The organism is Pseudoalteromonas sp. OOF1S-7, assembly GCF_022347765.1.
Taxonomy (GTDB): Bacteria; Pseudomonadota; Gammaproteobacteria; order Enterobacterales; family Alteromonadaceae; genus Pseudoalteromonas.
On sequence record NZ_JAKRFZ010000012.1, the window covers coordinates 57,672 to 115,342 of the forward strand.

General features: G+C 49.3%; 43 protein-coding genes, 2 CRISPR repeat arrays and 1 riboswitch (2 of these 46 cut by a window edge). Of the genes, 29 read left to right on the plus strand and 14 right to left on the minus strand.

Annotated features, from left to right (window positions below):
- The 3 genes in view from MHN33_RS16645 to MHN33_RS16655 are tightly spaced (at most 30 nt apart) and all read right to left on the minus strand, a layout consistent with a single transcriptional unit that may run on beyond the window.
- Positions 1-605, minus strand: the beginning of a protein-coding gene (locus tag MHN33_RS16645; RefSeq protein WP_239399494.1) for a DUF1552 domain-containing protein. The gene continues 622 nt to the left of window position 1, outside the view; only the first 605 of its 1,227 coding nucleotides appear in the window; it begins with the start codon at positions 603-605; its stop codon lies beyond the left edge, outside the window.
- Between the two features lie 30 nt (positions 606-635).
- The gene (locus tag MHN33_RS16650; RefSeq protein ID WP_239399496.1) at positions 636-3,806 is read right to left on the minus strand and encodes a DUF1592 domain-containing protein; all 3,171 of its coding nucleotides are present in this window, start codon (positions 3,804-3,806) and stop codon (positions 636-638) included.
- Between the two features lie 12 nt (positions 3,807-3,818).
- The gene (locus tag MHN33_RS16655; RefSeq protein ID WP_239399498.1) at positions 3,819-5,561 is read right to left on the minus strand and encodes a cellulose binding domain-containing protein; all 1,743 of its coding nucleotides are present in this window, start codon (positions 5,559-5,561) and stop codon (positions 3,819-3,821) included.
- Between the two features lie 450 nt (positions 5,562-6,011).
- A riboswitch (cyclic di-GMP riboswitch) is annotated at positions 6,012-6,094 on the minus strand.
- A 355-nt stretch (positions 6,095-6,449) separates the two neighbouring features.
- Between MHN33_RS16655 and MHN33_RS16660 the strand changes: the two genes are divergently transcribed.
- Complete coding sequence (locus MHN33_RS16660; protein ID WP_239399500.1) at positions 6,450-7,166, plus strand: SIMPL domain-containing protein; 717 nt, start codon at positions 6,450-6,452, stop codon at positions 7,164-7,166.
- Positions 7,167-7,363: 197 nt separating this feature from the next.
- Positions 7,364-7,726, plus strand: coding sequence for a hypothetical protein (locus MHN33_RS16665; protein WP_239399502.1), 363 nt, complete (start codon positions 7,364-7,366; stop codon positions 7,724-7,726).
- A 143-nt stretch (positions 7,727-7,869) separates the two neighbouring features.
- On the opposite strand, the gene MHN33_RS16670 is transcribed toward MHN33_RS16665, so the two are convergent.
- Positions 7,870-9,447 carry a phage tail sheath C-terminal domain-containing protein gene (locus MHN33_RS16670; RefSeq protein ID WP_239399504.1) on the minus strand — a complete coding sequence of 526 codons (1,578 nt, stop codon included), beginning with the start codon at positions 9,445-9,447 and terminating at the stop codon, positions 7,870-7,872.
- A 386-nt stretch (positions 9,448-9,833) separates the two neighbouring features.
- Between MHN33_RS16670 and MHN33_RS16675 the strand changes: the two genes are divergently transcribed.
- Positions 9,834-10,619 (plus strand): class I SAM-dependent methyltransferase, encoded by a 786-nt coding sequence (locus MHN33_RS16675; protein WP_239399506.1) that lies wholly within the window; start codon positions 9,834-9,836, stop codon positions 10,617-10,619.
- Positions 10,620-10,625: 6 nt separating this feature from the next.
- On the opposite strand, the gene MHN33_RS16680 is transcribed toward MHN33_RS16675, so the two are convergent.
- From MHN33_RS16680 to MHN33_RS16690, 3 genes are all read right to left on the minus strand, one after another.
- Entirely contained in the window at positions 10,626-10,988 is a 363-nt protein-coding gene (locus tag MHN33_RS16680; protein WP_239399508.1) for a hypothetical protein, read from the minus strand.
- 276 nt (positions 10,989-11,264) lie between these two features.
- Positions 11,265-12,191: a hypothetical protein gene (locus MHN33_RS16685; protein ID WP_239399510.1), complete on the minus strand. Its 927-nt coding sequence runs from the start codon at positions 12,189-12,191 to the stop codon at positions 11,265-11,267.
- A 9-nt stretch (positions 12,192-12,200) separates the two neighbouring features.
- Entirely contained in the window at positions 12,201-13,562 is a 1,362-nt protein-coding gene (locus MHN33_RS16690) for a hypothetical protein (protein WP_239399512.1), read from the minus strand.
- A gap of 462 nt (positions 13,563-14,024) precedes the next feature.
- Between MHN33_RS16690 and MHN33_RS16695 the strand changes: the two genes are divergently transcribed.
- The 6 genes from MHN33_RS16695 to MHN33_RS16720 all read left to right on the plus strand — a co-directional run bounded on the left by MHN33_RS16695 (position 14,025) and on the right by MHN33_RS16720 (position 23,133).
- Positions 14,025-15,281, plus strand: coding sequence for an HlyD family efflux transporter periplasmic adaptor subunit (locus MHN33_RS16695; RefSeq protein WP_239399514.1), 1,257 nt, complete (start codon positions 14,025-14,027; stop codon positions 15,279-15,281).
- A 96-nt stretch (positions 15,282-15,377) separates the two neighbouring features.
- Positions 15,378-16,115, plus strand: a complete 738-nt coding sequence (locus MHN33_RS16700) for an ABC transporter ATP-binding protein (protein WP_239399516.1) — start codon at positions 15,378-15,380, stop codon at positions 16,113-16,115.
- Positions 16,112-18,538 carry an ABC transporter permease gene (locus tag MHN33_RS16705; RefSeq protein ID WP_239399518.1) on the plus strand — a complete coding sequence of 809 codons (2,427 nt, stop codon included), beginning with the start codon at positions 16,112-16,114 and terminating at the stop codon, positions 18,536-18,538. The genes MHN33_RS16700 and MHN33_RS16705 overlap by 4 nt, the downstream gene beginning before the upstream one ends.
- A gap of 33 nt (positions 18,539-18,571) precedes the next feature.
- Positions 18,572-19,954, plus strand: a complete 1,383-nt coding sequence (locus MHN33_RS16710) for a sigma-54 dependent transcriptional regulator (RefSeq protein ID WP_239399520.1) — start codon at positions 18,572-18,574, stop codon at positions 19,952-19,954.
- A 2-nt stretch (positions 19,955-19,956) separates the two neighbouring features.
- Positions 19,957-21,285 carry an ATP-binding protein gene (locus MHN33_RS16715; protein ID WP_239399522.1) on the plus strand — a complete coding sequence of 443 codons (1,329 nt, stop codon included), beginning with the start codon at positions 19,957-19,959 and terminating at the stop codon, positions 21,283-21,285.
- A 516-nt stretch (positions 21,286-21,801) separates the two neighbouring features.
- On the plus strand, positions 21,802-23,133 hold the full coding sequence (locus tag MHN33_RS16720; RefSeq protein ID WP_239399524.1) for a trypsin-like serine protease: 1,332 nt from the start codon (positions 21,802-21,804) through the stop codon (positions 23,131-23,133).
- A gap of 62 nt (positions 23,134-23,195) precedes the next feature.
- Here the strand turns inward: MHN33_RS16720 and MHN33_RS16725 are convergent, their stop codons facing one another.
- Positions 23,196-23,789, minus strand: a complete 594-nt coding sequence (locus MHN33_RS16725) for a cytochrome b (RefSeq protein WP_239399526.1) — start codon at positions 23,787-23,789, stop codon at positions 23,196-23,198.
- 239 nt (positions 23,790-24,028) lie between these two features.
- Here MHN33_RS16725 and MHN33_RS16730 point away from each other — a divergent pair, with 239 nt between their 5' ends.
- Both MHN33_RS16730 and MHN33_RS16735 read left to right on the plus strand, forming a co-directional pair.
- Complete coding sequence (locus tag MHN33_RS16730; RefSeq protein WP_239399528.1) at positions 24,029-25,111, plus strand: EAL domain-containing protein; 1,083 nt, start codon at positions 24,029-24,031, stop codon at positions 25,109-25,111.
- Positions 25,112-25,206: 95 nt separating this feature from the next.
- Positions 25,207-25,710, plus strand: a complete 504-nt coding sequence (locus tag MHN33_RS16735; RefSeq protein WP_239399530.1) for a zf-TFIIB domain-containing protein — start codon at positions 25,207-25,209, stop codon at positions 25,708-25,710.
- Positions 25,711-25,764: 54 nt separating this feature from the next.
- On the opposite strand, the gene MHN33_RS16740 is transcribed toward MHN33_RS16735, so the two are convergent.
- From MHN33_RS16740 to MHN33_RS16750, 3 genes are all read right to left on the minus strand, one after another.
- Complete coding sequence (locus MHN33_RS16740) at positions 25,765-25,941, minus strand: hypothetical protein (RefSeq protein WP_239399532.1); 177 nt, start codon at positions 25,939-25,941, stop codon at positions 25,765-25,767.
- Between the two features lie 176 nt (positions 25,942-26,117).
- A complete protein-coding gene (locus tag MHN33_RS16745) occupies positions 26,118-27,089 on the minus strand; it encodes a glutathione S-transferase family protein (protein WP_239399534.1) in 972 nt (323 codons plus the stop codon).
- Between the two features lie 44 nt (positions 27,090-27,133).
- Entirely contained in the window at positions 27,134-27,970 is an 837-nt protein-coding gene (locus MHN33_RS16750; protein ID WP_239399536.1) for a pirin family protein, read from the minus strand.
- 424 nt (positions 27,971-28,394) lie between these two features.
- Here MHN33_RS16750 and MHN33_RS16755 point away from each other — a divergent pair, with 424 nt between their 5' ends.
- The 3 genes from MHN33_RS16755 to MHN33_RS16765 all read left to right on the plus strand — a co-directional run bounded on the left by MHN33_RS16755 (position 28,395) and on the right by MHN33_RS16765 (position 31,840).
- Positions 28,395-29,456 (plus strand): hypothetical protein, encoded by a 1,062-nt coding sequence (locus MHN33_RS16755; protein ID WP_239399538.1) that lies wholly within the window; start codon positions 28,395-28,397, stop codon positions 29,454-29,456.
- 573 nt (positions 29,457-30,029) lie between these two features.
- Positions 30,030-30,227 (plus strand): hypothetical protein, encoded by a 198-nt coding sequence (locus MHN33_RS16760; protein ID WP_239399540.1) that lies wholly within the window; start codon positions 30,030-30,032, stop codon positions 30,225-30,227.
- A gap of 944 nt (positions 30,228-31,171) precedes the next feature.
- Entirely contained in the window at positions 31,172-31,840 is a 669-nt protein-coding gene (locus tag MHN33_RS16765) for a hypothetical protein (protein ID WP_239399542.1), read from the plus strand.
- Between the two features lie 61 nt (positions 31,841-31,901).
- Here the strand turns inward: MHN33_RS16765 and MHN33_RS16770 are convergent, their stop codons facing one another.
- The 3 genes from MHN33_RS16770 to MHN33_RS16780 form a co-directional block, all read right to left on the minus strand.
- The gene (locus tag MHN33_RS16770; RefSeq protein WP_239399544.1) at positions 31,902-32,348 is read right to left on the minus strand and encodes a DoxX family protein; all 447 of its coding nucleotides are present in this window, start codon (positions 32,346-32,348) and stop codon (positions 31,902-31,904) included.
- Positions 32,349-32,542: 194 nt separating this feature from the next.
- The gene (locus MHN33_RS16775) at positions 32,543-32,857 is read right to left on the minus strand and encodes a LysR family transcriptional regulator (RefSeq protein ID WP_239399546.1); all 315 of its coding nucleotides are present in this window, start codon (positions 32,855-32,857) and stop codon (positions 32,543-32,545) included.
- Positions 32,858-33,029: 172 nt separating this feature from the next.
- Positions 33,030-34,223: a GGDEF domain-containing protein gene (locus MHN33_RS16780; RefSeq protein ID WP_239399548.1), complete on the minus strand. Its 1,194-nt coding sequence runs from the start codon at positions 34,221-34,223 to the stop codon at positions 33,030-33,032.
- A 332-nt stretch (positions 34,224-34,555) separates the two neighbouring features.
- On the opposite strand from MHN33_RS16780, the gene MHN33_RS16785 reads away from it, so the two are divergent.
- The 15 genes from MHN33_RS16785 to cas2e all read left to right on the plus strand — a co-directional run bounded on the left by MHN33_RS16785 (position 34,556) and on the right by cas2e (position 53,417).
- Positions 34,556-35,272 carry a hypothetical protein gene (locus MHN33_RS16785; RefSeq protein WP_239399550.1) on the plus strand — a complete coding sequence of 239 codons (717 nt, stop codon included), beginning with the start codon at positions 34,556-34,558 and terminating at the stop codon, positions 35,270-35,272.
- Between the two features lie 109 nt (positions 35,273-35,381).
- On the plus strand, positions 35,382-36,374 hold the full coding sequence (locus MHN33_RS16790) for a phosphatidylinositol transfer protein (protein WP_239399552.1): 993 nt from the start codon (positions 35,382-35,384) through the stop codon (positions 36,372-36,374).
- Positions 36,375-36,571: 197 nt separating this feature from the next.
- Positions 36,572-36,826 carry a hypothetical protein gene (locus tag MHN33_RS16795; RefSeq protein WP_239399554.1) on the plus strand — a complete coding sequence of 85 codons (255 nt, stop codon included), beginning with the start codon at positions 36,572-36,574 and terminating at the stop codon, positions 36,824-36,826.
- A 9-nt stretch (positions 36,827-36,835) separates the two neighbouring features.
- Complete coding sequence (locus tag MHN33_RS16800; RefSeq protein WP_239399556.1) at positions 36,836-37,270, plus strand: hypothetical protein; 435 nt, start codon at positions 36,836-36,838, stop codon at positions 37,268-37,270.
- A gap of 5 nt (positions 37,271-37,275) precedes the next feature.
- On the plus strand, positions 37,276-37,563 hold the full coding sequence (locus tag MHN33_RS16805; protein WP_239399558.1) for a hypothetical protein: 288 nt from the start codon (positions 37,276-37,278) through the stop codon (positions 37,561-37,563).
- 103 nt (positions 37,564-37,666) lie between these two features.
- Positions 37,667-41,362: a CRISPR direct-repeat array (repeat unit 29 nt; unit sequence GTGTTCCCCGCAGGCGCGGGGCTAAACCG).
- Positions 41,363-41,569: 207 nt separating this feature from the next.
- Positions 41,570-41,863 (plus strand): hypothetical protein, encoded by a 294-nt coding sequence (locus MHN33_RS16810; RefSeq protein ID WP_239399560.1) that lies wholly within the window; start codon positions 41,570-41,572, stop codon positions 41,861-41,863.
- Between the two features lie 24 nt (positions 41,864-41,887).
- The gene (locus MHN33_RS16815) at positions 41,888-42,775 is read left to right on the plus strand and encodes a hypothetical protein (RefSeq protein ID WP_239399562.1); all 888 of its coding nucleotides are present in this window, start codon (positions 41,888-41,890) and stop codon (positions 42,773-42,775) included.
- A 68-nt stretch (positions 42,776-42,843) separates the two neighbouring features.
- Positions 42,844-43,677, plus strand: coding sequence for a WYL domain-containing protein (locus tag MHN33_RS16820; RefSeq protein WP_239399564.1), 834 nt, complete (start codon positions 42,844-42,846; stop codon positions 43,675-43,677).
- A gap of 487 nt (positions 43,678-44,164) precedes the next feature.
- Positions 44,165-47,050, plus strand: coding sequence for a CRISPR-associated helicase Cas3' (gene cas3, locus MHN33_RS16825; RefSeq protein WP_239399566.1), 2,886 nt, complete (start codon positions 44,165-44,167; stop codon positions 47,048-47,050).
- A gap of 478 nt (positions 47,051-47,528) precedes the next feature.
- The gene (casA, locus tag MHN33_RS16830; protein ID WP_239399568.1) at positions 47,529-49,613 is read left to right on the plus strand and encodes a type I-E CRISPR-associated protein Cse1/CasA; all 2,085 of its coding nucleotides are present in this window, start codon (positions 47,529-47,531) and stop codon (positions 49,611-49,613) included.
- Between the two features lie 14 nt (positions 49,614-49,627).
- On the plus strand, positions 49,628-50,773 hold the full coding sequence (cas7e, locus tag MHN33_RS16835; RefSeq protein WP_239399570.1) for a type I-E CRISPR-associated protein Cas7/Cse4/CasC: 1,146 nt from the start codon (positions 49,628-49,630) through the stop codon (positions 50,771-50,773).
- Positions 50,770-51,441: a type I-E CRISPR-associated protein Cas5/CasD gene (gene cas5e, locus MHN33_RS16840; RefSeq protein WP_095727291.1), complete on the plus strand. Its 672-nt coding sequence runs from the start codon at positions 50,770-50,772 to the stop codon at positions 51,439-51,441. The genes cas7e and cas5e overlap by 4 nt, the downstream gene beginning before the upstream one ends.
- Positions 51,434-52,111, plus strand: a complete 678-nt coding sequence (cas6e, locus tag MHN33_RS16845; protein WP_239399572.1) for a type I-E CRISPR-associated protein Cas6/Cse3/CasE — start codon at positions 51,434-51,436, stop codon at positions 52,109-52,111. Before cas5e ends, cas6e begins: the two co-directional genes overlap by 8 nt.
- Positions 52,112-52,182: 71 nt before the next feature.
- Positions 52,183-53,112 (plus strand): type I-E CRISPR-associated endonuclease Cas1e, encoded by a 930-nt coding sequence (gene cas1e, locus MHN33_RS16850; RefSeq protein ID WP_095727293.1) that lies wholly within the window; start codon positions 52,183-52,185, stop codon positions 53,110-53,112.
- Complete coding sequence (gene cas2e, locus MHN33_RS16855; protein WP_239399574.1) at positions 53,109-53,417, plus strand: type I-E CRISPR-associated endoribonuclease Cas2e; 309 nt, start codon at positions 53,109-53,111, stop codon at positions 53,415-53,417. The genes cas1e and cas2e overlap by 4 nt, the downstream gene beginning before the upstream one ends.
- A gap of 157 nt (positions 53,418-53,574) precedes the next feature.
- Positions 53,575-57,671: direct repeats of the CRISPR family, unit length 29 nt; unit sequence GTGTTCCCCGTATGCACGGGGCTAAACCG (it continues 581 nt past the right edge of the window).

Here is a 57,671-nt window from a genome sequence, read left to right on the forward strand (position 1 = left end):
AGTCTGTTTTTTATCGCGTTGGCTGCCGACATATGCGCATTCATGATAGGCGTTTTGCTGTTGCTGCCCTGGGCGCCGCCAAACACCATTTTATACACGGTGAAGGGGTTTTCCTGAAACGGCAAATGATTGCGGTTGTCTTTGGTTAAGTGGCCCTGACCATTACTGTGAACGCCTAAGTTCAGATAGCGAAATGGCAGGTTCGGGCCCAGTGCGTTACCCATAGTGACGTCGTAACTGTCACCGCCCCAGTTCTGGGCGAGCAGCACTGGCATTCGGCCATGACCTGCATTGGAGTGGGCCATATTGACCATAAAGTTACACTCGGTTTTAACCGGCTCATAGCCTGCCGACATCACGCCCAGCTGCATGGTTTCACCGCTGCCTGTGGGGTTCCAAAGCGACGCAATAGAGCCGCCCGGAATATAAATGGACACGGTTTTGTTGGGCAGTCCGGCGTCCATGGCATCGGCATGTCGTGCGTAAAGCAATCCTGATACCAGCGGCGATGTGCGGATCAGGGCGGTCGAAATACCCGACGCCATAAACATTTTTAATAAGCTGCGGCGCGATATCGCCATGTTATTTAAATGCTCTTTTTTCATGTTACTAACCTCTTAATGTTGTGACCCGCATTACTCGCTTCTGGACCAGGCTTTGCGATAACGCACCGACTTGAGCGAACCAAATTTCTCCAGCATGGCTCTCGGGCTTTCCTGCATCATGGTGTTGGTCAGTGTGTCGATTTCACACATATAACCGACCTGCTCTGTCTGAGACAGACGCTTGTCTTCTTCACTCGTCGGGTCGATTGAGTCATGACCCACACCCATTACATAGCGGAACATTTGCTGTGGTAAGCAGCTTTGAGCTGAAGACAGGTCGGCTATCACCGCACCTAACTGTTTAGTGCCGTTGAATGGCACAAAGTCACTGACCTGAGCGTACTTCTCAGGGGCGTAGAGGGTGCCCGATGCATTGATCACATTACCGTTGTTGTCTTGATTGCGGATGTTGCCCACCGCATCAAAGTCCTCCATACCAAAGCCCATCGGGTTGATGTACTTTTCGTGGCAACTTGAACAGGGCTGGCCTTCGGTCAAGCTGTGGTACTTAAGTCGGTTAGTGGTCGTCGGGTCTTGCAACAAGTCAGACAGTTCGGCAAGCCTTTGCTCTCTGGCTTCAAAGGTACCGGCTGGCGGATCGGGCTGATCCTGGCACAGCATACGGCGGCGTACTCTGACCGAGCGTAAGATAGGATGCGACTCGTCGACTTCTGCCCAACGCGACATAAATGCGCCATTGGCTAAGATACCACCGCGTTGTGTGGTCTCTACCTTTTGCAGGTCATCGCCCGATACGCCGGGAATGTTGTAATGGTTGGCCAGCAACTGGTTGACGAACGTGAAGTTGGCGGTATACAGCGAGCCAAATTTTTCGTCCGGCTGAGTCATGATGTAAGAGAAGGTTTCGTTGATCTCCGCTTTCATGGCGGGTACCAGATTGGCAAAGCCCGGATAGTGGTCCTGATCTTTACTGGCGACCTCTAAACTGCCTGTGCCTAACCAGCTGCCCACAAAGTCACCCAATACCGGCTTGGCTTGCTCTGCCAGGCGGTTTGCATGGGCGATGATATGGGCTTCATCACGCAACTCATCTCGCTCAGCGGCTTGCCAAAGAAGCTGATCTGGCGTTGATCCGGTAAAGGTATAAGACAGGAAGGTGGCCATTTCCCACGAGGTCAGCTCAAAGGCGTCGTAATCCAGCTCTGAGTTATCCGGGTTCGCTTCGCCCAATTCATGGCGGTAGATAAACTGCGGCGAAGACAGCAAGCCTTCCAGCGCTAACTGCATGCCCGCTGCAACGTCGTTATTGTTGAAAAAGCCCGTTGCGATCAGTCGGTAACTGTCTGCCTCATCCTGCGTCAGCGGACGGCGGAATATCTGCGGCGCTAACTCATCAATCAAACGGTTGGCACAGTCTTCGTTAATGGCTGCACAACTTAAAGCAGGCGAATAGCCATTATCGGCCACCCATTGTGCGATTTCTTCGGCAACCAGCAGGTAGTTGCTGTAGTTAGAAGGCTGCACAGCGGCATGGGTATTATTGATGAAAAAGCCCACCTGAGAATCCGGCGACAGGCCGTCTGACACTTCAAAATCAACACCCAGTAAGTCTTCTACGGTGTTTTGATATTCGGTTTGGGTCAGTATTTTCAGCTGTCTTGCACCGTATGCCACAGGCGCGACACCCACATCGCAGGTTAATGGTGCAGGCCACAGAGTTTGCAGGTAATCCGCGATATCCGTGGCACATTGCTCATCACAGGCGCCCGGCGCGCCATAAGGCATAGTCGCGGTGATCACATCAATCATGGCCTGTACATCGCGTTCAGTATTGAGTGCAGGGAATGAACCCAGACCACCACCTTCCGAGCCGTGACACCCGGCACAGTTAGTTTTGTACAACTCCATGCCACGGGCAATGGGGTCGGTTTGCGTGACTGTGACACGGGCAATATTACTGGGCTGGGAGGGCACTGAGTTGTTCAGCGCAATCACCTTGTAATCAAACTCGCCTGACTCCGGCAAACCCGACTCATAGTAACTGCTGTTAGAGGCAAGCGTAGCGGCGGTGTGCCAGCGGCCATCAAGCGATTTTAAACGAACCAGGTAGTTGGTTTCGTTATTGCTGTTGTCGTACCAGCTTAATTGCGCCTGCGCTTCGGTAGAAAGCACACTGGCGCTGAGCTCAGAAGGCGCAGCGGGTTTAGCCGCCATATCCACCGGCTCAAAACCGTTTTGCTCGGCTGATAAAAAGGTCAGGTTAAAGTAAACCGGTACGGTCTCGCCAATGCCACTCAGGTTAGCAACTACTCGCAGTGCCTCAATACCATAGTCCATATCAAAGGTCTTACTGTCGATGATCATCGGCGTAAGCGTACTGACATTAACATGGCCCGTTGCCAGCTTCACTAACAACACATCCAGGCTGAGCTCATGATTAATGCCATGCAGGCTCATCTCGCCGGTAACGGTTTGAACCGTCGGATTACCCACTTCCAGCGTACTCAATAGTGCTGGGTCAATCTGAGTACTGAAGTATGCCGTTGGCAGTAGCTCAGTTTCAAACAGCAAATCCATAACCCGGCTGTTTCTGATATCTACACCGGTAGACACACTATTTAAATCAACTGCCAGGATTACGCGCCCGCCGGCATCAATACTGCCCGATAACGCAGGAGCAGCGTTATTCTGAGACGCAAACTGGTTCAGCTCTGCCACATGGTCTTTTTTGACCGACACATAGCTGAGCGAAGACTCCGCGCTGTCCAGCGCCCACAAGCCCGTTTCTGTGACCGTATCCGGGGGCGTAGTCGGGCCAGAGTTGCTACACACATCACCACTGAGAGTAATGATAACGTCTTCACTCAGGCCATTTTTATTGGCAACAAAGCCTAGGCCGTAAGATTGGTTTGCGTGTACGGTATTGCCTTGTGAGGTGATGGTACAGCCCGTATCGTTACAGTCGAAATTGCCGTTCCAGCTATTTTGCAGGGAGATGCCCGGGTTCCAGGTGAGTCCGAGCGACCAGTCGTTAATGCTCTGATCTGAGTCATTCTCTATGACTATCTCGGTTTTAAAACCGTTGTTCCAGTTATCCGGAATGGTAAATGAACACTGCGCTGCCTGAGCAAACGGCGCGCTTGCAATTAAACTGATGCAGGCGGCAAATTTTGCCATGGCAGGTGCCGCAGATTTGCTACGAGTCAAGGTAGAGAATCGTGGTAAATTATTGAATATCATTTTCTTTCCCTCCTATTGTTGAGCTTCAAAAACTAAGTTAAAGCTCACGGGAACCGCGTAACTGATCACAGATAAATTCGCCAATGTTCTCAGTGTTTCTATACCTGGCTCTAAACCAAAATCTGTCGCGTCCAGCACAACAGGGGCAAGGCTTTGCACCATCACATTAGTGTGCGTCAGGCGGCGAACTGCCACGTCTGCAGTCACTTCGGCTATCACGCCTTTGAGGTTGAGCGTGGCGGTCACTGTCTGCTTTTCAGTGCTGCCAATGGGTAAGGCTGTCAGAGCTGCATAATCAACAGCGAGCAGTACTTCGGCGTGGGGGAACAAGCTGGTATCAAACAGGTGCTCCTTCATTCTGCCATCCCGGGTGTCGTTACCTGTATTAACACTGGCCAGATCCAGAGTGAGCCTTGCCGCGCCTTGATCAGAAATACTACCGCTGAGGTTTTCGAAGGTGTGTGCTTCAACCACGTGCTGTTTTTTAGTTGAGACAAAATACAGGCTAGAGTTTTGTGGGTTTAACTCAAACGGCCCGGTGATGGGCGCTACATCCGGCTCTGTGACCTGAATGCTGATGGGCTGACTGACTGTGGTATTAACCCCGTCATTGACCGATAGTTTGACCGTAAATGTACCGGTTTGATCAAAAACATAAGCAGGGTTTGGCTCGCTGGATGTATTGCCATTGCCAAAATCCCAGCTGTAGGTCAGGGTATCGCCGTCTGGATCAGAAGAGTCACTGCCATCAAAGTTCACTGTTAGAGGGCGCTGGCCCGAGGTCACTGAGGCAGACGCAATGGCCGTTGGCGCACGATTAATATTGCCGTCTGTCGAGCATAAGCCGCCTAGCGAAGGCGTAGTAGGGGCATCGTTTTCCTGCGCCTTTTGGGCATTAAAGCCAAAGTTTAAGCTCTGGCCCGGATTAATGGTGCCGTTGTAGTTCTCGTTGACAATCTCATAGGGGTTATTGCCACTGTGATTGCCATGCCAGACGCCGGTCAGTTTAGTGTTATCAGCAAATTCCATCAGGACTTTCCAGCCTGAAATGGCAACGCTTTCGGTGTTGGTGATGGTGACCTTGCCGCGAAAGCCCGAGATCCATTCCTGTTCAACTTCAAACACACACTGCGCAGATCCTGGCTGTGCTTCTTCAACAGAGAGCGTGATCGGCGCTGCCTGATAGTCATTGGTGCCGTCGTTGATGGTTAATGACACCTGGTAATCACCCGGCTGCTCAAAGGTATGCTGTGGGTTCATTTCATCTGAGTTTTGGCCGTTACCAAAATCCCACAGGTAGCTCACAGTGTCTGAAGCCGAATTGGCAAGCTCGCTGCTGAACTGGATTGTTGCAGGTGCCGTGGCCTGGATGTCGGACGCGGTAATGGCAACACTGAACTCGTTGCTGTTGTCCTGTGCTGTGCTGTCACATATGCCAGAAAACTTGGGCGTAACGGCGGTTTGCCCGGCCGCTTTTTGCACGTTAAAACCAAAAGACGTTGACGAATTTGGGTTAATCTTTCGGTTCCAGCTGAGGTTTTCAAACTGATAGGGGTTGCTGCCGCCGAGTTGGGCGCGCCAGGCATTATTGATTGACTCACCCTGATTAAACTCAAGCCCGACCGTCCAGCCATCTAAGGCGACGTCGGAATCGTTATGTACTGTGACTTCTGCGGTATAACCGCTTTGCCACTCATTTTTTACCTTGAACTCGCACTGCGCTGCCAGGCCTGGCATAGCGTGTCCTAAAGCCATTAAACAGAGCCCGACTTTAAAAAGCCGGCGCTGCTTGTTGTATCTATGTTGTCTCATGAGTATTCCCCAGAGCATTGTCATCTGACATGTTGTTTCCCTGCTGTTCTTCGCTGAATAGGCGGTCGACCAGAATGAACAGGTTTAAATAGCAAGGGCAAGCTCTGGGGTGAAGGAAGACTGAAAGTAGACGGTATGACAACAGATGTCATAGGCGTGAATGCCAATATGCTACGCAATGCGCATACAAAACAACAGTATGCACACAGTACCAATTTCACTTAATACTTGTTCAATTTGAAGGTGTAAATATCACACCAACGGTGTTAAAAATTTTTCATTTAGCTTAGCTAAATATCAAAATTTCGCCGTGTTATTGATAGTATTTTGTCGCCTCAAAGCGAACATTTATTTAAACGAATTGGTTTTACGTTTCATTTATACTCTTTGGCATTCAGCAACCCCGCTATCTTAGCAATCACCTTAGACCGGAAGCTTTGCGTCCCTTTCTTTCAAAAGGTTTGCTATTTTAAGCCTGTCTGTGGAAGTTAGCTTAAAATTGCAATAATCACAAAGCCGCAACCCCAACTTTCACATTATTTGCACATTTCACCCGGCTACAGGCCGAACGGTTGTCTGATAATTGTTCGTTGTTATTATGAAGTCCTTTAAATTTAATGATTTATGCTCATTTTTAGAAATGTGCACAATGTGGCTAAATTGTGCAAAGGGGCAGAGGAATGTGTCCTAAATTTGGTCCGGTTATGGTATGTTTTCTGTTCGTGATTGGTGGACAATCTTTAAAAAGTCGAACGGCTTATTGTGTGTCAGTGTCGATTTGAAAATAACAAGTACACGGTTTTTGAAACATTAAATTTTAAGGAGATTAACGTGAGAGCTTTAATGCTAATTGGATACTTGCTGATGAGTTGGAATGCTATTTCTTCTCCCATTCCGGATTTTCCATTTGTAACTGTGACTGGAGACAGCTCCCGAAAAGTTACGCCGGACACCGCGGTAGTAGGTATAGAGGTTGTTACTTATTCAGAAAGCGCTGATACAGCTTTTGAAAAACTGAATAATACGGCTGCCACGCTTCTATCAATATTGGAAAAATATAAGGTGAGTACTGACAATATTACATCGCATCAGCTTGTAAAAGATACGAAGCGAGCCCGTGAAAATAATGGCTACAGCAAATTGGATATTTTGGGATACGAGTTTACTCAGGTTTTTGAGATCCGGTTAGATAAATTAGGACATTATTCAGAAATTGCTGATGAGATCAGCAAAATGGATAATGTAAGGGGTCTGAAAAGCGAATTTGATGTATCAAATCGAGAAGAGATTGAAATTGAGCTAATTGGCCTTGCTGGCAAAAACGCAAAATTGAAGGCAAAAAAAATGGCACTTGGCTTAGATGTTAAATTAGGCTCTGTTTTCGCCATTAATGACACCGGATCATACAAGTCATTTTTTGCGACCTTTGGTTTGGACAATGACAGAGCCATAGCGTTTGGTATGCCACCCATTGATAGCTCTTTTTTTGTGCCTAAACATATTGAAATATCAAAAACAATAAACGTTCTCTATAAGTTAACGCCATAAGGTCTGTTTTGATTTGTTTCTCAGATTTGAAATTAGGTTTTGAGTAGTAATACACAGCTAGCCATGTGAACCCTTTTTAGATTGCAACTGGCACTTAAACGCTTAGATGTCACATATAAACCCTAAATGTTTTATTTGGTTGGTGTGATATTTGCTCTGTTTTTCATAGGGTTTACTAATAGCAAGGAGCTGACGCTATGCAACTACCACGTAATGTGATGGATATTTATTTTGGTTACAACTTCCGGGTTGGTGATGTAAATGGGACCAAGGAGATTATTGTTGAGTTTGAGCAAATTGCCCAAAATGCCTCTTCTGCCGAGGAGAGAGAACGTTATGCGCAGGCGGCAAAAAAGCTAAAAACAGAAGTGTTGCCACAGATGCAAAAAGAGATGGAGCAGCTGAGCAAGCAGCTTGGGCTGAAAGGAGGCCAATTAGGTGAAGCCGTGGACCTAAATGGAGACTCGCTGCCATATCTGGCCGTTAAAAAGGATCAACAGAAGAGATTGTCTATGATAACACCCTATGAAACTGGCCGTTTCTATCACAATAAAGCCTAGAACATGGACTTTGTAAAGGGGGTTGCCAGTTGGCAGCCCCGCTGCAGAAGCGCACAGTCACTCTAATGCAAGCTAATCTGAGATTGGCTTGACTAACTTCCCTCAAACTTGGGTGTTTGGCTCAATATCCAAAGTAACGGTCATTAACCCGGTTTACCCATTTCCTGCTCAAACTCGATCACAATAAACTCTGCCGGGCGCAGAACGGCTAATTTAACCCTCACTCTTAAAATACCGTTGAGTATATGGTCGCTGGTCATGGTTGAGCCTAAACCACATTCGACCTGAAATGCGTCTGCTGGTTGTGAGCCTTGCAATCCCCCTTCTTTCCAGACGCCAGTCAGAAAGCTGCTGATTTCGCTTTTTATTGCAGCCCAGGTGTTAGAATCGTTTGGCTCAAATGCATAGGCACGAATAGCCTGATTGCAGGACTGTTCAATAAAGGTCACAGTACGGCGTACTGGAATATAGCGCCAGTCTTGTGAGTTGCCATCTAAGGTGCGCGCTCCCCAAACAAGAATGCCCTGGCCGTTGAAAAAGCGAATGGCATTAATAGATTTGCCCGTGAGGGCGTCAACGTTTAGATTCTCCTGCTGAGAATCTGTCAGCCTAATGGGTAAAGATACTGCACCCACAATAGACGTATTCGCCGGCGCATGCCAGACACCCATTTGGTTATCATTCACCGTATAAACACCGGCCATACCGCCACTGGGTGGCAGTACATTGGCGTCTTGCAGAACATGCGAGATAATTTGTGAATAGGTCTGAGAGGCACTTAGCAGCGCTGCATGGTACTGCGATGTGGTCATGGACCCATCATTTTGAATCACTTTGGCGATGATCTCTTCTGCCGCTGCGTTTGGTGCTGATGCCGGGCTGAGTAATGCCTGTAATTGTAAAAGGTCGCCACCACACAGGCTGGTATAGTTAATTTCATCAGTTTGCATCAGGGTGGTGCCAACAAAGGGGTAGTATGCCGCGCCGTAATTAAGGCCGTTTGGGCCCGTATTGTTTCTGAAGGTTTCGATATCTTGCGTATAGGTGATGGGGTCTGGTGCTTTGCCGCCTATAATGTCGAACAGACAGATGGCGGATTGCATTTCAGCCGCTAGCTGCAACATGCTTTGCATCAGCTGACCGTTTTCGGGCACGGACAGTAAGGTTGCCTCCGGGCAAATATATATGGTGGGTTCTTGTTCGTTCTCTAGTAGCGATAAACCAGCCTGCAAATCATCCAGTTTTACATTCGGATTAACTATCTGAGCGTCGATATCATCCGGCTTGCCTGCACTGTTACCATGGATGCCGACAGACACAATATAGGCGTCCCCACCGCCATTTTCGTAGAACCAGCGTACACTATTGTATAAATAATAAATGCTAGTGGGGTCCGGCACAACTGAGTAGTAGCGCCCTGCAATGGTCAGGTAATCGCTGGTGTCGGGCTTTTGCTCAGACTCTATCAAATAGTATTCAGGGTGATATTGCACGCTAGGAGCTGCTGGCGGCGGCGGGTTTTCCTTCATATAAATTGCCTGAAACTCAGCAAAAGACGTAATTTTTTGCGCCTTGTTTAAATACGACTTGCCTTCGTACTCGGCATCTGGTGTGTAACCAACAAATGCCGGCACTGCTGTTGCTACCGGAACAACAGAGTTAGGAAAAGCATTTACTTCATCAATGTAAACGCCAGGAGTTTTAATGTTTGAAGTGACCATAGCAATATTTGCCTCTTATTCCTGTATGGCTGAATAATTCACTGTCCCTGGTATTAGCGAAGTGAAACTGTTAACCTGTTTTACACCATAATAGTTGATGCTAGTAATGATGCGTTTTTTGCGCTCGTTCCTGTGACGGACTAACTCTGCCGTCTCAAATGGAACAGCGTCTGAATTAGTCTCTGTTAGACTATACTCGACTCAATTCAACGACCAAAGCTGTCAGGATCAATAAATGCGCAAGTTAGGTATCTTGTGCGGCGTTTATTGAACGATTAAATTGGTTTCTTATCTCCAGTCGTGACTTTTCACAAAGGTTTGCACCGTTCATACGTCTGCGCTATGTTACTGAACAGTCATTAAGGAACTTACAATTAATTGATATCATGGATTATTTAAGCATTAATAAATCAGCCTGGGATAACCGAACCAAAGTACACGTGGCATCAGAGTTTTACGATGTTGCCGGATTTAAGGCCGGGCAATGCTCATTGAATCCGGTTGAACGGGCACAGGTGGGTGTTGTGAAAGGCAAGTCTTTGCTGCACCTGCAGTGTCATTTTGGCCAGGATACCTTGTCCTGGGCGCGATTGGGCGCCGACGTGACCGGGGTGGATCTATCTGAAAATGCTATAGCACAGGCGAATAGCCTTAAAGATGCACTTGGTCTCAAAGCCCGGTTTATCGAAAGTGATGTGGTCCAGTTCGGTCGCAATAATACACGCCAGTTTGATATTGTGTTTACCTCTTATGGGGTATTGTGTTGGTTGCCTGATCTAACCGCATGGGCAAATACCGTGGCCAGCGCACTTAAAGCAGGTGGTGTGTTCCATCTGGTTGAGTTCCATCCTATTAACGACTTGCTGGCAGGCTATGCCTACTTCCCTCATGGTACGCCGGATGTTGAGCAGGAGGGGACTTATACTGAAAACTGCGATGGCACCAAAAGTACCACAGTGACCTGGACCCACTCGGTCAGTGATGTGATCAACGCGTTGATCACATCAGGCCTGAACATTGAGCTCTTTGAGGAGCACCCCTATAGCCCATACGATTGCTATGAAGGACTGGAGTATGTACCGGAGCTTGGGTATCACAAACTGCACCAAGGGCAGTGGGTACCTATGCTGTACTCGATTAAGGCCAGTAAAAGCCAGCGCCCAGATTATTAGTCCGTTTTATTGTTGTGGCCTAAACCGGTTGCGCTCCCAAACCCAGCATAACAGCAAGGTCACTAAACCACAGGCATAGGTGATATACAAAGGCAGTGACGTATTCGCATCTTCGGCATACATAAATACCTCTGACATCACCCCGGCCACTACTGCACCAATCACCAACCAGGCTGCGGCACAGTACAATTTATGCCCGGGCGCACTCATATAACCTGAAAGCACCACACAAGCCGCTGCCACACCGCCTATTACCGGCTTTTTCCACCAGCCGGTGTATTCGGCCAGTATACCAGCCAGCGTTGCTGAAGCGATAAAGGTCACGACTACAATAACAATTGAAAGTAATAGCTTAAGTGCGTGCTGCATAGCCTGTCCTGTTCATACATTAAACACTATGTAGGATAGTCTACCACCATCATAGTGCTAATCTTTGCTTTCTTTTTATCTGGTTATCGGCACCTTGGAGAAGTGGGGTTGTGAAATAAACGGATATGTGTATTTAAGCCTGGGTGGTACTTGTGTATGGCAGAGTCAATTCAGAGGTCGCTGATAATAGAAGCGACCTCTGAGAATGACACCGGTTCATCGAGAGTATACTATCATTGTAGATAAAATGATTTTGTTCTCTTAACTGTGGTTCGGCTAGATGTTTGGATCAATTTTAATATTGAACAGGACGGTGTCACCGCTTTCTTTAAACACTTCATACTCTAGCCATTGGTTGTCTAACATAGTGTGTATGAAAGTAAAGGTATGAAATGATCCTTTTGTGACGAGGGCATTCTTTATAAGGGTATCTGATTGCCACACTTTAATGCGTAAAGTTCCATCACTGCCTGCTTTGTTATATATGGTAAAGCGTTTAGGTGCATTGATCCCCATCCCCACTTTTCGATGCTTGTTTACTGCGGTCACACCAAGTCCATCAGTAATATAACCATGCAGGTCATCAGGAGTTCTACTATGAAAGCCTGAATGATCAGCGCGTAAAGGCTCAGTATTTGAAATACGGCAATCTGTCCCTTGATCGCTAATTTTAATTAGTTTTTTGACCTTGGCTGTATTTTTCATAAAAGCAATGAAACGCTCTTTAGAGTCCATATTCATTGCAGTAACATATCGAATTTTGTCTCTACCTTTGGTATTCATACAATGAGTCGCTTTTTGTACTTCCAGGTACGAATATAATACCTGGTGCGGCACCATTTGCCCTTCTTCCAGATGAGCCAGCGCTGGAGAACTGGGAGCCGAGACTATTTTTCGAGCATATGCCGCCGCATGATATAAATAGCCTCGTGCAGTTCGATTTAGAGGATATTGTTGGGCGATATATCTTTCAATATCATCACGAACACCATCATCATCAGAGTCTATACTGCCTAAGCTACCATCGTCCTGCGGTGCTGGAGGCAGGTTTTTTGCAAATACAACTGGAATAGGTGCAAAAATTCCACCAGTAGTAATGGGGACTATCCCGCCTACATTACCTTTCTCTATGTCCGAAATATTTACTGCAAAACATAAATGGGGTAACAGGCCGAGCAAAAAAAGTAAAAATAGATTTTTCATATTTGATCCTTAATAGACACACGAAAGTGTTGCTCTCCAATTTACTGAATATGCAGCATCGTCAGTTGCTAAGTGTCTAACCCCAAGGGTAAAGTTCCCATCATTTTTGGGGTTATAATAAAACTCGTTTGATTCGGAAAATGTGTTATTTAAAATGCCTTTTTTATAAACATGGGAATACTTTCCAAACTTCCAATTGAACTGTACATTGTTATAAAGCTTGGATGGACTTGCACCCCAAACTTCTAATACCAAATTGAATTTAGTCCCTACCGGGGGCCAAAATGTTCGTTTGTAGCCACTGAACGTATCATTTGTAGTGTGGGAAGGTAAATGCTCTTCAAATCCACTAAATGTGACGGAGTAATTTTCTCCATTGTGTAAGCATGATGAAGGGGGGATAGTCCCGCCATCGTCTTCATTTTCTTTCTGTGCTTCCATTTTTTCAAAAGCGTCAATCACATCTTGTCGAATTTTCTCTTTAGATTCGAGGTGGCCGATGGATACAGGATCCTGCCTTATGTAGGTTTCACCTAATCCATGCCCGGTTTTATCCTCAAAAAATGGAATTGTGATATTTGCGGCTCTGGGTTCCTGGCTTGCAGGTTTTGCTACACGTATCGCATTCATGACGCGATCATTTGTATTGGTGGTGTGTGGTCCACCTCCACTTGTTGATACCGCTGGCGTAGCGACAGAAACGAGCTCAAGGTGTCTGAGAAAAGTGTCTCCATATCTTCTGGCTATTTCATTATAGGTGAAGTTCGCGTAGAAATTCCCCTGAGAGTGAGCCAAAATTACAACATTGAAACCTGAATTTATATAATTGATTGTTGTTTTAATCATTGATTCAAGGTCTTTATCGGTCGGCTGACTATATTCGTCTATCAAGCTTGCAGTAAATGCTGAAAGGTCGAGGAGTGCGCCGCCTAAACTGTAGTAAGCTGCCCTTTCCCAAAAGTCTGACTCGGAGATATGAGGTTCATCTTGTTGTTTCTGAGAAATCACTTCCGCGAATTGATCAACAAAAAATTCATTTTCATTGGAGACATGTTCAAACACATCGAATTGATAACTCATGGCACTTTTAATTGCGGGCGTGTTTATATCGAGTGCTTTGTTTCCTGTCAGCATGCCATTGAAGTAGAGTAATGCACGCTCGCGCTGACTGCTACCTTCCTTACCGGTTGCTGCTTTGGTGCGGAGACTGAATTCTGAGGTATCTGTACGTTCTATAGGTCTGTCAGGGCCAAACTGAATGTCACTGGGTTTGAGAAATATATGCTCGGGAGGGGCTTCGCTTGCATTGACTGACAATGCAGAAAAAAGCATAAGCATACTGCTTCTGGTGATTAATTTCTTTTTATTCATCGTAATGAACATTCCTTTTTATTATGATAAAAATAGATTATCAAAAAGTGCTTTTGTAAAGTAGTTTTATTCTAAATTTTTTCGGTTAATAATTTGATGTGTAAAGGAGCCTGTGGTGCTAATAAACAAGAAGATTATTCTTTTTAGTGTAATAGTGTCACTATTGAGCGGGCGTGACTACTTTTTCCGTGAGAATATTGTATAACTAGTTTTGCCCATTTTAGCACAGCAGGAATAACGTAGTGCCTCGTTCTACCTTCTTATCTGTCTCAATTCAACCCCTGTCTCAATTTCGACACATCTGTTTGTTTCACCTGTGTCAAAAGCGGCACACCTCCTTCTGTCACCTCTCAAGTTGGTAAACAAAGTTTAGTAAAAACAAAGCCTTAATCTCTGTTCAACTCTGGCACATCCCTTGTAACGACTTCTGCAAACTAGATCCATAACAGAAGAGAAAAGCAGATGGATATACAAAGAGATCTTAAACAGCCTGCACGCTGGAAAAAGCTGGGTTATTTGCTGCCGGTTTTGGCGTTGGCGTTGGGGTATTACGGAATACGACAGTTTAGTGGTGATGCGTCTTACTTTGTAGACAGGGAAACGGTTGTGACGGCCAGGGTGGAGCAGGGCGATTTTCAGGTCAATGTTCGGGCCACCGGGGTGCTAAAGCCCGCTGAGATCCGCTGGGTCGCTGCGCAGGTATCGGGTCGGGTAGAGCAGGTGCTGGTTAAAGCGGGTGCCGAGGTCGTGGTGGGGCAGTTGCTACTCAAGTTATCCAATCCGCAGCTACAACGGGAGCTTGAGCAGGCGCGCTGGGAGCAAGAAGCGGCCAAGGCCGAGAATAACGCCACCATTGTTGCGCTGGAATCTCAACTGGTAGAACTCGACAACCAGGTGGTCTCGGCAGAGCTGGGTCATCAGGCCGAAAAGCTGAAACTCGACGCCGAAACCCTGCTAATCGAGCAGGGCAATGCCACGGTATCGCAGCTTGATTATCAAAAGAGCCAGCTGGCGGTAAAGCGGGAGCAGCAAAAGTGGCAAGCGGCCAGGCAAAAGGCATTAAAAATGCGCGCCGAGATTGCGGCAACCAAAGCGGCGCAAACCGCCCGCTTTGGTCTGTTAGACAATAACCTCAGGCGGATGCAGGAGCAGGTTGATGCCTTGCAGGTTCGCGCCGACAAAGCCGGTGTAGTACAGCAAATTTCGCTGCAGCTGGGTGAGCAGGTCAGCCTGGGTGGCAGCATCGCGCTGCTGGCATCCCAGCAAAACTTGTATGCCGAGTTGCAAGTACCGGAAGTCAGAGTCCAGGATATTCAGATTGGCCAGAGCGTAACGCTGGATACCCGAAACAACAAGATAACCGGCACGGTTGCGCGCATTGATCCGGCGGTAGAGAACGGTATGGTGCTGGTTGATGTTGCGTTACCCGCAAGCCTGCCCGCAGATGCCCGCCCTGAGTTGACGGTAGACGCACAGATTCAGGTCAGCCATCTGAGCAATACTTTGTATGTCCGGCGTCCAACCTATGCCCCCAAATCCAGTCAGATCCAGCTTTATAAACTCGATGAGGCCGGGCGTTTTGCCCATAAAACGGCGGTGGCGCTGGGCCAGGTGTCTGTGAATCGGGTGCAGATAGTCTCGGGGCTGAGCGCCGGAGATGAAGTGATTATATCCGACAGCAGCGACTGGCAGGATCATGCCGAAATCAAACTGAATTAATGCGTTTCTAGTAAAGAAACAAGCTGGCCGTAACGCCTTAACCTTGCCAACAGAGGTTGTTTGCTGCACCCTGTTGGCTCTGAAATGGAGTCATGCATGAGCGCACTCATAAGATTAGAAAATATCAGTAAAAGTTTTTACACCGATGAAATTGAAACCCAGGCGTTGCATGGGGTTAACCTGAGCATCACCGAAGGCGAATATGTGTCCCTGACCGGGCAATCCGGGTGCGGTAAGTCAACCCTGCTGTCTTTGCTGGGATTGCTGGATTCACCCACACAGGGGCACTATATATTGAGCAATCAGGATGTATCCGGCCTGTCGCGCGACCAGCGTGCTGCGATCCGCAGTAAGCAAATTGGTTTTGTATTTCAGTCGTTCAACCTCATCTCTGACCTCACCGTAGCAGAAAACGTCATGCTGCCTTTGAGCTACCAGTTTGGAGTCAGCCGCAAAACCATGCTAGCCAAGGCACAGGAAGTGCTTGAAAAAGTAGAAATGAGCCATCGTACTGCGCACTTTCCATCCCAGCTGTCCGGTGGTCAGCAGCAACGTGTTGCGGTTGCCAGGGCATTAGTGAACGACCCTGCCATTATACTGGCAGATGAACCCACCGGTAACCTGGACTCCAGGAACGCCGCTGCGGTACTGGAACTGTTCGACAAGCTGCATCAAGAAGGTGCCACCATTTGCATGGTCACCCACGACCCGGCGTCGGCACAGCGGGCACAGCGCAGCCTGGAAATGTTTGATGGTCGTCTGGTGGGCGATACGCGCAATACAAAAACGCGACAGCCTGTGGCACACAACGCGCTGGATCTGGAGGCACTATGATGGCCATGTTGCTGGATCTGAAATACGCGCTGCGACAGCTCTATCAGTCGCCCCGGTTTAGCGCGATGACGCTGGGCGTGCTGTTAGGTGGTCTGTCGATAGCCCTGTTCACGTTTTCATTTTTGTATACCACTATCTATAAACCGCTGCCTTTACCGGAAGGCGCAACAGCAAAGCGCCTGGTGGTGTATAACGACGGTGAATTTGATATGCCCACGGCCAGGGAGTTTCAGGCCATAACGCAAAGTGCCAACAGCTTCGCGGAGATCGGCATTTTTCGTGATCAGGACGTGCGGCTGAGTAAAGGTGATGCGGGCCGCAACTTTTTTGGTGCCTCGGTGCAGGGCGAGTTTTTTGAATTCAGCCGCACTGAAGCGCTGGCAGGGCGAACCCTGAGCGCACAAGACAGCCAGCCCGGAGCGCCTGCCGTAGCGGTACTCAGCGAAGAGATCTGGGAAGATGAGTTTGACCGCGACCCGCAATTGCTGGGTCAGGCCATTGAGCTTAATGGCGTGCAAACCGAGGTGGTTGGGATAATGCCAAGCGGCTATCGTTTTCCGCATATTGCGCGGATCTGGTTGCCTCTGCCCGACAAAGTGTTCGATGTACAGGCACCGATGAGTGAGCAGTTTAATGCCTATATTCGCCTCAAAGAGGGTATTGACATTGCTGCGGCAGAGCGTGAAATAACGCAAATCCTGCACACCTTACAACTGCATAATCAGCAGAGTTATGGCATGGAGCCGGTACAAAAGCAGGCGCGCATTCTTACCTTTCAGATGGCCCAAACCGGCGGAGAAGGCGCTACGGTGTTTTTCTTTCTAAGCGCGGTTTCCTGGGTAGTGCTGCTGCTGGCCTGTATCAACGTGGGCAATCTGTTGCTGGCCAGAATTCTTGAAAAGCAAAAAGAAACCGCGATCCGCAACGCGCTGGGCGCAAGCTCACGACGCCTTATCGGCCAGCTGATGTGGGAAGGCGTGTTGATCACCCTGCTGGGCACTTTTTTGAGTGTCTGCCTGGTCGGTGCTGTGCTGGATTATGTGAACGTTGCGCTGCGCTCCTGGTTGCCCGGTGCCGGACTGTTCTGGTGGCAATATGGCCTGGATGGCGCAACGCTGTTGATGGCGCTGGCGTATATGCTGAGCACGGTGTTTCTGGCGGTCTTTTTACCCGCCTGGCGCAGTACCCGTCAGGATATTAATGCCACACTCAGAGACGGCACCCGAGGCGCGCAAAGTCGCAAAGCCGGTCGTCTGTCTCGTATCCTGGTAACCACTCAGGTTTTTTTAGTCGCTATATTAATGCTGATCGGCTCCATATCAGCGCTGATCGCTAATAAGTTTGTCAATCTCGATTTGGGAGATAATTATCAGAATGTGATGAGCACCCGCTACAGTACCCCGGAACACGACTACCCCAGCGCACAACAGCGCCTGAACCTGACCTATGCGCTGATGAATGCGGTGCAAAATCATAATGCGGTTACACACGTATCGGTGGCACAGTGGTTAGGCCCGCGCGCCGTGTATTTTGCTGATAAAGTCTATAGTGACGAGCAAAAGGGCATCGACATAGATACCATTTCTATGCTGGGAGATTATCAGGCCACCGGAGTACAATTGCTCGAAGGGCGTTTGTTTAACCTAGGCGACACGATGGACAAGCGTAAGGTGGTGATCATCAGTGATTCCATGGCAAAGCGCTACTGGCCGGGGGAGTCTGCGCTGGAGCAACACTTTACCATGGAGCTGGAGGGCAAACAGCAGCAAGTGTTTGTGGTGGGGGTGGTCTCTAACCTGATGAACCCAAAATCCCTGTTTGGCAAGCTTGACTCGGCCGATGAAATTTACATCAGTGGTAGTCAGTTTGTGCAAACACTGCAAAAGCTGTCTTATCGCATTTTGCCCGGCACGCGCAATGCGGATGAAATCTTCTATCAGGCGATGTACAAGATTGCACCTAACCTGGAAGTTACACAAACGGTTATGCCAGCCATTAAAAACCGCGATAAAATGCGCGAGTCAATGAAGTTTATTTCAAATTTGACCTTTGCAACCGGTGCCTTTGCCCTGGTCCTTGCGGTGATTGGCATATATGGCCTGACGGCCAATGCTGTGGCACAACGTACCCACGAAATTGGCATTCGCCGTGCCGTGGGGGCGCGTGACAGCACCATTGTCAGGTTGTTTATGCGCCAGGGGGCCTTTCAGCTGGCGATCGGCCTTGGGTTCGCACTGCTCCTGTTTGCGCTGCTGGCAATGGGGTTTCAGCAGTTTACTGAAGGCTTATTCCCGGTCGGCGCCTATTATGTGATGGCGGTTGCGGTGAGTGCGGCGCTGGCAGGTGTGGTGTTACTGGCGGTGTACATCCCCATCAAACGGGCGATTAAACTTGAACCCGTCGCAGCGCTGCGTTATGAATAACCCTTTAACAATGAAGGAAATATAAGAGTCGGCATGAGCACAAAACGACATATTCTGATAGCCGATGACGATATGAACGTCATTGCAGGTTTATCATTTTTGTTGCAGGACGAAGGCTATGAGGTGAGTTGTGTCACCACGGCTCAGGCCGCGCTGGAAAAAGTCAAAGTGCAGTCGTTTGACTGCGCTTTGCTGGACATGAACTTTGGTAAAGATACCACCTCAGGGCAAGAAGGACTTGCGCTTATCACCGAGCTTAGGCAGCTCGACAACCACTTGCCAATCGTAATGATGACTGGCTGGGCAACCATTGAGCTGGCGGTGGATGCCATGCGCAGTGGTGCTCAGGATTTTGTGCAAAAACCCTGGGACAACGAGCGTTTGCTGCACACATTGCAGACTCACATCACGCTGGCGCAGTCACAGGGGCTGAATGAGCGGCTGAAACAGCAAAACCAGTTGTTACAACAAGCGGCGCACCCGCAAATGCGCAGTGACATTGTGGCCTGTTCACAGCCAATGCAACAGCTGCTGACCCAACTTGAGCAGCTGGCGCAAAGTGATATGAGTATTTTACTCACCGGCGATAACGGCACGGGTAAGAGCATGCTGGCGGCTTATGTTCACCATTGCTCGGCGCGTGCTGAGCAGCCTTTCGTGACGGCCAATATGGGCGCGATTGTCGAAAACCTGTTCGAGAGTGAAATGTTCGGCCATGTCAGAGGGGCGTTTACCGATGCCAAGGCCGCCAGGGCCGGGCGTTTTGAAATGGCCCGTCACGGCACCTTATTTCTGGATGAGATAGCCAATATTCCGCTGTCGCAGCAGGCCAAGCTGTTAAGCGTGCTGGAAGAGCGTAAGTTTGAGGCCGTTGGCAGCAGTCAGTCTCAGGTTGCTGATGTGCGAGTGATCTCTGCCACCAATGGTGACCTACCGGCGCAGATCCAGGCAGGAACGTTTCGCCGGGACCTCTACTATCGACTGAACACCGTGGAGCTCAGAGTGCCCTCACTCAGAGAAAGAGTAGAAGACATAACCCCGCTGACTGAGCACTTTTTGGCGCAGTTCGCGGCAAAGTACAACAAACCTGTGCCACAACTGAGTGAGGCGGCTCAGGTTGCGCTGCGCCATTACAACTGGCCCGGCAATATTCGCGAGTTGCGTCATGTGCTGGAGCGGGCACTGTTTGTATGTCATTCAGACCGTATCACACCGGATGATCTGGCAATCACAACCGGGGAAGGGGTGGCAGCCAATGTGGATGATCCAAGCCTGACGCTGGATGAAATCGAACAGACGGTACTGCGCCAGAGACTGCGCCATCATCAGGGTAATGCCAGCGAAACCGCCCGTTCACTGGGACTGAGCCGCAGTGGTTATTATCGCAGGCTGGCTAAATTTGGCATGGCTGACTAGCAATGCGCAAGAGTTCCGGATTTGCCCTGACACAACTGCAATGGCTGATTGTGGCGATTTGCCTGCCCTGTTATCTGCTGATGATCGCCGGTTTGTACTTGGCTAACTGGAATGGCTATCTGGTGGTCTTTATTGCAACCGTGTTTGCCCTGCTGTTGATCTGTTTGGTGGTCGCAAGTAAGACTCTGGTGGCTCATCAGCTGCGTACTTTAACAAACCTGATTGAAGCCATGACTGTGGGAGACTATTCATTGCGGGGACGAGTGAGCGGCGATCAGGCCATGTCCGACTTGCTCAGCCAGGTTAACCTGCTGGCAGAGAGCCTCAGCCATCATAAAACGCAGGCGGTGGAATCGCGCCTGATGCTCAATAAGTTCATTGACCAGATGGATGCCATGGTGCTGGTGCTGGATGAACAAGCACGGGTGATCATGGCCAATCAGCCCGCCCAAACTGTGCTCCTCAAAAGCACACCCAGCGCGGAGCAGCCATTAGCGCTCGAAAGCTGCGAGATGGGCCGGCAACTGATGGAATCTGACAGCAAAATTGTGATGCTGAACGATGGCCAGATCAGCGGCGAGTACCTGGTATTGCGGGAGCGCTTTATCAGCGAAGGCAAAACACAACAGTTTTTAATTATCAGTAATGCCGAGCGTTTGCTGATGGAAAAAGAGCGCACGGCCTGGCAAGGCCTGCTGCGGGTATTGAGTCACGAAGTGAATAACTCGCTGACACCCATCAGTACTATAGCGCAGCAGCTCAACAAGCGCCTGGCACAGCCGGACAATCTGCCCTCAACCGACAGCCTGCGTCAGGGCGTGGGCATTATCAGTGAACGGGCCGGTTCGCTGAGCCGCTTTTTAGAAGGCTATACCCGCCTGACCCACTTACCCCAGCCCAACAAAACCCCGGTCAGCCTGGGTTTTGTCGCCCGTACTCTGAAAACGCTGTACCCAGAGATACACTGGCAGTTTGCACTGGATGAGTCTGCCGCTGTGTTGGTTGATCAACAGCAGCTGGAGCAGCTATTGCTTAACCTCACCAAGAATGCACAGGAAGCCGTGCCGGGCGACCAGCGTGTTGAAATCACCTTGTCGTCTGCGACTTCGCTCGGTCAACTGGTGCTGACCATGGCGGATAACGGCACCGGGATCGCAAACCCAGACAATGTCTTTGTGCCGTTTTACACCACCAAAGCACAGGGCAGCGGCATCGGCCTGGCCCTGTGCCGGCAGATCATGTTCGCACACGGCGGTAGCATTAAGCTCGACAATAACCCGGGCGGTAAGGGCGCGCGGGTACGGTTGTTTTTTCCGTATTATGAGCATTGAAGCAGGCCAGAAATCTGGCACTGCATACACTCTGGTCATTAATAATCACGATAGCGGCGCTCCTCTGGTGTATCGCAAGTCCCCCATCTGTTAAATGTCATTTGTGTCACTATTGACTGTTCGACACATCACAACAAGCAGACTCGGTTTTAGGTGTTGGGCAAAAACACTGAGCGCAATACCGTTGTTGTGCACTTGATGTGGAAAACCACATGGAAATTGATTTTGCTTGGGCAATCAGGCTCAATCGAATACCTTTTTGCCTGTCCGAAAGGTACCGGCACAAGGCTGGTACGACGGTGGAGTAGGCGTTTTATTTGGGTATCACTTTGTATGACTGAACTCATTGGCTGCGCTTCGTCATTGTACGTTTGCTATGAAATCTACCCACCTATCTGCACCACAGACACTAAGTAATGATAAATAAATGAGTTGTTTTTGTTTGTTTTTATTTACAGGTGTAAAATTAGTGTTTATATTTTTAAGTTCCCAATAAAGGAAAATAAAGGTATACACATGTTAAAGGTTAAAAAAACACTTTCTATGACAGCGTTGTCCGTTTCGCTGGCTCTGGGCGCGAGTACAATGGTTGTGGCTCAGCCAGCCGTTACTGGTGCCGATTATTATGAGCCTGAAATTGTCGGTGGTAACCCGGCAAATACGGCCGACTGGCCGTTCTATACGCAAATCTTAAGTTCGACTGGCACCACTGCATTTTGTGGCGGCAGCTATGTGGGCGATGGTTACGTACTGACTGCGGCGCACTGTGTCAGTGGTAGTTCGGCGAGCGGGCTCAATGTTAAAGTGGCAGGTTTTAGGCTCGGTGGCAATGATGGCGACCGTATCGCGGTGGCTGAGAAATATGTTCATCCACAATACAATCGCAGCACGCTGAACCATGATGTTGCACTGCTGAAGCTGGTTCGTACCCCGACTCAGGGGGCAAGCGTGGCACTGGCGCAGGGAACGGTTGAGCAATATGTACGCGTTGGCGATATAATGACTGTGGCAGGTCTTGGGCGTCTCAGCGAAGGCGGTAGTCGCCCGACCAATCTCTACGAGGTAGATGTCCCCTTAGTGTCTGATGCTGTTTGTCGTCAGTCCGGCGGGTCGTATCAGAATGTGGGTAGCGTGGCGTTCTGTGCAGGCTATCCTGAGGGTCAGAAAGACTCTTGCAGTGGCGACAGCGGTGGTCCGATCGTCGCCAACTCGGGTGGTCAGGTTGTGCAGCTGGGCATTGTCAGCTGGGGGGTTGGCTGTGCCCGCCCTGAAAAATATGGCGTGTACTCAGATGTGGCGGCGCTGCGTAGCTGGATCGACAGTGTGAAAGGTGGTACTGAGCCGGTGTCAGTGTCGTTTGAAGCAAACGATACCCTTGCAGGTTTCAAAGTGGGTGAAACCAAAGCTCATACCTTTATCATCACCAATTCAGGCAACACGGCTTTCAGTTTTAAGTCGCTAAACCTGACCTCCAGCGGAGTAACAACAGGCCTGGTTAAACCCGTTGATACCTGTAGCGCGAGCACGCTGGCTGCTAATCAGAGCTGTCAGGTTGGTGTGGAATTTGCTGCCAGCCGCAGTGGTTCGGCTGGTGTTGCTGTGAACTTTACGCTGGAAGAAAGCCAGGTGAACTACAGCGCCAAAGCCACGGCGACAGTTACATCAGGCGGTGATACGGGTTGCCCCGGAAACTGGGATGCCAACAAGGTTTATGATAAGCCAGATCAGGTGACCTATCAGGGTTTTAAGTATGAGGCTCGCTGGTGGACGCGTGGCGATGTGCCAAGTGAGTCTGGCACCTGGGGCGTATGGAAGCAGATTGGCGTTGACAGTGGTTGCACGCGCTAAACGGTAAAATTAGAAAAGCAGCTTCGGCTGCTTTTCTAAATATGGGCTGGTTTAACTTGTGGTTATCGCTCACCACCGAGTGTCATTTTCAGCAAAGTCCGATCGCGTTTGATAAAGTGATGGTACAGTGCGGCCAAGGCATGGCCGAGGATCAGTATCCAGATAAGCCAGGCGCCTAATACCTCTTTGTGAATAAAGTCGATGGGCATTTCAAACTCGTTAAACGACAGTCCCATGCCTTGCTCGACAAGTGCTGTGAAAAGAGCAGTACTTTCAAATTTAGGGATATCGAACAGGAAGAAAAATTCGGTGTCCACACCGGTACCCATATAGCCCGTCAACGGGGCAATGATCATCACCGCATATAAGGCGTAGTGGCCAAGATGGGCCGCCAGATGCTCAATGTGCGTGCCAGGTTCTGCTGCGGGGGTGGCATGTAACCAGCGCCAGATGATTCTAAGTGCGACGATTACGGCAATCGACATGCCAATTGACAAGTGCAACTGTAATGCAGTCCAGTTTTGTGGGGTTTTCGCTTCTGTAAACCATTGTCGATAGTATACGCTGACATAGGCCGCCAGAAACAGCAGGGCAGTGCCCCAGTGAAGCCACTTTGCAATAGTGCTATAGTCACGAGCGGTATTTTTGATGCTCACAGGTTTGCTCCGAATAAAGAGTTGTTACTGCTATGGATGGTAGCAGTTCGAGGGGCGAATGAATGCTATAAAGATCCGGATAAAGCATTCTGCTTTTGAGAACACTATTTTTAATACACTGAATTCTATTGGGTTTAACGAGGCGTGTACAAAATATGCAAAACCCGGCGCCTGGGGCTGCTTTTCATTTGCCCTGCTATACTGCAACCGGACAGCAGCATCAAATATCAGGAGGTCGTTTGCGTACGTTAACGTTAGTGTCTTTGTCGGGGTGGCCCGGCATCATTAAGCGCGTTGGTCAGCCTACTGCGCAAAAAGTGTGGCGAGCGTTAGTGGCTTTATCGTCCCAAAATGCGCAGGCTGGGTTGCGGCAAGACATTTTTGAACTGGGTGAATTGTGGTTCGATACCGAACAATTTGGCTCCCCGGCGCAGGCACAGCGCGCATTGAGCCAGAATGTCGCGCAGCACCTGCTGAGCGAGTTAGACTGCCAGCTGGTGCTGGAAGCGGAAATTCAGGTAAGCTCAGCGCCTATGACTGAGCAAGTCTCGCAAGAGCAGAGTATTCGCTCAGATGCAGCCTGTGCACTAAACGCGCTTTATCCGGATAGCAAAGAGGAGCTGCTGCGGGTTTTTGCAAACAAGAGCCTGCTGCCTTACTGGCAGTCCATTCAACTGGTGCAAAGTGAGGGCGTATTTGGTTACGAAGCCTTGATCCGGGGCCCGAAAGCGTCGCCTTTACACCGTGCGGATAAACTCTTTGGCGCTGCCATGGCGCAGGGACGGCAGTTTGATATGGAAAAGCTGGCGCTGAGTACCCATTTGGCAACTCATCAGCACCATTGCGAGCATCATGGTTCACAACAGAGATTAACCGTCAATCTCTCTCCGGGTTTGCTGTTTGATGTCGATGTGTCAGACACATTGCAGCATTATCCTTATGCCCATCTGCTGTGTATTGAACTGACTGAGCACCTGCCAGTGGATAACTGGGCACCCGTCAAAGCAAAAATGGCAGAGCTGCGCCAGCTGGGCTATACCTTCTGGCTCGATGACGTTGGCTGTGGTTTCTTTGAACTGACTGTGATCAATACCGTCAAGCCCGATGTAGTGAAGCTGTGCATTACCATTATCAGTCGGCTGGACTATGGTGCTGAGATCATCGACGAGATCAGGCAAGTGGTTGATACGGTACACCTGTATGGTGGCAAGGTGCTGGCAGAAGGCATAGAAACACCACAGCAGCTGAATATTGCCAAAGCGCTGGGTGTGGATTATGCGCAGGGGTATTTGTTTGATAAACCAAGGGAAGCCGGGCTGTGACCAGATGGATACCGCCTCAGTCAGATACTTTCCAATTATGAGTGTAAAAAGTATACTGCTACTCTTTAGCAGGCGCAGATGATTGGAGTTGTAACATGCAGTGTCCCAGAACCTCACACCCGCTGAAGCCAGTCAAAGTGGGTGGCATTATAGTGTATATATCCGAGCAAAGCGGTGGGGTCTTTTTCGACAACCAGGTGCTCACAAATTTTACTAACCCGGCTGATCTGCGTGCAGAAGTGCTGGCAAAACACCTGCGACAGTTTACTGCACCGCTTGGTGATGAAAGCGCACGAGTAAATTGTCCGAAATGTCCACAAATTGTTATGATGCGGCGTTATTTCAGCCCGTTACGGGTAGTGGAAATTGACGAGTGTCCGGGTTGTGGCGGGATCTGGCTTGATACTGGTGAGCTGGACAAGCTGCACGAGAACCACCTTAGCGCGAAAGAACGTGAGATGTTGCGGATCAAAATGCTTGAAGAGCATCACCCCTTTCATATCGACAGCCCGAGGCGCTATAAATTATCTCAACCGGGCGAGCGCAGTAACCTCGAAAAAGTGTTCGCGATAGCCGCAGATGTACTGAGTGATGAGTGACTCTGTGGGGCATTTGCCTCACAGTGAATCACGAAATAGCCGTTAGATCACCCTCTAACCATTAATATCCAACAACATACCCACGGCGACACCGATTGCGATACCCAGCGTAACCCCATTGCCAATATCACCGAACGAAACACCAATGGCGGTGCCCACGGCCACTCCGGTGGCAATACTGACGCCCATTTTGCTGGCTGCTTTTTTACGGGCTTCTTTATCTGTTTTCATGATTTCACTCCTTAAAGTCACGTGAGAACAATTTATCACCAAATGATGCGGTGTGCCATTTATTCAAACAATCTTTTATGACAAAGACAGCAGTGAGCGCTACAAAAGCAAAAATGAGTTAAGAAGAGCAATACAAAGCCACTGTAAACGGGGTTTACAGTGGCAGTTTACGGGGCTTATCCGCGATTGTGCGGCTGGGTGTAGTCGATATCCGGGCCGACCGGCACCACCTGAGTTGGATTGATCATGGTATGGCTAAAGTAGTAATGACGCTTGATATGGTAAAAATCCACCGTCTCGGCGACATTCGGCCACTGATAAAGCTCACGGATATAACCGGCCAGGTTGGGATAGTCTTCAATCTGTTTCAGGTTACATTTAAAGTGACCATGATAGACGCTGTCGAAGCGGATCAGCGTGGTAAATAAACGCCAGTCGGCCTCCGTGGGCGTATCACCCACCAGATAGCGTTGCGTGCTCAGTCGCTGCTCCAGCTGTTCGAGCGCCTCAAACAGGGCCTGTACTGCCTCTTCATAGGCCTCCTGCTCGGTGGCAAACCCAGCTTTGTAAACTCCGTTATTGATTTTGTGATAAACAAACTCGTTGATCTCATCTATGTCCTGGTGCAGTGCCCCTGGATAGTAGTCATCGGTGTTTCCAGTCAGCTCGTTAAATGCCGAATTAAACATGCGAATAATCTCGCTCGACTCATTACTGACAATGCGCTGAGTGTGTTTATCCCACAAGACAGGCACAGTGACACGACCCGAATAATCAGCCTTGTTGCGCGTGTACAACTGATGCATATAGCTTTGCTCAAACAGGGCATCGCCGCTGCTGCCGGTTGCTTTATCAAAGGTCCAGCCGTGTTCGAGCATATCCGGGCTGACCACGGATACATCAATGTGTGCCTCAAGTTGCTTTAACTTTCTGAAGATCAGAGTACGGTGCGCCCAGGGACAGGCCAGCGATACGTACAAATGGTAGCGGCCAGACTCGGCCATAAAGCCACTATCGCCGGTTGGCCCGGCGTTGCCATCGGCCGTTACCCAGTTGCGCAGTTGCGCGTCTTCGCGTTTAAACTTGCCCTGGTTGCTTTTGGTGTCGTACCAGACGTCGTGCCATTTACCTTCAATTAATCGTCCCATTGTCTTGTCCTCTTAATTTGTTTAAATCTTTACTGCGCTGTGTTTTAGATGCTACCGAACTTACCGGCATGATAGTCACGCACGGCCTGTTGCAGTTCTTCCTGGGTGTTCATCACAAACGGACCCATATGGGCTATTTTTTCTCCGATTGGCTGACCGGCCAGTACCAGCACGCCAGCGCCCTGGACACCACTTTGCAGTGTGACCGGGTGGGCAGGGTCTAGCTCCAACTGATAGGTGGCGCTCAGACGTGTGTCTGCCAGTGTGCCGCTGTGAATGTAAATAAGCACTTTGCCGTAGCCCGACATATCCAGCGTGATCTGCTGCTCCGGGGGCAAAGTAACATCGGCAATGGCGCCATGACCGGCTAAGTCATTCAATGGCGACTGGATAGTTTGCCCGTCCAGTTGCCAGCTACCTGCCAGTGCTTTGAGTTCAGCGCCGGAGTCGGTGATAATCACGGGGGCCTTGTGCTCGGTTGTATCCTGATAACGGGGCGCACGCATTTTGTCTTTGGCTGGCATATTGAGCCAGATCTGAAAACCATGCATGCCTTGCTCGGCGTCACTGAGTGGCATTTCAGAATGGATCACCCCGCGCCCGGTACTCATCCACTGCACATCACCCGCACGAATGGCCTTTTTATTGCCCATCTGATCCTGATGTTCAAAGCCGCCCTTACGAATGTAGGTAAAGGTCTCAATTCCGCGATGCGGGTGGGGCGGAAAGCCCGCCATATAGTCGCTGCTGTTGTCGGATTTTAGTTCATCGATCATCAAAAAGGGATCCAAACTCTTGCCATCAAAGCCAGCAATACGGCTGATGTTCACGCCTGCGCCATCCTGTGTGGCCTGCGCTTTATTGATACGAATAATCTGCATAAAAACCTCGTTGCCTGCGCCATCAGTTAAAGTTAGTCTAATGCGCTGTATTTGCCTGATGTGATCACTCTAGCAACGGAACTGAGAGAATGAAATTTGTAAATATTGAAGGTTTCATTCTGTAAAGTAGAATGGTTCTCTGGAAAGGCGTGACGTTGGCAAGTGCCTCTGCACGTTCATGCTCCATGTATGCTGTGCACTCTTGACCTAACCAGAACGTGACGTTAGCTTTGTGTGCCTGCGGGTTTGGAGCGGACAGTAAAGGGTTAGTCAAGGCGGTATGCACCCGATGAAATTTTTGTTAAACTTAAAGGCAGAGCAATTGCTCTTTTCCAAAGTGTAATCATCTTTAATTTTTTTTTTGTGGTACAGCCCCACAGCGTCTAGCTGAGCGCCTCTGTCAGCACGATTAAGAGTACAAACTATGTTAGAGCAAATGCTACTGAGCAACCTGAACAATAATACTGAACTCAACGAAGAGTCTTTTGAGTACAAAAGCACTTTTTTAAGCTCAGTTGTTCCGGACCCTACCAATGGTCGATTCTTACCGTCGATACTCATCGATGATGAAGACGCTCGTCTGTTTGTTGCACGTAAACTGAGCAAAGCCCAGCTTACTAAGCTTTATCAGGGCGAAAATCATGTTCTGATCGGTAAATCGGTCATTATTAATTGCCTGAAGCGCGACACAGAAGACTGGAAGCGTGCAGCTCAGACCATAGACTCTATTATTGAACTGGGCAACAATATTTCAGTTTCTGAAATGATCCAGGCGCCCACTTTATATCCACTTGAAGATGGTCGTTTTCAAATTCTGACCGGCCACCGTCGCTTCTTTGCACTGGTGTATGCCAAAGGCTATGGTGCTGCTGCACAGTTTAAGGTCTATGATCGTAAGCCTTTGCTGACAAAGGTTAAGCAATTTCAGGAAAATGCCAGCCGTGAGGATTTACCTCAATATGGTAAACTGCAGGCGTTTACCAATGCGATGACAGAAATCGAGCAATTAAATAAGGCGCGTCTGCAGTCCGGTTTGTCACGGCTCACTGTCAGGACGATTGTACCTAAGCTTGGTATTTCGATGGGGGCATATGACAACTACAATGTATTGTCGCGCTATCCGGTGGTTATATCGGCCTACGAGTCCGGATGCAATTACTCTTTCGTTAAAATGAAACGGCTGATCTTGTCTGTGGAATCGCAATATAAAGCAGAGCACGACAAATCGACTTTAAATGCTTTGGATAAGCGTGCTATCTCAGATCTCATTGAACAACAATTAAAAGGCATCAAAAAGCAGCCAGCAAAGAGTAAAACACCGTTTATCACCACTTCATTTGACTCGCCCGGCGCACTGCAAAAATTGCTGACGCAGGATGTTACGCAACTGGCTTGTGGTGTAGATTGGTCGACACTCGACTGGCAGGATAAAAAAGCAGTTTCTGCGGCGCTGGAGCATGTACTAGCGCATCTTGAAAAAGAGTAAATATCAGGTAACGGTAAGGTGTCTACCTTTTTTGGTTAGTGCGTAAATAGAGTCGCATCATCAGCTTACTAATGGGCCCCCATTTTGAGGGCCCTCATTGTTTGTCCCGCCCAATATTGGCTAGTCGCCAGTCACCAAAATGACATTCTCTCAGCGCATACTGCTTACCCGGATTAGTGTCGGCTGACAGGTTTGACAGGTTTGACAGGTTTGACAGGTTTGACAGGTTTGACAGGTTTGACAGGTTTGACAGGTTTGACAGGTTTGACAGGTTTGACAGGTACTGGACTGGGTTGGGAGTTTGGATAAACACGCATCCGGTACATTGACATCAGTTTTGTAACTGTTGTTAATTTTGTGGTTGTTATTTCGCGTGGATCTGATGATATCTAATTACAAAATTAAAAAGTATATGTAACTTCACTTAAACCAATAAAAATAATGAGTTATCAATTTGAGCTATGAAATTTATCATTTTTACAAATAAAAATGCAGAGAAAGTATACAGGCTGCAAAATAATGCGTTCTCGTGACAATTTAGAACTTTGCAATGTTTTAATTTGGGTTGATAAGATGAAAAATAACGTGCTAACAGAGCTGGGCATCAATCTGAACAATCACAACATAAATTCAGATGCGGTCGACGAGCAGCTACTCCATCATATTTTCAAATTGGCCTATGACTTTGGCTACAAAGACGGGGGCTGTGGCATTTACGTTTGCCCGGCTTCGACTCTGCGGTCATTGACGCATAAACCCGGCGGTCATTAAGATTGTGTACTGTCGCGACACAGTTCAAAATCGGCGCACTGATCTGCCACTGGCTTCGGATACCCCCGCTGAGCGGTTAAGCTAGTTTGCCGGTGAAACTGCCACTCTTATTATTTTATTCATAGACAATAACTCCTCCTGTCGGGTTGCGGTGCGTCAGGCTGGATAGTGCTGCAGTGAGCAAATAAATATTCGTGGATGTCGGATCGAGTCTGGCGAAATCAGCGCTGTGCCTGAGTCTTTTGCTGAGGTTGAGTCGGCTCTGGTAATGGCTAGAAACAAGGCTCTCAGCAATCAGCGTGTTGCATACGTACGTCCTTGTATTACGTGTGAAACGTATCACGTGTGAGACAATCGGCTCTCTTCAGCAGCATTGCTTTCGGCCATTGATGAAAACGAAGAAGTACGGGAGAGCTGAGCGCATATAAGCAACCAGGTGACTCAGCGATAGCAGAACGCGGGAGGGTGTGAGACCTATTGTTTTGCCTCAAAATAAAACACCTCATTAAGCAAGTTGGGATAATTTTTACATTATTGTGAATTTTTCATGTTTTAAGCTGCGTATTACCTACATGCGATATCCGGATATACCGTGTTTACCGGATGCCAGTGTCATTTATTTGTCATGTTTTGGCTTTATCTTTCAGTTACCTCAGGTGTTATTTTAATGTCTGATTTATAAGTGTTTTTACCGTTTTATATGAAGTCAGTTTGGCTGTGTGACAGAACTGTCATTGAGCTTACAAAATTAAACAATTGTGCACACTTGCCAACCTTGGAGGAGGTAATTGATATGTTAACATCCTTCTTGTCGGAATAACGGGCGGACACCCGCTAATTATATCGCCAGGTACAGCAGCAGGTTAACAGGTAAGACGGTGCTTATGTCTTAACTCAGGCTAGATCATTGCCTGGCAGGATTATATGGATTTACGGAGATGATTATGAACAACGTCAACAAAGGATTAGGGCTTACAGTTTTGCTGGGGTTATCAGCGGCCCTGACAGGGTGTGGTGGCAGCGATGAACTGAACGAGCAGCTAAACCATGATGCGGAAATGTCTTTTGTTAACTCACTGGACTATATGGCCGATTTTCACGTCAAAAAAAGATCTATCAGCTCAGGTTACAGTGGTTTGTTCGACAGTGGCAGTGTAGTTTCAGCGGATGTACCTGCAAAAGAAGTCGGCAAGACATACAGTTACAGCTACAAAGCCATCAACAATATGATCAACCTGGGCGTTAAAGACAGCAACAGCGGTGAAAAACAAGAGCGAATGAACACCACGCTCAAAGACGGTGCCAATCTGTGGGTGATTGCCTGGGAGTCAGACGGCGAACGCACTTTGTCTGTGGTTGGCAAAAAGCAGCAAAACCAGGCCGATGTGTTTAATGTGCGCCTGTTTGCCAATGGCAGTTACGATGTGATGATTGACGGCAACAAAGTCACTACCACCGAAAAAGGCCAGGTGACGTCCTACTACGCAGTGAGTAGTTGTACCGACGGACTACAGGTGGCCGGTAATGCCATTGATCTGTGTAATGGTGATTTTGGTCAGTCTTATCTTTTGATAGTTGATGGCAATGGTAAGCGCGTGATGGCCGCAGAATAAATGTGCAAAATGCGCGGTGTGCTCAGGCACCGCGCATTTTATTAATTACAGGCGGACTTAATTAAGCAAGTTTGCCTTTTATCACTGGCTGAGATGCCAGTATTTTGTGGTCGATACTGAATTTACCCGCGCCATAGGCTGCCAGTGCAAGAAAACCACCCGCCATTGCGACATTTTTGAAGAACATAATAAACTGCATCTGATCTGCCAGATCGAAGTGGAACAACAGCGCGCTGATCAGGCTGAATCCGGCAAATGCAATGGCCGTCAGGCGAGTAAGCAGGCCACCCAGGATCATCAGACCGCCGATCAGTTCAAATGCAATCACCAGTGGCAGCAGTTCTCCCGGCAAACCGCTAGACGCCATATACTGGGCGTTGCCCTCAAAGTACTGAATTTTGTTCATTGCAGCCAGAATAAAAATGGCTGACAGGCCAACGCGAGCCAGCAGCGCCGCAAGATGAGACAAAGATGTGTTTTGGTCGAATAGTTGAATTAGTTTAGTCATTACCGTTTCCTCAGGTTTGTAATATCAAAGCCAGGGCTTGCGGGAAACGCCCTTAGTTGTTTTCCCCTCAGCCGATATGAAACAGTATAAATTCGTTTTTATATTTTAAAATTTCTAAAAATCGCACCATTTGTTCTATTAAAAAGAATATAGTTCCTGATGCAGCATACGTGTAACCAAAGGCTCATCACGAATTAAGCCTGGTCGATCTGCTGTACGATTAAGTTGAGCGGACCATCATCGACAATCAGGCCCGGGCTGAACAGCGGGCAGCGCTGTACCAGATTGTTGAGCCTGGGCACTACAAACTTGTGGACGATGGCGTGATCCATGGTCAGCGTAACCCGACCGCCGGGTTCGGTATTGGTCAGTTCTGCTTCGACATCCTGTATTATGTCTCTGGGCTGTCGGGCGTGCTGCAACACCTTTTCGCCTTCCTGCGTCAGCTTCAGCTGGCGCGTACTGCGTTGCAATAAGCGCACTTTCAATTGTAACTCTGACTGAGACACCTGCTCGCGCCCCTTCGAGCGGCTGAAGTGTAAATGTCGCGCGGCAGATACCGACGTTTAGGCGATTGCCGGCTGGCTGTATGAGCACAGTGGAACACTGAGCCGTCTGATAGGTCGGCCAACCACAACTATGTATGAGAGTCTGGCACATCCGCTGAGTGTTTAACGACAATCAAAGGGTGTCTTCGAGCAGGCTGAGTGTCATACTGGCCACTTTGACGCAGTTTCGTCCGGCATGTTTGGCATCGTACAGGGCGCTGTCGGCCTGATTTTGGGTGGTTTCGAAGCCCTGCTGACTGATCTCACGGCTACAGGCAATACCAATGCTGATGGTCAGCGGGGTTTTACCCAATCCCAGTTGCAGACTGTGTTGTGCAAATGTGCTTTGTAATTTATTGGCACACGCCACCGCCATGTCGGGTTGCATATCAAACAGTACCAGACAAAATTCTTCACCGCCCCAGCGGGCCAGTAGATCGGCGCTGCGAAACTGGTTTTGGAGTACTTGCGCAATGCAGACGATAGCGCGGTCGCCACTGTGGTGGCCGTACAAGTCGTTCACGCGCTTAAAGTGGTCAAGATCAATCATCATGACGGTGAGTGAGTCGCACTTGCGTTTGCTCAGTGGCAGCAGTTCGTTCAAATGCCTGGCCAGCCCGCGACGGTTAAGTAGCCCGGTTAGCAGGTCGTGGTTAGCGGCAAACTCCAGCTCTTTAACAAAGCGCCCGGCACTGAGTAGCAACAAAATCGGGGCGCCTGCCAGGATCCCCAATAATGCAGCCAACCAGGTATAGCCCGCAACCCAGTTAAAGGCTCCGCCTATTTGGGGTAAATTGCCCAGTGCACCTTGCAGGGTATATAAAACTGAGAAAAATACCTCCAGGAAAACCAACCCGATGGCTATTCGGGCGGCGAGAAACTCGTTTCTGTCCTGACGCGTGTGTTTGTACAGCACCCAGGCATAATGACACCGGACTGCTATCAGCCAAATGCCAATCAATGTGATGCGCAGTTCCCGCTCCGGTATGAGGGTCGCCGTGAGCCAGGAAATAAGCAATACAGGCAAAATAAGCCAGACAATTTTTTGTCTTGTTGGTGTGCGCTTAACAAACTGCCAGGTGCCAATTAACCAGGCCGAGTGCCCCAGAATAAGGAATGTATTAAAAGTTAAAACACGCCACTGGACCTCCAGGTTTTGCATGGTTAATTGCGATAAATAGGCGCAAGAAAGCAGCAACATAGCCAGTGACCAAACCCGGGTGCCGGTGATTGTCTGAGTCATTTTTGAGATCACAAACAGCAAAGTGGCACCAGTAAGAGACGCAATCCACAGCGACAGCATCAGTGTAAGATCATGAACCTGCATTAAATCGACCTATTTGTATTCTAGTTGTTACCTGCGCCTTGGTGCCTTTTAGCAGGCTTTTGGTTGGACTTTACCAATCTTCAAGCATAGCACTGTGGGGCCCAGATGCGCAGCTGTTGCTTGAAATTAACCTATTGAGTAGAGAATTCAGTCGCCTGGCGCACTGAGTAATGTAAACAAAGGTAAATAGTGTTTCTCTTTTAACATGTTGATATTAGATTGGTTATAGATGAACGTGGCGCTGAGCGCTGATAACTGCATTAATCTCACTTGATAAAAACCGGCGGAGCAATTAATGTTCCCATTAGTACTTTATTTGTTAATTTATTGATATGTTGAAAGTGTCTACTTACATATTAATGGGCGTCATTGCGTTGGTGTCTTTTTTTTCATTGCTGTTTTATGGCAATGGGCTTGCTTATTCCGGCTCTCTGGAAGCGTCGGGTGAGCAGGTAAATGCACCACTGAATGTTGCTGAATTACAGCTGGCCATCACGCATGAGCCAGAAGCGGTGACGTCTGCCTATAAAAACAGCGGTGTCAGACTGCCACAACATGAATTACAAAGTACGTACTACACCATCAACAAAGAATCGCAGCATGCCAGAGCATTCTTCAAATCCGGCACCACTGTACCTTATGAGTTGTATAACGAAGCCTATATGGAGCTGGATGTAAAGAGCATTCGCACGTTAGCGATAGGCGATAGCTTTGAGTTTTTAATCCCTCAGACTCAGGAAAAAATTTGTTCTGAAATCATAGATATCACTGAGACAGAGCAGGAAAAGCGGCTGATTGGGCAAGTAAATAAAGAAGCGAATGAGCATTATCAGGTGCACCTGACCCTGACTGATGACGTTATATACGGACAGATCCAGCTTCCCAGCGGTAATTATGTCTTTGAGTCTTACGGGCAATATGCCTGGGTAGCAGCAAAACGAAATATCCACTCGACGTCGGCCAAAAGCTTGTCAGTACACAGCCTCAGTGACACAGAGAACACATCGGATGTACCCAAACCAAACACTCCTGTTGCCACCAGACTATGATAACGCCACACATTGTTGTTAATTTATTTTTCATTGTGAAAAATTTGCGTTAATAAAAATGTAATCTAGAGTATATATTCTTGCCTCAAATTTAATGACGGGAGTATGTATGAAGTTATCAAGGTTGACTCAGTTCACAGCTAAATCGGTTGCAATTGCAGCCATTGCATGGTCTTTTGGTGCGAATGCATTGCCACAATGTCCAGATCCAAGCTGGATTGAGCAACACTATGTCAAACCTGACGTGCCCAGTGCCGGGTATCGCAATGGGCTTAATCGCTTTATTACCTGGTTGCCAAGTTTTCACATGGTACATGATGAAGTAGTGGCTGAAGGCAATAGTGTAAAAGTAACAGCAAAGTTTGATTACGGCGCGATTACACACAAAGACCTGGAATTTGAAACGGTCCGCTTTTATCTGCGCGGGCAGCAAGACAGCGACTGGCGCTACCTGGGTGATGCCGTGACCAACAGCGACGGTAAAGCTAGTGTGACCTTACCGGCAATGAACGCGGGCCAGTACCGTATTTATGCCGCAGTGCCTGCCGATGGCACCGGGGCTGAAGGGTTTGTTACTGTGGTTCAGCCCAATACACCTGCCGTACTGTTTGATATTGACGGTACTTTGACAGAGTCGGATGCCGAGCAAATAGGCGATTACACGGGCATTGATCGTGCCGATGAAAAAGAGGGTGCGTACAGCCTGGTACGTCGTTATCTGGATCTGGGATATCAACCGGTCTATTTGACCGCGCGCGTTTACTGGTATGCCAAAGGCACCCGTGACTGGTTAAACTGGATGGGCTTGCCACGTGGTTTCCTGCGCACCTCTTTGAGCAATGAAACCAGCTTGTTCAGAACGGCCGAATATAAAATTGAACAGATCCAGCAACTGCAATCACAAGGTCTGAATATCGTGCGCGCGTATGGAAATGCGAAAACAGACGCCGAAGCCTTTATCCGCGCCGGGCTGGGCGCACAAAATAGCTTCACCATTGGGCCGGATGCCGGTCATTATGGCACCTCGGCTATTACCAACAATAGCTACACTGCGCACATTACCGATCAGGTTGATACCTTTCCTGCGGCACAGTGTGAGTAATTCATTGAGGCCGGGTGGCGTAGATTACCTGCCCGGATTTCTGCGGCTAAAACCGTGAGGCAGAGAACCCACGTCTCAAAGTAGCAGGCCCGTGATATGGCGGGCTTTATTCAGGAAAAATGATTGGTGTCTGTTATTGCGCCACCTGCCATATTCCACTAATATTGGAAGAAATCCGGAAACTTTTTGGAGTAATTATGGCAGACAGTAAAAAAACTGAAGTGCGCTTTTCCGTCGACGCAGACTATCTGGCCCAGCTACAGCAACGCTTAGGCCTGAAGAAATCCAGCGATCTGACCAAAGTGGCACTGACCTTACTGGACTGGGCCTCAGACGAAGTGGTGCACGACAGAGCCATTTTATCGGCAAATAAACAAGGTAAAGACGTCCATCGGCTGGTCATGCCTGAACTCAATAATATCAATAAAGCAAAGCCAAACGCACAACACTAGGTAAACAGGATGACGGGTAACGCACAGGACAGCGACCAAAATCACACACAATCAGCATGGCAAAACCTGGATTTAAGCACCGCCCAGGACTCATCGCCCATGGAAGCCCCGGTCTCCGACCCGGAGCCACTCACAGGTAAAGAAAAAGCCGGCGTAAACCTCACCTGGGGGATCATTGCCGTATTAATCGGCTTTTTGCTGATCATCCTCAGCATTTTTGTCTGGGGCGAGATCCGTTTCTTTAACGCCATCACCGCCAACCCCAATAACACACTCAACGCCGAACAAATGCAGGCCAAACTTGAACTGCTTGCCAATCAGCGTGCCACCTTCCGCGCCTTCTGGTTCGACACCCTCCAGCTGATCATACTCAATGTGCTGTTCCCGACCCTGACGGCATTGCTGGGGTACGTATTTGGCACCAGCAGGAATAATGGGGCATAGTCAGAATGGAAGAGTGCAGAGTTTGTCAGTGGTTACAGACTTTGTACGACAAGGGCGAGCTTTGGCTTGATGGTTACTTCCTCTACCTGTTTGGCTTTTTTACCACGGTGTGCTTTGCCGTTATTGAGGCCGAATGGGTACTTTTGCTCACCGCTCCTGTGATTGCATTTTTAGCAGCGATACCGCTAGGCCTGATCTTGTTCTCTCTGTTTATGATTCTGGCAGCAGGTATTTTTTCCTGCTTGTTGTGTTGTTACATTAAACACATGCTCTTTAACAAAATGACTAAATAGCGAATGAAAAATCGGTTAAATCAGAGCTGAATGTGTACCCAATATTTTTGGTAACTTTTTCTGCTCGACTTTTCTTTAGTGAAAACAAGTATATAACTTTAGAGTGTTCCCCGCAGGCGCGGGGCTAAACCGAAGAACTCGAAATGGCCACTGACAGACAAGACGTGTTCCCCGCAGGCGCGGGGCTAAACCAGGAAACAAGTTGGAACAGGTTAGGTTTGACTGAGTGTTCCCCGCAGGCGCGGGGCTAAACCGTAATTTTTATTTCTACGTGCTTTGTCATTGCTGTGTTCCCCGCAGGCGCGGGGCTAAACCGAGAGCTATTCCATCTTCGACACACCAACTGTGGTGTTCCCCGCAGGCGCGGGGCTAAACCGTGATACGTTGTGCTCTATGCACGCTTGTACGCGTGTTCCCCGCAGGCGCGGGGCTAAACCGGTGTTTTAAGGGTGGTTAAATGATTTTAGATAGTGTTCCCCGCAGGCGCGGGGCTAAACCGTTCTGACATTCCGAGCATGACCCGCCGCGTCAGTGTTCCCCGCAGGCGCGGGGCTAAACCGCAGTATTACCTGGATTGTCTGGCATACGATCAGTGTTCCCCGCAGGCGCGGGGCTAAACCGGCATTTGTGAAGACACGCTGTTGAAATTGAATGTGTTCCCCGCAGGCGCGGGGCTAAACCGAATTATAAGACTATCGTCAAGGCTGCGGAAATGTGTTCCCCGCAGGCGCGGGGCTAAACCGAACGGCGGATACCATGTTCATTAATAACGTGAGTGTTCCCCGCAGGCGCGGGGCTAAACCGGCGCTGCTGGGTAGTGCATGGCAGCACACCATGTGTTCCCCGCAGGCGCGGGGCTAAACCGCGAGGTCAGGCACCGAGCGGGACGGCCAATGAGTGTTCCCCGCAGGCGCGGGGCTAAACCGCGACGCTTTGCACGCACTTGAAAAACGCGCATGTGTTCCCCGCAGGCGCGGGGCTAAACCGGTTCAGGTGTGCAATACACCTGGTGAACCGACCGTGTTCCCCGCAGGCGCGGGGCTAAACCGGCCGGGAGGCGTTTTAGTATGGAGGCACTTAAGTGTTCCCCGCAGGCGCGGGGCTAAACCGACGAAATGATCCGCAGATGGACCATGACAGATGTGTTCCCCGCAGGCGCGGGGCTAAACCGCGCTATAAAACTTTATAACGCAACCCTAAATGGTGTTCCCCGCAGGCGCGGGGCTAAACCGGCACTATCCGTGTATTCTGCCCTGTGACCTCAGTGTTCCCCGCAGGCGCGGGGCTAAACCGGGGCTCACTGTTTCTGAGAGGGCAGCCATTGCCGTGTTCCCCGCAGGCGCGGGGCTAAACCGGTTGGACACCTTGCTTTTACCTAAAGCTTTACGTGTTCCCCGCAGGCGCGGGGCTAAACCGGAGAAAAATTGGGATATACCAACTGAAGACATGTGTTCCCCGCAGGCGCGGGGCTAAACCGGAGGCAGTGAGCGTTACCTGGTTATAATCCACGTGTTCCCCGCAGGCGCGGGGCTAAACCGAGAATCAATACAAACCATGACATTGCACGTGCGTGTTCCCCGCAGGCGCGGGGCTAAACCGTGCTTGCAAACCTTCAACGAGCTCACGTTTGTGTGTTCCCCGCAGGCGCGGGGCTAAACCGCTTTTTCATTAATGACCCCCTCTACAGCTTTTGTGTTCCCCGCAGGCGCGGGGCTAAACCGGAAGCCTAGGCAACAGAACTATTGATTCCATGGTGTTCCCCGCAGGCGCGGGGCTAAACCGTTAAAGGCAAGGTTTGGTCTAAGAAAAAGATCGTGTTCCCCGCAGGCGCGGGGCTAAACCGTTAATTACATCGTCTGCCCACTTTGTTTCTGCGTGTTCCCCGCAGGCGCGGGGCTAAACCGTTTGCAAGGGCAAGAGCGGGCGCTTGCTCAGGGTGTTCCCCGCAGGCGCGGGGCTAAACCGACACCGCAACGCAAAAGGCCATTGCGACAGCCGTGTTCCCCGCAGGCGCGGGGCTAAACCGGAATAGGATTTCCCTTCTCCCAACGTAAATAGGTGTTCCCCGCAGGCGCGGGGCTAAACCGTGGGCGTCAGTCAGGAAAAAATCCCCCTCACTGTGTTCCCCGCAGGCGCGGGGCTAAACCGCCGTTGCTTGAGTCACTAAATCCAGAGCTTAGGTGCTCCCCGCAGGCGCGGGGCTAAACCGCAACAGCTTTGGGGTCTAAACATTAACGAATTGTGTTCCCCGCAGGCGCGGGGCTAAACCGGCGTTTCTATCCGGCGTGGGAAATGCGCAAAAGTGTTCCCCGCAGGCGCGGGGCTAAACCGTTCATTTGTCTCTCCGTTCATGTCTTTCGTTAGTGTTCCCCGCAGGCGCGGGGCTAAACCGCCGTTGTATCAAATGAGGATTTGCTACCTCTAGTGTTCCCCGCAGGCGCGGGGCTAAACCGTATCATTAGCCGCTGGGCACCTGCCTCGGATGGTGTTCCCCGCAGGCGCGGGGCTAAACCGAGAGTCAAGATCCACTAGCGCGATGAACGCGCAGTGTTCCCCGCAGGCGCGGGGCTAAACCGTTCAGACTGACCGGTGGCGTTACCCTGGTATGGTGTTCCCCGCAGGCGCGGGGCTAAACCGATCATGCAGCGTTTTTGTCGCTGGCTTAGGTAGTGTTCCCCGCAGGCGCGGGGCTAAACCGGAGGTTAACCACGAGACCAAACAGGTGCGGGTGTGTTCCCCGCAGGCGCGGGGCTAAACCGCCATACTCTGTTCACCACATACCGATTGACCGGTGTTCCCCGCAGGCGCGGGGCTAAACCGGACAATCGAATACAATCAGTATTAATACGGCCCGTGTTCCCCGCAGGCGCGGGGCTAAACCGCCTCTGGATTAGTGGTGGTCTGCGGAAGTTCAGTGTTCCCCGCAGGCGCGGGGCTAAACCGGCGCTGCATCATGAGCGCCACTATTGTCGCAAGTGTTCCCCGCAGGCGCGGGGCTAAACCGTTCTTCAAGTGCTTTCCTGATTATTTTTGTGCGTGTTCCCCGCAGGCGCGGGGCTAAACCGAGGGGGATGCAAGACCCGGCACGTTTTCAGTTGTGTTCCCCGCAGGCGCGGGGCTAAACCGCCAGTTTGAAACCGACTCCCCACCGTTATAAAGTGTTCCCCGCAGGCGCGGGGCTAAACCGAACGTGATCAGCGTCTGCAATCAGCGGCGTTTGTGTTCCCCGCAGGCGCGGGGCTAAACCGGCCGGGGCACTCCGACCTCTCCTAGAACTGGAGTGTTCCCCGCAGGCGCGGGGCTAAACCGTACAGTGCAATACCACCGCACCGGCTGGCAGCTGTGTTCCCCGCAGGCGCGGGGCTAAACCGTCATGGTATCTAAAATCATTATTAGAGAGGTAGTGTTCCCCGCAGGCGCGGGGCTAAACCGGTGCTACGTCTTGGTGCCGGATAATTTGATAAGTGTTCCCCGCAGGCGCGGGGCTAAACCGGTCCATCACAAGCACATGTGTTTTCCCTTGCTGTGTTCCCCGCAGGCGCGGGGCTAAACCGTCATAACCATCGTCATCAATCGGTCCGTTGCGATGTTCCCCGCAGGCGCGGGGCTAAACCGACTCGAAATATATGGTCGTTCATTATCAAAGTGTGTTCCCCTCAGGCGCGGGGCTAAACCGATGCGGGCGAGTTTGAAGGGTTTAGCGCAGGGGTGTTCCCCGCAGGCGCGGGGCTAAACCGAGGGGCGACTCCAGCATAAACCCGTGAGATGCCGTGTTCCGCGCAGGTGCGGGGCTAAACCTAATCGAAAAGGTTAAAAAAACGTCGTAATTCATCCATGAAGCAGCATCCTTCGCGCATCCACGCGCTCACCTCAGCAAGCTGCGAAACGGTGTTTCGGTCTTGCTTCGCCCCGTGTACACGGGGAGCAATCGGGATTATACTTACAAAAAATTGCTTCAGTTCGGCAGACCATTGTTGCTGCCTTTTCAGGTCAGCCAGGAGTTACTATGATAAAGAACGAAAACAGCTTAATGTCGGGCTTTCGTTCATACGAACAAGGTAAAAGTCAGGATATCTTGCGTATTTTGTCAAAAAATAGTGCGTACGATGAGCGCCATGCAATGCTTGTTTCTGATCTGGCTAAAGCATTAGGTGTGCAGGTCAAATTTATCATGGCACCTCTTAAAGAGCTTTCAAAGCGTGAGTTTGTTGAAGTTCGTCAGGTTGGAGAAGCTGCCAAAGTTGATTCCTTTCAGGTTTCTTTGACACCCATCGGGCAAAGGGTGCAAGACATACTATAACACCATCAAATACAAGGAAGACAAATGAAATGGTTAAGAGATACAACACCTTTTTTCATTTTTGTATTCGGATTGATCATTGTCTGGGTTACCCATTGTGCATTAAAGCAAACAGGTATTGATTTTCCAGCTTCTTCCTATGTGGTTTTCTTTTTGGGTGCGTTAGCGGCATATATTGAACTGTCATCCCGCTATCCAGACTCTCCCGAATCTTTGTTGTTTATTGGCGCCACTCAGCTCTACCTGACACTCAACGCACTGTTGTGCTACTTTGCATTTGTTTGTCTCAAAACTTTCGATTTGGGGCCAACCATTACAGACCCTGCCGTACCTAAACATGCGCAATATATGCTTGACGTGATCACGGCGGTATTTTCGACTCAGCTTATATTCCGAAGTTCATTGTTCGTGCTCAAAGATGACAGTAACAATAATAGTAAGTCGGGTGGACTTGCCGGGTTCATCACAGGTCTGCTCGACCTGATTGATTCACATGTTGACAGACATCGGGCACGCAAACGCTCAGAAGACATTCACAAAATCATTGGGACCGTTTCTGCATTTGATTTGACCCATATCGTGCTGCCATATTTAGAGCAGCTTTTGCAAAACTCAGATGCAAAGGCCTTTGCCGTGGGGGAGCGGATAGCCAAAATCTACCAAGCCAATGATGCCAGCTTGCTATCCGAAGTGAAAGCTGTGTTTGGTGAGGTGTCCCCACATACTGAAAAAATCAAGCCTGTTTTAATCGCGCTGGAATTATACTCATTAGTGGGCAAATCAACGTTGATTGTTGCTATTACACAGCTCCGTAACAACGATCTTTTTGTGCAAGCATCACCTGGTCAAGATAGTGATGATAATCAAGAGCTTGCGCAAATACTTTCAACGTTTGCTAAAAAGAAAGATTGACCTGACGCAATTTCTTTTTGTGACCTTTATGTTAGCATGGTTTTTTTCTTGTTAAATTTCGCGTAGCTATGACCACCAAGGAAGACGAGTATTTCCGGTATTTAGAAGCTCTGCTGTACTGGGAAGGGCGTATCCAGACCGGGCTATTTCAGAGTAAATTCAATTTATCCCGGCCCAGTGCCAGTAAATACTTAAATCGCTATTTTGAAGAGCAAAAGCGTAACGTGTATTACGATGAGTCCGAAAAAGCACACTGTCTGGCAACCCACTTTACGCCCGAGCTGATCTCTGAAGACTTTGCCCAATATTCGCAATTGGTAGTACAACCGCATTTGCACCAGCTTGAACACAGCAGCATTACTCATTTACCAGTTCCCCATCGCAAGCTGGAACCGCATTTGCTGCGGCCAATTCTGACCGCGTGCAGAAAGCAATCTGCACTTGATATTCGCTATCAGTCAATTAAGGAAAACGGTGAAACAGAGCGAATTATTCGCCCACATAGCCTGGTAAGCACAGGACTGCGCTTTCATTTACGCGCTTATTGTGAGGCATCCGGGGCGTTTCGGGACTTTTCGTTGTCGCGTATCTTATCCGCCGAGCAAGATCATAACTGCAAAGCCAAAAAAACCAGCCAGGACGACGACAGCTGGCAAACCCCGGTAGAGCTGACCATTATGCCAGATCCGCGCCTGTCGCACTATGCGCAGGAAGTGATCGCCCGCGATTTCAATATGCAATCCCGGCGCGCAACCATCACCACAAACGCCGCACTCATTAACTACCTGCTCTCCCTGCTGCGACTCGACTGCCAGCACCCAAACCCGGAAGCGCAACAAATTGTGATTGTGCCCGAGTGTTATCGGAAGCTGAGGGCCAGAGGGCTGTTGTGGAATGGTTGAAGGTGCTGGCCGAGCTGCTCGGCCAGCTGCCCCGTAAAACGGGGAACAATCGAAGTGTCTTAACTTCTAAGGTTCATCCCTCAAATCAAGGGAAGTAGTTATTATACATGAGTTCGATTGAAATTCTATGTGTTAGATATTTGTGACTTAAATTCTACTTGATTTTTCTTTTTTTGTCTGTAAATTATACACCTGAGGTTGCTCATATGAACTAAAGGAGATGTCATTGAATTTTCGCTATCTTGCAAAACTTGTAACTGCACTAAGTAACGCTGATTCAAAAACAAAATTTATATTTGGTTTAATAGCCACTGCCTACTTCTTGAATACAGTTAGCCAAATATTTTTGTAGAAAATACAGTTGCCAGTTTAGTAGTCGGCAACTTTTAACTCGACCTGGCAAATTTTTTACTGGTTGCAATCGCAGGATTGTCGGTATCTTATTCGCGTCGTAACCTGAGTCTATCGAAAACAAGGAAGTAAGATTGTGAGTGATTTTAACAGCGAGATTTTCCAGTTCTGGGGCAAGGCCGACGAACAAAACACGTTACCCGCAGTGTGCCACATGTTGGATGTGGCCTTTGTCGCCCGGGCGATTATTCTCAAGTTGGCAGCTCAGGAGCGGGCCATATTACTTAAGCCGTTTTTAGCTATTGAAGGCGTTGATGAGGATACCGCGATTGCTATGGTGGTACTGCTTATTGCCCTGCATGATATTGGCAAGATCACACCGGGGTTTCAGTATAAGTTGCCATTTGAACGTATCAAAAGGCTGTTTGATACTCAGAGATACGATCTTAAGAATGCAAGCGAAACTCAACATGGTACGTCTGGTTACGAGATATTATCAAACTGGGCAGAAAGTATCGGCCTAAGTTGCTACACCGAAAAACCTTTGTTCTCATCTGTCGTAAGTCATCATGGAGAATTTGTAACCGATTCAAAAAATGGTCGAGTTTGGGGCAAAGGTTATATCTGGGAAAAAGTTCAGCTAGCTTCGATTGAATGGCTATTCGACTACTTTCTGGTTGACGCTTCACTGCTTTGTGAAATTGACGATGAACTGCTCACACCCACCTGGTACGTCTATATGGCCGGACTATGCTCGGTTGCTGACTGGATTGGCTCCGATCATCACTATTTTACCTACATCAGTTCTGATGAGTATTTTGCCAATGTTGCGCTGCGTGTTGAGACGGCACACCGGCTGGCAGATAAGCTGAACATTAAGCATGTAAAAGCTGCACAGAGTATCATTGAATTCAATAAAGTCTTTGGCTTTAAACCCAACGCACTGCAGCAAAGCATATTAGCCTTATTTAACTCACAAGAATTGCCCTGGCTGACAGTGATTGAAAGCGGTATGGGAAGCGGAAAAACAGAAGCTGCACTCATACTGGCGGATCATGTTATTCGTAACCTGGATCACTCTGGGCTGTATGTGGCTATGCCATCTCAGGCTACGGCGAATCAACTCTATAAACGGACATTGAAGTTCCTGAAACATGAGTCTTTGGGTTATGAGGACATCGAAACCCATTTAAAGCACAGTAACGCGGAGTTTAACCCAGCTTATGAGGGCTTAATGCTGTCCAGTATTGAGGATCTGAATGAGCAAAATGCCGTAAAGGCAAACTTATGGTTTACAGCTAAAAAAAGAGGGTTACTGGCCGGAGCTTGTGTTGGCACCATTGATCAACTGCTTATGGCTGCTATGCGTTACAAGCATAATTTTGTGCGGTTATTCGCTATTGCGAACAAAACCGTCATATTAGATGAGGTACATGCACTGGATTACTTCCAGCTTTCTTTGCTCAAAAACACGTTACGGTGGATGGCAAAACTGAAAGTCAGGGTAATCATATTATCTGCTACTTTACCTAAACTAATGCTCCGAGAGTTAGTGCAGGCTTATGGCCAGGAGTTCGGTAAGAATATTGAGCTAAAAGAGGCTGCCTATCCGAGGCTTACAACTTATAGCGGAGGGCAGTTGGCGACATCTGTTCACGTTGCAGAAGGTGAAAATACTGATGAGCTGGCTTCACCACCTAAACGGTTTGGGATTCAGTTGCATAAAACCACGCCACAACAATGCGTTGAACAAATGGCAAGCGATGTTTTGGCACGCGTAAAGGAAGCGGGATGCGGTGTATTCGTGTGTATCCTGAATACGGTGAATGCGGCGCAGGCACTCAGTGAAATTATCCTTGAATACTGCAATCAGAAGGAAAGTCAAAACATGCAGTGTCTGGTGTTTCATGCCAGATACCCCATCGGTCACCGCTTAGCCATCGAAGACATGGTTGAATATCTGGTAGGCAAGAATCCGGGAAACCGAAAAGCGGTTAATCCAAATCGACCCGTCAAAGATCAGTGTTTAATTCTAATTGGGTCCCAAGTTTTGGAGCAGAGTTTGGATTATGACGCCTGTGAGATGTTTACTCAGGTCTCACCCATTGATCTGATCATGCAACGGCTGGGGCGGATATGGCGGCATCAGGTAAATAACCCTTTCAGGTCTAAGCTTGTTCAAAGCCCGAGACTTAATGTCTATTTGCCGGGGTTAGATGAGATCCCTGAAGACTACGCTAAATGGCTTGGATACGCCGATGTCAAAATTTACCCGTCGCATATACTCGCGGTAACGACCCGTTTGCTGTGGGAGGAAGCTGCAAGTACAGGGAAGAATAACGGTTTCGAGTTGGATCTTGATACAGAGATTGATGATTGGGTAAACAAGGTATACGCCGATATTGGGCAACAGCTAACCTGGCTGGATCATGAGCACGATAAAGCATATGAGTTTGAACTTGAAAAGAAGCTCGTGTACCGGCTTGCTAACAACATGATGTTCGATGCAGATCAGGAAGATATATCGGAATTGCTGGATTATCTAAATGACCAATTTGATGATGAGGACTTGGTTTTATCGACCCGGCTTGCCAGCCTCAGTGTGCAGATAATTCTGCTGATCCAGAATGAAGACGGCTTGTTGGTGCCTGTTACCGAATATCAGCCTTACCTGCAACAATGCCAGACGCCCATGAGAGAAAATGCTCCCTATGAAGCGATAAACTGGCGTGCAGATAAACGCTTTAATAAAAATGATATTGGCAGGCTGAAGCAATCCTTGGTGAAACTCAGCCATGCAGACTGGGTTGAACACTTTCGTGAAGTTGAAAGCAACTGGCTGTTTAATTTTGTCGCTCAGGATGTGTGGCAAAGAACTTCGCAGCTGCACAACTGTGTACCGGTTATCTTGGATCAGCACTTTACCTACTCAGTGCCCTCGATTGGCACACTTAAGCTGGATCCCGTGTTGGGATTGCAAGTAGAGAAGCACAGGAGTGGCCACAACCATTCTAAGAGGTAAGAAGCCGATAGCATAAGCTACCGGCAGACGCCCCGTGCGTACGGGGAACAAATGTGTAGCATCAATTAAGATTCAAGCGCTACTCGGTTCAGCCCATCTAAAGTTAGGACCAGATGATTTTATCATTGTTAGGAGAAACGTTAAACGCTTTGAAAAATTAAAGAGTAGAGCTTGCTACTTGATTGCCAAATTTAAAACTTTGCAGAAGTGGAAAACATTGTGTATGGTTTAAAAGCGTTCAATCTTAAGCAAGGATAAATTCATGTTCAATGGGCTGGCAGAAGTAATTATCGCGCTACAGAATGCCAATGCGCCTACTTATGCGCTGTTGTTTTTTTTAATTTGGGCATTTTACAAAAAAAACAGCAACAAGAAAGAAAAATAGAGTCTAGCAACTTGCTAGACAGATGCAAGTACTGATTTGGCATTGTGTGGTGGCCGGATCTGCATACAAACCTACAGGAGGACTTAAAGGATTATGAGCTACGATCTTTTGGAACAGGAGTGCTGGATCCCGGCACAAGATTTAGAGGGAGAGATCCGGCACTACTCAATTCTCGGGGTGCTGCAGGCCGCCCCCCAACTGCGTCAAGTTGTGCATGACAGGCCACTGGCCGTCAGTGCCATTTCAAGGCTGTTGTTAGCCATATTGTACCGCAGCTACCGATATTTAAGCGGCAAAAACTGGCACAAAGCGTTTGAAAAAGGGGAGTTCGACGCGTGTGTTTTTGATTATATAAAGTCTGATGGGTGTCAGGGTAAGTTTGATCTGTTTTCTGCGCAGTATCCTTTTTTCCAGACTGCCGAATTTCAAAAAGACAATGGTGTGACCACATCGGTTAAAAAGCTAGTGCCCGACTATAGTACAGGTTCAAATAAGCTACTCTGGAGTCATCTGGCCGACAATGAAAAGTTCTCAATTCCGGCGGGTGAAGCGGCGATCCAGCTGCTGATTTGTCAGTATTTTAGCCTCGGCGGTGGGGTAAGTGGCAGTTCAAATCTGTTCAAGAAACACCCCAACTTTACCAATGCGCCTTTAGTGGGCGGTGCCGTGGTGATGGTTGAAGGGGGAAACTTATTTCAAACTCTGATGCTGAACCTAAAAATGCCCAAAGATAAAGCCTTGCTGGATGACTCAGATGTGCCTGTCTGGGAGCAAACAGACAGCAAGCAGGAGGCGCCTAAAGCCAGGGCTATGCGTGGTTTAACCGATTATCTGACATGGCGTTCAAGACACGTTCGGCTTATTCCGGAAGAAGACGGATCGGTGTCTGCAATGCACTTTTCTCAGGGCCTGCCAACGCCGGAAGAAATGCCTCAGGAACCTTACTTTGCCTATCGACTCAATAAAGACGAAAAAATGCTGCCTGTTCGGTTGAGTTTTGCACGCAGCTGCTGGCGAGATACGGCGAATTTGTTGCGACTGGCGGAGTTTACAAAAGGTAAAATTGCAACTAAAGACTTGCGGCCAGCGGGCATTCAGCTACTGGCAACACTGGACAACAGAGTGCTTGACGGGCTTACGCTGAACTGTCAGTTAGTTGGGCTGGATAATAACAAGGCCAATCCGCTTTCGTGGTTCAATGAGCGCTTGCCCTTGCCGGTAAATCTGGTGCAAAAAGATGCTGCGCTGGGGATCAACCATAGTGAGTTATTGGTAAATGGCCTGAAAACCGCTGAAGCAATGTTCTATCAGCTTGAAAATGCAATCAGGGTATTTGCCCGGCATTTGTTGCCTGACGGTGCTCGCCAGCAGGAGATCAATGCCAGAGTGACTGCGATCAACCCTGCTAGATTCTACTGGCCACGGCTAAACGAAGGATTTGAACAGTTTGTTTGGGCACTGAGCACTAACACAGATGATGCTAATGCTAAGTGGCGTTTACTCTGTATCGACACGGCAATGAAGGCATTTGAAGGCGCGACAGTCAGTTGGCGCTATGGTGGTTCAAAAGTTAAAAAGGGACTGAGCCTGGCTTCACAGCAGTTAGAGCGGGCGCTTTACGGGCGTGAATGGCTGTCGAGTGAATACTGGAGCCAGGATACGCAGGCGTTAGTGGCTAAGCTGGAGCAATGGGCAAATCCGGATTATCCCAACCGGGAAATTCTCGCTGCGCTGAAAAAGTCACTTGACCAACAAAAGAGTACACACCTTGCTGCGATGCCGTACCTCGCTTCCCTTTTATCTGACGATTTAAAAAGAGCTGAGACTCAGGCCTTTGTTGCAGGGCTGTTTGCCAGTCATAACACGCTGTACTTTAGCGAAAAGCATCAGAGCTTTGGGAAAGCATGGCAGATCTGCGATGGCAGTGAACGCCCCGGTATGAGCTTTCGCTTTGAGTGCCTGCTGGAGGCAAAAGGTGAGCAGTTAAAACAAACGCTGCGCCAGATGGTACAAATTCTAAAAAGCAAAGACATTGCCATTGATTACCGCACCCTGATGGAAGATCTCTACCACTGGGGTAGCGACGACAAACGCATTCAACTTAAATGGGCCAGAGATTACTGGGCCAAACCCATTCAATCCGATGAGTCTACAGACTCAGCAGACGCGACAAATTAAAAAGGAGTTACCTTATGTCTTTTATCGAATTTCATGTATTACAAAACTTTGCCCCCAGCAACCTGAACCGCGACGATACCAATACGCCTAAGTCTTGTGTGTTTGGCGGCTCGCAACGGGCGCGTATCTCAAGCCAGTGTCAGAAGCGTGCGATCCGCACGCATGGGGCATTTAACGATGCAGTGGTAGAACATCAGGGCGATCGTGCGGTACGCACTCGTAAGCTAGCCATCGACATCCGTGATCACCTGATTGCTAATGGTAATGACGAAAAGCAAAGCGAAACCGTTGCACAAAAGCTGTTAGAACAGGTAAAGCTGAGCCTGAGCAAAGACAAAAAGCATCCATTTAAGACAGAATATCTGCTGTTTCTTGGACTGAATGAAGTGAGCGCATTGAAAGCGATTGCAGATGAGCACTTCAGCGAGTTTCAGGAGGACAAGCTGGACAAAGCCATCACCAAAGCAGTAAATGATGTGTTTGTAAAAGAGGGTAAGTCTTTCGCCGCAGATATCGCACTATTCGGCCGTATGGTCGCAGACAACAACAATATCAATGTTGATGCTGCGTGCCAGGTGGCCCATGCAATTTCAACCAATATTGTTACACCTGCCATGGACTTTTTTACTGCTGTGGACGACGAATTGCAGGCGGGTGAGCAAGGCTCTGGCATGATGGGTGGCGTGTATTTTAACAGTGCCTGTTATTACCGTTATGCTCAGATCAACATTGACAAACTGGCTGCTAACCTTGGGCAGGATAAGGAACAGGTGACTGGCGCGGTAAAAGGCTTTTTCAGGGCGTTAGTTCAGGCGGTGCCTTCGGGTAAACAAAACAGTTTTGCGGCGCAGAACCCGCCAAGCTATATCAAAGTGAATGTGCGTAAAGATGGTGCGCCCTGGTCTCTGAGCAACGCATTTACTCAGGCGGTCACAATAGACAAGCCTGATGAAGCCGAGCTTGAGCACCAGTCAGCACAAAAACTGGAAATGTTCGCCAAGAAGCTGGCGGCTATGTATGGTGAGTCTGGCTTTATTTTTGAGGGCCGCAGCACTTACATCGACAACCTGGAAGAGTATCAGGACAAAGACAGTGGCACCATTGCACAACTGGAAGTTCAGATGCTTGATGCACTGCAAGGTGCTTTGGAGTGTCAATGAGCACTTTGTTGATCCGACTAGCCGGACCAATGCAGTCATGGGGGCTAAAAAGTGCCTTTGAACTGCGAAATACTCAGCTTGATCCGACAAAAAGTGGTGTGATCGGTTTGCTGTGCGCATCGCTAGGACGTGAGCGAAATGAGCCTCTGAATGATCTTACTGCATTGCGAATGGGCGTGCGTATAGATAAACCAGGCGACCTGGCATTTGATTACCAAACGGCACTGAATGTGGCCAAGGCTGACGGCGGCAAGCCGGACACTCAGTTGTCGCACCGAGCATATCTGGCAGATGCTGCCTTTTGGGTGGGCTTTGAAGGCGACGCGGTTTTGCTTAAAAAACTGCATCATGCTTTGTTAAACCCGGTCTGGCCACAGTTTTTAGGGCGTAAGTCCTATCTGCCGGGCATTCCTTTAGTTGATCCCCATAGGGCGTGTATGGAGTTACCTTTAGAGCTGGCGCTGCAACAAGCACCAAGAATGCAGGCCGAACATGAAAAAGTAGCCGGAACACCGGTGAAATACATCATAGACAGCGAGGCGAAAGAGGGGACAGAGCAAAGGCATGATGTCCCGCTGAGCTTTGAGATAAACCACAGAGCCTTTACATTCAGAAGCGTTAAAAGCAGATGGGGGTTGGTGGATACGGAGGAAGTGCTATATGTCTGACACTCTCTGGTATGAAAGCCGATTGTATTTTGATCCTGACCAGGCGGGAGAAGATTTGGGGTTTTTACACCCCGATGATCTTTATAAGCAGCACCAGTGGGTGTGGCGTTGTTTTGTTGACAGTGATCTGCTTAAGGCTGATTTTATGTTTCGTGTGGATATGGCGCTGCCAGTGCCAACAGTGTTTATTCGCTCAAAGCGTCAGCTAAAAGATGCGATTAAAAGCTGGAAAATAGTCACTCAAACACAGCAGGATCAGCTCAAAGAAGCAGGGCTGGTTCAGTTCTCATTGCGAGCTAATCCCACTGTAGATATTACGCCAAAAGGAGAGAAAACTCGCCGTCACGATGTTTTGATGCATGCCAAAAAACAGGCTCAAAAAGCAAATAGCAATGTAAATGAAGCTGTTGATATTGCAGCAAAAGCCTGGCTTGACAAAAAACTGCAAAAGGGTGGCCTGGAGTTGCTGACCCAGTGTATTGAGTTCAGCAATTACAAGCAGCATAAAGTGGTTAAAAAAGATGGGGCAAGGCCAATTCAGTTGAGCACACTGGACTATTTTGGTGTGGCAAAAATCACCGATGTGCAAAAACTGGAACAGGCATTATTTAATGGCATTGGCCGCTCCAAAGCTTTTGGCTGCGGACTGATGTTGATTAAACCGCTTTAAACCAATCAGTAAGGCGGGGCGACTCGCCTTTTTTCTTAGCTAATTTTCTACTTATTTTAGGAGTGCAGGGAATGGCATTTCTTCCTTTAAAGCCTATTCCAATCAAAGATCGTAACTCAATGATATTTATTGGTATGGGACGTATTGATGTGCGTGACGGCGCATTTGCTGTGATTGATGAAGTAAACGGTGAGCGGATGCTCATTCCGGTGGGTTCTGTGGTGTGTATTATGCTGGAGCCGGGCACACGGGTGAGCCATGCTGCGGTCAAGCTGGCTGCAACCACAGGTACTTTGCTTATCTGGGTGGGCGAAGCGGGCGTCAGGCTTTATTCGGCGGGTCAGCCCGGTGGTGCGCGCTCCGATAAGTTACTCTATCAGGCCAAGCTCGCGCTGGATGAAAACCTGCGGCTCAAAGTGGTACGTAAAATGTTTGAGCTACGCTTTGGCGAACCAGCTCCGGAGCGGCGTTCGGTTGATCAGCTGCGCGGCATTGAAGGCACGCGTGTCCGCAAAACCTATGAGCTACTTGCTAAACAGTATCAGGTGAGCTGGCAGGGCCGACGTTATGACCCCAAAGATTGGGCGAAGGGCGATGTAATCAATCAGTGTATCAGCGCCGCAACATCTTGCCTGTATGGCGTCACCGAAGCCGCAGTGTTGGCTGCCGGATATGCCCCGGCCATTGGCTTTTTGCATACCGGCAAGCCGTTGTCGTTTGTGTATGATATTGCAGATATTATTAAGTTCGATACCGTTGTGCCTGTGGCGTTTAAAGTCGCCAAACGGCGACCACAATCACCCGATCGGGAAGTGCGTATTGCCTGTCGCGAAGCGTTCCGTAAAGACAAGATATTGCCTCGCCTTATCCCGCTGGTTGAAGAGGTACTGGCTGCAGGAGAGGTAACACCACCCGAGCCCTATGCCGACGCACAACCACCTGCCATCCCGGAGCCTGAATCAATTGGTGACGAAGGCCATCGCAGCGGAGGCCCACTATGAGTATGTGTATGGTTGTCACTGAGGCAGTGCCACCAAGATTAAGAGGTCGCCTGGCAGTGTGGCTGCTGGAGATCCGTGCCGGTGTGTATGTGGGTGATGTAAGCAAACGCATTCGCGAAATGATTTGGTTTCAGGTCAGTGAGCTGGCGGAAGACGGCAATGCGGTTATGGCCTGGGCAACCAACACCGAGTCGGGTTTTGATTTTATCACCTATGGTGAAAATGCCAGAATGCCGGTGGATTTTCAGGGCCTGAGACTGGTGAAGTATACACCCAGAGCAGATGACAATCCGGGGGCTGATTAGCGAATTATTTCTGTCATTTTATCTGTGACTTTTTGCTCTTTAACAAGTTGGATATTGAGACTCAAAGTCTCAAAAAATAGATACGTTTGTACCCAAAATTTTCGGTAGATTTTGAAGTGTATTTTTTCTTTATTAAAAACAAGTATATAATTTTAGAGTGTTCCCCGTATGCACGGGGCTAAACCGATTTAATATCGTTCGCGGGTGCCGAACGCCTGCGTGTTCCCCGTATGCACGGGGCTAAACCGCACTTCTCCTATGAACTCACCAAACCAAAACTGTGTTCCCCGTATGCACGGGGCTAAACCGTGCGCGTTCTTGCAACTCGCTCAGGGATGTCAGTGTTCCCCGTATGCACGGGGCTAAACCAGGGCCGGTGAACTGGTACTGGAATCAATCCAGCGTGTTCCCCGTATGCACGGGGCTAAACCGAGAACGAATGCCACCCTTATGCAATAAATCCAGTGTTCCCCGTATGCACGGGGCTAAACCGACTGTTTACGCTTATCCTTACCCTTGTCTTTAGTGTTCCCCGTATGCACGGGGCTAAACCGGCGAACGGAAATTCTATCGTGATTTTCCTGAAGTGTTCCCCGTATGCACGGGGCTAAACCGACTTGCTAACCAATGGAATATGAACCCAGCCGGTGTTCCCCGTATGCACGGGGCTAAACCGAACTCTTCAACTGGTAAACCCACAATAGCTGCGTGTTCCCCGTATGCACGGGGCTAAACCGGAAGTTACCAAATCGTGCTTTTCAATGTCCTGGTGTTCCCCGTATGCACGGGGCTAAACCGCGATGTTCGGCACCTGGGGCGTATTAGATTTGGTGTTCCCCGTATGCACGGGGCTAAACCGTTGCGGGTTTACGCAAGGCTCTAGCCACTCTGGTGTTCCCCGTATGCACGGGGCTAAACCGAACAACGCCAGCATGGCAACACCGGCAATCAAGTGTTCCCCGTATGCACGGGGCTAAACCGAACGGCAGATTTAAAAAAATAGAGTGAACTTTGTGTTCCCCGTATGCACGGGGCTAAACCGGCGTTGTAACATACGAGGCATAACGCTGGCTTCCGTGTTCCCCGTATGCACGGGGCTAAACCGCTTTGGCTTTCTCAGGACTTGGTTTAAAGTAAGTGTTCCCCGTATGCACGGGGCTAAACCGTCTTTGCAATCATTGCGCTCTGCTAACGAAACGTGTTCCCCGTATGCACGGGGCTAAACCGTTTACCCCTTCACGCGCTAGGACATCACGCATGTGTTCCCCGTATGCACGGGGCTAAACCGCTATGAATGGAGCATTTGGTCAGGCCAATGTTTGTGTTCCCCGTATGCACGGGGCTAAACCGCTATACAAATTACCCGCGTCAAAATGGAGTGTGTGTTCCCCGTATGCACGGGGCTAAACCGTCAATGGTTTGGCCTTTCTCTAGCCAGCCATTGTGTTCCCCGTATGCACGGGGCTAAACCGCGTTCGGATAAAAATGGAAACATAACGGAGTTGTGTTCCCCGTATGCACGGGGCTAAACCGGCCGGAGTGACACGACGGATAGACACGTCTAAGTGTTCCCCGTATGCACGGGGCTAAACCGTACTGATTAACGTTTTGACAAGCCGGGCTGTAGTGTTCCCCGTATGCACGGGGCTAAACCGACATTGCCAAACTTGAATTTCAGGTAGCAGACGTGTTCCCCGTATGCACGGGGCTAAACCGGTGCGTGTGCGCTTGACTTACAGTTTGACGGAGTGTTCCCCGTATGCACGGGGCTAAACCGCGATTTAAAACGAAAAAAAAGTTGGTACCTAAGGTGTTCCCCGTATGCACGGGGCTAAACCGATCAGGTTTGGCACTGGTGTAGAGTTAGCGCCGTGTTCCCCGTATGCACGGGGCTAAACCGCGATTTTGGGTTCACTAGGTGTGTCATTACCTGTGTTCCCCGTATGCACGGGGCTAAACCGACACAGAGATTGCGCCGCGAGGTTTAAATGAGGTGTTCCCCGTATGCACGGGGCTAAACCGTCCTTCTGGTAGCATTTGCCGTCCTGGAACATGTGTTCCCCGTATGCACGGGGCTAAACCGCATGACCCTGACGTCATCCTCGCACGCGGCTGGTGTTCCCCGTATGCACGGGGCTAAACCGAGATCGATAACGTAGCAAAGTAAAATTTTACTGTGTTCCCCGTATGCACGGGGCTAAACCGTCATCGAGACGTTGGAGTCTCAGAGCCAGAGCGTGTTCCCCGTATGCACGGGGCTAAACCGCGATAGGCACAGACCCTAACGCGTGCAAAGGCGTGTTCCCCGTATGCACGGGGCTAAACCGGCGATGTGAATTTCACGAAAATTAAATCCGATGTGTTCCCCGTATGCACGGGGCTAAACCGTGAACTGGTGGCCAGCTGCAACTGGCCACTCAGTGTTCCCCGTATGCACGGGGCTAAACCGGAGTTAATCAAATGTCTCACGTGAAAAATCTTGGTGTTCCCCGTATGCACGGGGCTAAACCGCCTTTAGTCGTTTGTGACGACTGCCTTTACCAGTGTTCCCCGTATGCACGGGGCTAAACCGCGACTAGGGAGCCGCATGTTGTGGTCGATGGTGTGTTCCCCGTATGCACGGGGCTAAACCGATGGCAGGCGTATCGAGTATGCGCCTGCACAGGTGTTCCCCGTATGCACGGGGCTAAACCGGTGTAGTGCAAACGGGATAAAGGTGTAGTGTAGTGTTCCCCGTATGCACGGGGCTAAACCGCACGGTGCTCGGCCAGGTCGTCCAGAATGCGAGTGTTCCCCGTATGCACGGGGCTAAACCGACAGTTATAACTACTCCCTGAGTGATGGACGCGTGTTCCCCGTATGCACGGGGCTAAACCGCGAAAGTGTTTCTGATATCAGGGCTGGCAGCGGTGTTCCCCGTATGCACGGGGCTAAACCGCGAAAGTGTTTCTGATATCAGGGCTGGCAGCGGTGTTCCCCGTATGCACGGGGCTAAACCGCTTTTTATCTTCGATGGTTTTTTCTATTCGGCGTGTTCCCCGTATGCACGGGGCTAAACCGTACCCTCAAGACATGGCTGTAGATATGTCTGAGTGTTCCCCGTATGCACGGGGCTAAACCGCAAAATGCACTGGATCGATTGCAGGCGGTGCGTGTGTTCCCCGTATGCACGGGGCTAAACCGGCTTGGTCTTTTGTCTTATCGTATTTACTTTGGTGTTCCCCGTATGCACGGGGCTAAACCGTGGGCAGACATTTATATCCTTTTATATACCCGGTGTTCCCCGTATGCACGGGGCTAAACCGTACTTTTTGTTTGAGTTGATGGCCTCTAAAAAGTGTTCCCCGTATGCACGGGGCTAAACCGTTTTTCGGTTACGCCGAGGCTCGCGATAGGTTGTGTTCCCCGTATGCACGGGGCTAAACCGCGCATACATACCTACCGGTCATCGTTTGGCATGTGTTCCCCGTATGCACGGGGCTAAACCGTTCTGCCCCAGGAATATATGCATTCACCGCATCGTGTTCCCCGTATGCACGGGGCTAAACCAGATGGCATTGCCCAGATAGACAAAGGAAAGACGTGTTCCCCGTATGCACGGGGCTAAACCGTTTGATACCCTAACGCCATTGGTCAACGCAGCGTGTTCCCCGTATGCACGGGGCTAAACCGGAACGTATATTTGTGAATAGCCACTTACATATGTGTTCCCCGTATGCACGGGGCTAAACCGGCTGAACGTGATGAAGTCAATCTCAAAAATGCGTGTTCCCCGTATGCACGGGGCTAAACCGCTCGACTTGGTTAGCCTACGTGGCGGCTTTGTCGTGTTCCCCGTATGCACGGGGCTAAACCGTGTCAGTGTAGCTGCGTGCCATGCCGTGCCACGTGTTCCCCGTATGCACGGGGCTAAACCGTCCCGATATAGGCTGGCAACAATTGGTGGATCGTGTTCCCCGTATGCACGGGGCTAAACCGTTCGGTCAGCTGCTTTTGGGACATGTTCAAAAGTGTTCCCCGTATGCACGGGGCTAAACCGCAGGCTCCAGGCCTGCTCGCTTAGCCTGAATGCGTGTTCCCCGTATGCACGGGGCTAAACCGTCCCACATATCGCTCTGATATTCCATTTTTTGGTGTTCCCCGTATGCACGGGGCTAAACCGAGCTATGGAATCAATCTTGGTCGGACATATTCGTGTTCCCCGCAGGTGCGGGGCTAAACCGTTTTGATGGGTGCCTAATTAAAGAGCTATGG

Coding starts and splice junctions, on each gene's coding strand:
- MHN33_RS16720 (WP_239399524.1), top strand. CDS start 21,802: ATGTTAAAGGTTAAAAAAACACTTTCTATGACAGCGTTGTCCGTTTCG.
- MHN33_RS16735 (WP_239399530.1), top strand. CDS start 25,207: ATGCAGTGTCCCAGAACCTCACACCCGCTGAAGCCAGTCAAAGTGGGT.
- cas1e (WP_095727293.1), top strand. CDS start 52,183: ATGGCATTTCTTCCTTTAAAGCCTATTCCAATCAAAGATCGTAACTCA.
- cas5e (WP_095727291.1), top strand. CDS start 50,770: ATGAGCACTTTGTTGATCCGACTAGCCGGACCAATGCAGTCATGGGGG.
- MHN33_RS16770 (WP_239399544.1), bottom strand. CDS start 32,348: ATGACTAAACTAATTCAACTATTCGACCAAAACACATCTTTGTCTCAT.
- MHN33_RS16755 (WP_239399538.1), top strand. CDS start 28,395: ATGTTAGAGCAAATGCTACTGAGCAACCTGAACAATAATACTGAACTC.
- MHN33_RS16790 (WP_239399552.1), top strand. CDS start 35,382: ATGAAGTTATCAAGGTTGACTCAGTTCACAGCTAAATCGGTTGCAATT.
- MHN33_RS16800 (WP_239399556.1), top strand. CDS start 36,836: ATGACGGGTAACGCACAGGACAGCGACCAAAATCACACACAATCAGCA.
- MHN33_RS16745 (WP_239399534.1), bottom strand. CDS start 27,089: ATGGGACGATTAATTGAAGGTAAATGGCACGACGTCTGGTACGACACC.
- cas2e (WP_239399574.1), top strand. CDS start 53,109: ATGAGTATGTGTATGGTTGTCACTGAGGCAGTGCCACCAAGATTAAGA.
- MHN33_RS16700 (WP_239399516.1), top strand. CDS start 15,378: ATGAGCGCACTCATAAGATTAGAAAATATCAGTAAAAGTTTTTACACC.
- MHN33_RS16690 (WP_239399512.1), bottom strand. CDS start 13,562: ATGAATAAAAAGAAATTAATCACCAGAAGCAGTATGCTTATGCTTTTT.
- cas7e (WP_239399570.1), top strand. CDS start 49,628: ATGTCTTTTATCGAATTTCATGTATTACAAAACTTTGCCCCCAGCAAC.
- MHN33_RS16810 (WP_239399560.1), top strand. CDS start 41,570: ATGATAAAGAACGAAAACAGCTTAATGTCGGGCTTTCGTTCATACGAA.
- MHN33_RS16820 (WP_239399564.1), top strand. CDS start 42,844: ATGACCACCAAGGAAGACGAGTATTTCCGGTATTTAGAAGCTCTGCTG.
- MHN33_RS16715 (WP_239399522.1), top strand. CDS start 19,957: ATGCGCAAGAGTTCCGGATTTGCCCTGACACAACTGCAATGGCTGATT.
- MHN33_RS16785 (WP_239399550.1), top strand. CDS start 34,556: ATGTTGAAAGTGTCTACTTACATATTAATGGGCGTCATTGCGTTGGTG.
- casA (WP_239399568.1), top strand. CDS start 47,529: ATGAGCTACGATCTTTTGGAACAGGAGTGCTGGATCCCGGCACAAGAT.
- MHN33_RS16655 (WP_239399498.1), bottom strand. CDS start 5,561: ATGGCTTTAGGACACGCTATGCCAGGCCTGGCAGCGCAGTGCGAGTTC.
- MHN33_RS16695 (WP_239399514.1), top strand. CDS start 14,025: ATGGATATACAAAGAGATCTTAAACAGCCTGCACGCTGGAAAAAGCTG.
- MHN33_RS16665 (WP_239399502.1), top strand. CDS start 7,364: ATGCAACTACCACGTAATGTGATGGATATTTATTTTGGTTACAACTTC.
- MHN33_RS16650 (WP_239399496.1), bottom strand. CDS start 3,806: ATGATATTCAATAATTTACCACGATTCTCTACCTTGACTCGTAGCAAA.
- MHN33_RS16750 (WP_239399536.1), bottom strand. CDS start 27,970: ATGCAGATTATTCGTATCAATAAAGCGCAGGCCACACAGGATGGCGCA.
- MHN33_RS16670 (WP_239399504.1), bottom strand. CDS start 9,447: ATGGTCACTTCAAACATTAAAACTCCTGGCGTTTACATTGATGAAGTA.
- MHN33_RS16710 (WP_239399520.1), top strand. CDS start 18,572: ATGAGCACAAAACGACATATTCTGATAGCCGATGACGATATGAACGTC.
- MHN33_RS16765 (WP_239399542.1), top strand. CDS start 31,172: ATGAACAACGTCAACAAAGGATTAGGGCTTACAGTTTTGCTGGGGTTA.
- MHN33_RS16805 (WP_239399558.1), top strand. CDS start 37,276: ATGGAAGAGTGCAGAGTTTGTCAGTGGTTACAGACTTTGTACGACAAG.
- MHN33_RS16815 (WP_239399562.1), top strand. CDS start 41,888: ATGAAATGGTTAAGAGATACAACACCTTTTTTCATTTTTGTATTCGGA.
- MHN33_RS16780 (WP_239399548.1), bottom strand. CDS start 34,223: ATGCAGGTTCATGATCTTACACTGATGCTGTCGCTGTGGATTGCGTCT.
- cas6e (WP_239399572.1), top strand. CDS start 51,434: ATGTCTGACACTCTCTGGTATGAAAGCCGATTGTATTTTGATCCTGAC.
- MHN33_RS16760 (WP_239399540.1), top strand. CDS start 30,030: ATGAAAAATAACGTGCTAACAGAGCTGGGCATCAATCTGAACAATCAC.
- MHN33_RS16675 (WP_239399506.1), top strand. CDS start 9,834: ATGGATTATTTAAGCATTAATAAATCAGCCTGGGATAACCGAACCAAA.
- MHN33_RS16740 (WP_239399532.1), bottom strand. CDS start 25,941: ATGAAAACAGATAAAGAAGCCCGTAAAAAAGCAGCCAGCAAAATGGGC.
- MHN33_RS16680 (WP_239399508.1), bottom strand. CDS start 10,988: ATGCAGCACGCACTTAAGCTATTACTTTCAATTGTTATTGTAGTCGTG.
- MHN33_RS16705 (WP_239399518.1), top strand. CDS start 16,112: ATGATGGCCATGTTGCTGGATCTGAAATACGCGCTGCGACAGCTCTAT.
- MHN33_RS16795 (WP_239399554.1), top strand. CDS start 36,572: ATGGCAGACAGTAAAAAAACTGAAGTGCGCTTTTCCGTCGACGCAGAC.
- MHN33_RS16685 (WP_239399510.1), bottom strand. CDS start 12,191: ATGAAAAATCTATTTTTACTTTTTTTGCTCGGCCTGTTACCCCATTTA.